General features: G+C 72.7%; 55 protein-coding genes and 2 pseudogenes (2 of these 57 cut by a window edge). 31 read left to right on the top strand and 26 right to left on the bottom strand.

Features of this window, described 5'->3' with window-relative positions; genetic code table 11:
- Window positions 1-669: the beginning of a germacradienol/geosmin synthase Cyc2 gene (gene cyc2, locus ACZ8ZB_RS27305; RefSeq protein WP_470740274.1), read on the bottom strand. The gene continues 1,488 nt to the left of window position 1, outside the view; 669 of the gene's 2,157 nt are visible here — the first part of the coding sequence; the start codon lies at window positions 667-669; the stop codon falls past the left edge of the window.
- Window positions 670-825: 156 nt separating this feature from the next.
- Window positions 826-957 (bottom strand): hypothetical protein, encoded by a 132-nt coding sequence (locus ACZ8ZB_RS27300; RefSeq protein WP_470740273.1) that lies wholly within the window; start codon window positions 955-957, stop codon window positions 826-828.
- 945 nt (window positions 958-1,902) lie between these two features.
- Here ACZ8ZB_RS27300 and ACZ8ZB_RS27295 point away from each other — a divergent pair.
- Window positions 1,903-2,538: a hypothetical protein gene (locus ACZ8ZB_RS27295; protein WP_470740272.1), complete on the top strand. Its 636-nt coding sequence runs from the start codon at window positions 1,903-1,905 to the stop codon at window positions 2,536-2,538.
- Window positions 2,539-2,632: 94 nt separating this feature from the next.
- Window positions 2,633-2,815 (top strand): hypothetical protein, encoded by a 183-nt coding sequence (locus ACZ8ZB_RS27290; protein ID WP_470740271.1) that lies wholly within the window; start codon window positions 2,633-2,635, stop codon window positions 2,813-2,815.
- Window positions 2,816-3,044: 229 nt separating this feature from the next.
- On the opposite strand, the gene ACZ8ZB_RS27285 is transcribed toward ACZ8ZB_RS27290, so the two are convergent.
- Both ACZ8ZB_RS27285 and ACZ8ZB_RS27280 read right to left on the bottom strand, forming a co-directional pair.
- Entirely contained in the window at window positions 3,045-5,888 is a 2,844-nt protein-coding gene (locus ACZ8ZB_RS27285) for a hypothetical protein (protein WP_470740270.1), read from the bottom strand.
- On the bottom strand, window positions 5,885-6,271 hold the full coding sequence (locus ACZ8ZB_RS27280; RefSeq protein WP_470740269.1) for a hypothetical protein: 387 nt from the start codon (window positions 6,269-6,271) through the stop codon (window positions 5,885-5,887). Before ACZ8ZB_RS27280 ends, ACZ8ZB_RS27285 begins: the two co-directional genes overlap by 4 nt.
- A gap of 222 nt (window positions 6,272-6,493) precedes the next feature.
- Between ACZ8ZB_RS27280 and ACZ8ZB_RS27275 the strand changes: the two genes are divergently transcribed.
- Window positions 6,494-7,642, top strand: coding sequence for a glycosyltransferase family 4 protein (locus ACZ8ZB_RS27275; RefSeq protein WP_470740268.1), 1,149 nt, complete (start codon window positions 6,494-6,496; stop codon window positions 7,640-7,642).
- A 79-nt stretch (window positions 7,643-7,721) separates the two neighbouring features.
- A complete protein-coding gene (locus tag ACZ8ZB_RS27270; RefSeq protein WP_470740267.1) occupies window positions 7,722-9,011 on the top strand; it encodes a glycosyltransferase family 4 protein in 1,290 nt (429 codons plus the stop codon).
- 221 nt (window positions 9,012-9,232) lie between these two features.
- On the opposite strand, the gene ACZ8ZB_RS27265 is transcribed toward ACZ8ZB_RS27270, so the two are convergent.
- A complete protein-coding gene (locus ACZ8ZB_RS27265) occupies window positions 9,233-10,411 on the bottom strand; it encodes a damage-control phosphatase ARMT1 family protein (RefSeq protein WP_470740266.1) in 1,179 nt (392 codons plus the stop codon).
- Between the two features lie 26 nt (window positions 10,412-10,437).
- Window positions 10,438-11,085 (bottom strand): ScbR family autoregulator-binding transcription factor, encoded by a 648-nt coding sequence (locus ACZ8ZB_RS27260; RefSeq protein WP_470740265.1) that lies wholly within the window; start codon window positions 11,083-11,085, stop codon window positions 10,438-10,440.
- Between the two features lie 566 nt (window positions 11,086-11,651).
- Between ACZ8ZB_RS27260 and ACZ8ZB_RS27255 the strand changes: the two genes are divergently transcribed.
- The 5 genes from ACZ8ZB_RS27255 to ACZ8ZB_RS27235 are packed head-to-tail and all read left to right on the top strand — an operon-like array spanning window position 11,652 to window position 16,504.
- Window positions 11,652-12,662, top strand: coding sequence for a substrate-binding domain-containing protein (locus ACZ8ZB_RS27255; RefSeq protein WP_470740264.1), 1,011 nt, complete (start codon window positions 11,652-11,654; stop codon window positions 12,660-12,662).
- Window positions 12,663-12,713: 51 nt separating this feature from the next.
- A complete protein-coding gene (locus tag ACZ8ZB_RS27250) occupies window positions 12,714-15,092 on the top strand; it encodes a sensor histidine kinase (RefSeq protein ID WP_470740263.1) in 2,379 nt (792 codons plus the stop codon).
- 36 nt (window positions 15,093-15,128) lie between these two features.
- On the top strand, window positions 15,129-15,560 hold the full coding sequence (locus tag ACZ8ZB_RS27245) for a roadblock/LC7 domain-containing protein (RefSeq protein ID WP_381224952.1): 432 nt from the start codon (window positions 15,129-15,131) through the stop codon (window positions 15,558-15,560).
- A 1-nt stretch (window position 15,561) separates the two neighbouring features.
- Window positions 15,562-15,921, top strand: coding sequence for a DUF742 domain-containing protein (locus ACZ8ZB_RS27240; RefSeq protein WP_470740262.1), 360 nt, complete (start codon window positions 15,562-15,564; stop codon window positions 15,919-15,921).
- A complete protein-coding gene (locus ACZ8ZB_RS27235) occupies window positions 15,908-16,504 on the top strand; it encodes a GTP-binding protein (RefSeq protein ID WP_470740261.1) in 597 nt (198 codons plus the stop codon). Before ACZ8ZB_RS27240 ends, ACZ8ZB_RS27235 begins: the two co-directional genes overlap by 14 nt.
- Window positions 16,505-16,547: 43 nt before the next feature.
- On the opposite strand, the gene ACZ8ZB_RS27230 is transcribed toward ACZ8ZB_RS27235, so the two are convergent.
- From ACZ8ZB_RS27230 to ACZ8ZB_RS27205, 6 genes are all read right to left on the bottom strand, one after another.
- Complete coding sequence (locus ACZ8ZB_RS27230) at window positions 16,548-17,507, bottom strand: ABC transporter substrate-binding protein (RefSeq protein WP_470740260.1); 960 nt, start codon at window positions 17,505-17,507, stop codon at window positions 16,548-16,550.
- A 74-nt stretch (window positions 17,508-17,581) separates the two neighbouring features.
- Complete coding sequence (locus tag ACZ8ZB_RS27225) at window positions 17,582-18,247, bottom strand: ABC transporter permease (RefSeq protein WP_470740259.1); 666 nt, start codon at window positions 18,245-18,247, stop codon at window positions 17,582-17,584.
- Window positions 18,244-18,942 carry an ABC transporter permease gene (locus ACZ8ZB_RS27220; protein ID WP_470740258.1) on the bottom strand — a complete coding sequence of 233 codons (699 nt, stop codon included), beginning with the start codon at window positions 18,940-18,942 and terminating at the stop codon, window positions 18,244-18,246. Before ACZ8ZB_RS27220 ends, ACZ8ZB_RS27225 begins: the two co-directional genes overlap by 4 nt.
- Entirely contained in the window at window positions 18,939-20,063 is a 1,125-nt protein-coding gene (locus ACZ8ZB_RS27215) for an ABC transporter ATP-binding protein (RefSeq protein ID WP_470740257.1), read from the bottom strand. The genes ACZ8ZB_RS27220 and ACZ8ZB_RS27215 overlap by 4 nt, the downstream gene beginning before the upstream one ends.
- 152 nt (window positions 20,064-20,215) lie before the next feature.
- Window positions 20,216-20,515 carry a hypothetical protein gene (locus ACZ8ZB_RS27210; protein ID WP_470740256.1) on the bottom strand — a complete coding sequence of 100 codons (300 nt, stop codon included), beginning with the start codon at window positions 20,513-20,515 and terminating at the stop codon, window positions 20,216-20,218.
- Between the two features lie 220 nt (window positions 20,516-20,735).
- The gene (locus ACZ8ZB_RS27205) at window positions 20,736-20,900 is read right to left on the bottom strand and encodes a hypothetical protein (RefSeq protein ID WP_470740255.1); all 165 of its coding nucleotides are present in this window, start codon (window positions 20,898-20,900) and stop codon (window positions 20,736-20,738) included.
- A gap of 161 nt (window positions 20,901-21,061) precedes the next feature.
- On the opposite strand from ACZ8ZB_RS27205, the gene ACZ8ZB_RS27200 reads away from it, so the two are divergent.
- The 4 genes from ACZ8ZB_RS27200 (at window position 21,062) to ACZ8ZB_RS27185 (ending at window position 24,837) form a co-directional block, all read left to right on the top strand.
- Window positions 21,062-21,904 carry an aminoglycoside phosphotransferase family protein gene (locus ACZ8ZB_RS27200; protein WP_470740254.1) on the top strand — a complete coding sequence of 281 codons (843 nt, stop codon included), beginning with the start codon at window positions 21,062-21,064 and terminating at the stop codon, window positions 21,902-21,904.
- Window positions 21,905-22,043: 139 nt separating this feature from the next.
- Window positions 22,044-22,628: a TetR/AcrR family transcriptional regulator gene (locus ACZ8ZB_RS27195; RefSeq protein WP_470740253.1), complete on the top strand. Its 585-nt coding sequence runs from the start codon at window positions 22,044-22,046 to the stop codon at window positions 22,626-22,628.
- Between the two features lie 78 nt (window positions 22,629-22,706).
- Window positions 22,707-24,053, top strand: a complete 1,347-nt coding sequence (locus tag ACZ8ZB_RS27190) for an MFS transporter (RefSeq protein ID WP_470740252.1) — start codon at window positions 22,707-22,709, stop codon at window positions 24,051-24,053.
- Window positions 24,054-24,078: 25 nt separating this feature from the next.
- Entirely contained in the window at window positions 24,079-24,837 is a 759-nt protein-coding gene (locus tag ACZ8ZB_RS27185; RefSeq protein WP_470740251.1) for an SDR family NAD(P)-dependent oxidoreductase, read from the top strand.
- 128 nt (window positions 24,838-24,965) lie between these two features.
- On the opposite strand, the pseudogene ACZ8ZB_RS27180 reads toward ACZ8ZB_RS27185, so the two are convergent.
- The 3 genes and pseudogenes from ACZ8ZB_RS27180 to ACZ8ZB_RS27170 all read right to left on the bottom strand — a co-directional run.
- Window positions 24,966-25,691 (bottom strand): annotated as a pseudogene (locus tag ACZ8ZB_RS27180) (FAD:protein FMN transferase); the annotation flags it as partial.
- A 1-nt stretch (window position 25,692) separates the two neighbouring features.
- On the bottom strand, window positions 25,693-26,091 hold the full coding sequence (locus tag ACZ8ZB_RS27175) for an FMN-binding protein (RefSeq protein WP_470740250.1): 399 nt from the start codon (window positions 26,089-26,091) through the stop codon (window positions 25,693-25,695).
- 46 nt (window positions 26,092-26,137) lie between these two features.
- Window positions 26,138-27,478, bottom strand: coding sequence for a ferredoxin reductase family protein (locus ACZ8ZB_RS27170; protein WP_470740249.1), 1,341 nt, complete (start codon window positions 27,476-27,478; stop codon window positions 26,138-26,140).
- A gap of 149 nt (window positions 27,479-27,627) precedes the next feature.
- Here ACZ8ZB_RS27170 and ACZ8ZB_RS27165 point away from each other — a divergent pair, with 149 nt between their 5' ends.
- Entirely contained in the window at window positions 27,628-28,317 is a 690-nt protein-coding gene (locus ACZ8ZB_RS27165) for a response regulator transcription factor (RefSeq protein ID WP_470740248.1), read from the top strand.
- Complete coding sequence (locus ACZ8ZB_RS27160; protein WP_470740247.1) at window positions 28,314-29,780, top strand: sensor histidine kinase; 1,467 nt, start codon at window positions 28,314-28,316, stop codon at window positions 29,778-29,780. Before ACZ8ZB_RS27165 ends, ACZ8ZB_RS27160 begins: the two co-directional genes overlap by 4 nt.
- 9 nt (window positions 29,781-29,789) lie before the next feature.
- On the opposite strand, the gene msrB is transcribed toward ACZ8ZB_RS27160, so the two are convergent.
- From msrB to ACZ8ZB_RS27140, 4 genes are all read right to left on the bottom strand, one after another.
- Window positions 29,790-30,197, bottom strand: coding sequence for a peptide-methionine (R)-S-oxide reductase MsrB (msrB, locus tag ACZ8ZB_RS27155; protein ID WP_470740246.1), 408 nt, complete (start codon window positions 30,195-30,197; stop codon window positions 29,790-29,792).
- A 14-nt stretch (window positions 30,198-30,211) separates the two neighbouring features.
- Window positions 30,212-31,600 carry a UDP-N-acetylmuramate--L-alanine ligase gene (murC, locus tag ACZ8ZB_RS27150; RefSeq protein ID WP_470740245.1) on the bottom strand — a complete coding sequence of 463 codons (1,389 nt, stop codon included), beginning with the start codon at window positions 31,598-31,600 and terminating at the stop codon, window positions 30,212-30,214.
- Between the two features lie 80 nt (window positions 31,601-31,680).
- Window positions 31,681-32,154, bottom strand: coding sequence for an indole-3-glycerol phosphate synthase (locus ACZ8ZB_RS27145; protein WP_470740244.1), 474 nt, complete (start codon window positions 32,152-32,154; stop codon window positions 31,681-31,683).
- A gap of 200 nt (window positions 32,155-32,354) precedes the next feature.
- Window positions 32,355-33,149, bottom strand: coding sequence for a pyrimidine reductase family protein (locus ACZ8ZB_RS27140; protein ID WP_470740243.1), 795 nt, complete (start codon window positions 33,147-33,149; stop codon window positions 32,355-32,357).
- Between the two features lie 34 nt (window positions 33,150-33,183).
- Here ACZ8ZB_RS27140 and zapE point away from each other — a divergent pair, with 34 nt between their 5' ends.
- The 10 genes from zapE to ACZ8ZB_RS27090 all read left to right on the top strand — a co-directional run bounded on the left by zapE (window position 33,184) and on the right by ACZ8ZB_RS27090 (window position 43,063).
- Window positions 33,184-34,287, top strand: a complete 1,104-nt coding sequence (gene zapE / locus ACZ8ZB_RS27135; RefSeq protein WP_470741588.1) for a cell division protein ZapE — start codon at window positions 33,184-33,186, stop codon at window positions 34,285-34,287.
- A 395-nt stretch (window positions 34,288-34,682) separates the two neighbouring features.
- Window positions 34,683-35,264: a carbonic anhydrase gene (locus tag ACZ8ZB_RS27130; RefSeq protein ID WP_470740242.1), complete on the top strand. Its 582-nt coding sequence runs from the start codon at window positions 34,683-34,685 to the stop codon at window positions 35,262-35,264.
- On the top strand, window positions 35,261-36,739 hold the full coding sequence (locus ACZ8ZB_RS27125) for a SulP family inorganic anion transporter (protein ID WP_470740241.1): 1,479 nt from the start codon (window positions 35,261-35,263) through the stop codon (window positions 36,737-36,739). Before ACZ8ZB_RS27130 ends, ACZ8ZB_RS27125 begins: the two co-directional genes overlap by 4 nt.
- Window positions 36,740-36,898: 159 nt before the next feature.
- Complete coding sequence (locus ACZ8ZB_RS27120) at window positions 36,899-37,723, top strand: slipin family protein (RefSeq protein WP_470740240.1); 825 nt, start codon at window positions 36,899-36,901, stop codon at window positions 37,721-37,723.
- Between the two features lie 89 nt (window positions 37,724-37,812).
- Entirely contained in the window at window positions 37,813-39,207 is a 1,395-nt protein-coding gene (locus ACZ8ZB_RS27115) for an alkaline phosphatase PhoX (protein WP_470740239.1), read from the top strand.
- A 104-nt stretch (window positions 39,208-39,311) separates the two neighbouring features.
- Window positions 39,312-40,835, top strand: a complete 1,524-nt coding sequence (locus tag ACZ8ZB_RS27110) for an FAD-dependent oxidoreductase (RefSeq protein ID WP_470740238.1) — start codon at window positions 39,312-39,314, stop codon at window positions 40,833-40,835.
- Window positions 40,836-40,928: 93 nt separating this feature from the next.
- On the top strand, window positions 40,929-41,780 hold the full coding sequence (locus tag ACZ8ZB_RS27105) for a polysaccharide deacetylase family protein (protein WP_470740237.1): 852 nt from the start codon (window positions 40,929-40,931) through the stop codon (window positions 41,778-41,780).
- Between the two features lie 19 nt (window positions 41,781-41,799).
- Window positions 41,800-41,985 (top strand): hypothetical protein, encoded by a 186-nt coding sequence (locus ACZ8ZB_RS27100; RefSeq protein WP_053635097.1) that lies wholly within the window; start codon window positions 41,800-41,802, stop codon window positions 41,983-41,985.
- Window positions 41,986-42,018: 33 nt separating this feature from the next.
- Window positions 42,019-42,735 (top strand): aminoacyl-tRNA hydrolase, encoded by a 717-nt coding sequence (locus tag ACZ8ZB_RS27095; protein WP_470740236.1) that lies wholly within the window; start codon window positions 42,019-42,021, stop codon window positions 42,733-42,735.
- Between the two features lie 16 nt (window positions 42,736-42,751).
- Window positions 42,752-43,063: a hypothetical protein gene (locus ACZ8ZB_RS27090; protein WP_470740235.1), complete on the top strand. Its 312-nt coding sequence runs from the start codon at window positions 42,752-42,754 to the stop codon at window positions 43,061-43,063.
- Between the two features lie 41 nt (window positions 43,064-43,104).
- On the opposite strand, the gene ACZ8ZB_RS27085 is transcribed toward ACZ8ZB_RS27090, so the two are convergent.
- Genes ACZ8ZB_RS27085 through ACZ8ZB_RS27065 form a run of 5 tightly spaced genes read right to left on the bottom strand, consistent with a single transcriptional unit; the run spans window position 43,105 to window position 47,537 of the window.
- Window positions 43,105-43,689 carry a hypothetical protein gene (locus tag ACZ8ZB_RS27085; protein WP_470740234.1) on the bottom strand — a complete coding sequence of 195 codons (585 nt, stop codon included), beginning with the start codon at window positions 43,687-43,689 and terminating at the stop codon, window positions 43,105-43,107.
- Window positions 43,686-45,029, bottom strand: coding sequence for a DUF58 domain-containing protein (locus tag ACZ8ZB_RS27080; RefSeq protein WP_470740233.1), 1,344 nt, complete (start codon window positions 45,027-45,029; stop codon window positions 43,686-43,688). The genes ACZ8ZB_RS27085 and ACZ8ZB_RS27080 overlap by 4 nt, the downstream gene beginning before the upstream one ends.
- Window positions 45,026-46,024: an AAA family ATPase gene (locus ACZ8ZB_RS27075; protein ID WP_470740232.1), complete on the bottom strand. Its 999-nt coding sequence runs from the start codon at window positions 46,022-46,024 to the stop codon at window positions 45,026-45,028. The genes ACZ8ZB_RS27080 and ACZ8ZB_RS27075 overlap by 4 nt, the downstream gene beginning before the upstream one ends.
- Window positions 46,021-46,596 (bottom strand): hypothetical protein, encoded by a 576-nt coding sequence (locus tag ACZ8ZB_RS27070; RefSeq protein ID WP_470740231.1) that lies wholly within the window; start codon window positions 46,594-46,596, stop codon window positions 46,021-46,023. The genes ACZ8ZB_RS27075 and ACZ8ZB_RS27070 overlap by 4 nt, the downstream gene beginning before the upstream one ends.
- Window positions 46,593-47,537 carry a DUF4129 domain-containing protein gene (locus ACZ8ZB_RS27065; RefSeq protein ID WP_470740230.1) on the bottom strand — a complete coding sequence of 315 codons (945 nt, stop codon included), beginning with the start codon at window positions 47,535-47,537 and terminating at the stop codon, window positions 46,593-46,595. Before ACZ8ZB_RS27065 ends, ACZ8ZB_RS27070 begins: the two co-directional genes overlap by 4 nt.
- A gap of 119 nt (window positions 47,538-47,656) precedes the next feature.
- Between ACZ8ZB_RS27065 and ACZ8ZB_RS27060 the strand changes: the two are divergent.
- The 4 genes and pseudogenes from ACZ8ZB_RS27060 (at window position 47,657) to ACZ8ZB_RS27045 (ending at window position 52,157) form a co-directional block, all read left to right on the top strand.
- A pseudogene (locus ACZ8ZB_RS27060) lies at window positions 47,657-48,176 on the top strand (hypothetical protein).
- An 88-nt stretch (window positions 48,177-48,264) separates the two neighbouring features.
- Window positions 48,265-49,569, top strand: a complete 1,305-nt coding sequence (locus tag ACZ8ZB_RS27055) for an MbnB/TglH/ChrH family RiPP precursor modification enzyme (RefSeq protein ID WP_470740229.1) — start codon at window positions 48,265-48,267, stop codon at window positions 49,567-49,569.
- A gap of 107 nt (window positions 49,570-49,676) precedes the next feature.
- A complete protein-coding gene (locus ACZ8ZB_RS27050; RefSeq protein WP_470740228.1) occupies window positions 49,677-50,456 on the top strand; it encodes a TIGR04222 domain-containing membrane protein in 780 nt (259 codons plus the stop codon).
- Between the two features lie 93 nt (window positions 50,457-50,549).
- Window positions 50,550-52,157: an alpha/beta hydrolase gene (locus ACZ8ZB_RS27045; protein ID WP_470740227.1), complete on the top strand. Its 1,608-nt coding sequence runs from the start codon at window positions 50,550-50,552 to the stop codon at window positions 52,155-52,157.
- Here the strand turns inward: ACZ8ZB_RS27045 and hemQ are convergent, their stop codons facing one another.
- Complete coding sequence (hemQ, locus tag ACZ8ZB_RS27040) at window positions 52,158-52,886, bottom strand: hydrogen peroxide-dependent heme synthase (RefSeq protein ID WP_470740226.1); 729 nt, start codon at window positions 52,884-52,886, stop codon at window positions 52,158-52,160.
- A gap of 5 nt (window positions 52,887-52,891) precedes the next feature.
- The gene (hemG, locus tag ACZ8ZB_RS27035) at window positions 52,892-54,349 is read right to left on the bottom strand and encodes a protoporphyrinogen oxidase (protein WP_470740225.1); all 1,458 of its coding nucleotides are present in this window, start codon (window positions 54,347-54,349) and stop codon (window positions 52,892-52,894) included.
- 156 nt (window positions 54,350-54,505) lie between these two features.
- Between hemG and ACZ8ZB_RS27030 the strand changes: the two genes are divergently transcribed.
- Together ACZ8ZB_RS27030 and ACZ8ZB_RS27025 are read left to right on the top strand one after the other, a co-directional pair.
- Entirely contained in the window at window positions 54,506-55,507 is a 1,002-nt protein-coding gene (locus ACZ8ZB_RS27030) for a DUF4349 domain-containing protein (protein WP_470740224.1), read from the top strand.
- Window positions 55,508-55,556: 49 nt separating this feature from the next.
- On the top strand, window positions 55,557-55,900 hold the beginning of the coding sequence (locus ACZ8ZB_RS27025) for an FAD-dependent oxidoreductase (RefSeq protein ID WP_470740223.1). Its footprint extends 1,054 nt past the window's final position; the window shows 344 of its 1,398 coding nt (coding positions 1-344); it begins with the start codon at window positions 55,557-55,559; its stop codon lies beyond the right edge, outside the window.

The raw sequence follows: 55,900 nt of genomic DNA, 5'->3' as shown, positions 1-55,900 counted from the left end.
GGCGTCGGAGAAGGTCTCCATCAGCACCCTGAGCGGCCTGGTCCCGGCGACGGCGGGGGGCACTTCGGCGGTGGCGTACTCCACGAGCCCGGCGGACCAGGGCGCGCCGCCCACCTTGCGGCGCATCTCGATGTACTCGACGGGGTTGGCGATCCGCCCCTCGTTGATGTTGGACAGCTCCCACAGGGACTCGTTGAGGAGGTGCTCGGTGGCGAGGGCGAACCGGCGGCGCCAGCCGGCGGACATCGCCGGCACCGTGCGCGCCCACAGGTCGGCGAGGCCGGCCTCGACCGGGTTCTCCGGCTCGGGGACGCCGGCCGTCGGGTCGAGCGGCATGAACAGCGGCAGCCGGTCCAGATGGGCCTTGCCGGCGGCGCGGTCCTGGGTGCGCTTGAACTTCTCCAGGAAGTGGTCGTCGAAGAAGAAGACCCACACGTACCAGTCGGTGATGAGCGAGAGGGCGGGCCCGTCGCAGTCGGGATGGGTGTAGGCGCAGAGCAGGCCGTAGTCGTGCGCGTCGAGGTCGGCCTGCTCCCAGACCCCGCTGCCCTCCAGCATGCCCATCTCGCGCGCCCACCCGGTCGAGTGGGCGCGGGCCTCGTCGACGTGCGGGTTGAGCCGCGCGGGGTGCGGCAGGTAGAAGTGCGGGAGTTCGAACGGCTGCGTCATGGCCGGGAGCTACCCGCGGCCCGGTGGCGGCATCCACCGGCCCGAGCATGATCACACCATCGCGTGAACCGTGCCCCGTACGGGAGTTGCGGTTCCTCCAGGGTGTTGCAGAAGGCTGTGATTACGCCGGTTGAAGCGATATCTGGGCGCGTTCGGTCACCCGCCGAGGGCAAGGTTGCGCAGGTGGGCGGCGGCCTGGACGGTGTGGGGGAGGCTGCCGCCGCGTTCCCGCACCACTCTCAGCAGTCGGCCCAACGGCCCCTCCCGCAGGCTCGTGAACGTCTCCACCCACACCCGTCCCGTCCTCGACACTTCAGCCGTGCCACGGAGATGAGAAACTTACAACCTTCTGCGACACCCTTTGGCCTGACCACTTGCTCACGCGCCGTAAGTCCGCCGCGCGAAAGGAAGGGCGTGCCCGTGCAGACCCTGCACGAGGATGACCCAGTACACGTGACGGACTACCGACCGCCCGGCCGGCCGGCCGGCCCGGTGAGCGTGGGACGGGCGTGGTGCGTCTCGTCCCCTCATCCCGGATCCGCATGGTGGCAGTCAAGTCGGTCCGCCTCGTCCTGGCGGCGTTGCCGGACTTCCACCTCCGGTTCACCGAGGAAGTCTCCGTAACCCAGCGGGCGGGCGCTGGGCCGTGGTCGTGTCGAGGCCGACCCACACGCCGGACGGCCTGGGACACCGCCCGTCACACCCCCGGCCCGAGGCCGGCGGCTTCGCAGTTCGCCAGCGTGGGTTCACCCGGGCTTCCGGTGTCACAGCCGGACCGTCTCATAGAGAGATGATCTCGACCGGGTACCGGTTCCCCCGCACAACGACGCGCTCACCAAGGACGGTCCTCTCTCCGTCATGAGCACGAAGGAGATCGTCTCTCCTTGTCGGTCGACGCGAGAGCACCCGATCACCCACGCCCGGGAGGGCGCGGATGCGGGGCGGGAAGGCGTAGGTGCGGCCTGGAACGCACCGGATGTGCAGAAAAGGAAGCACTTCAGCCTGCTCTGACGCCGTGTCTGCCGGATGCATCCCACGTCCGCGACAGCACCAGCCGAGCGATATCCCTTTCCCGTCGAGAAAAATCAAGCACCACTTCCCTTCATCTCATTCCCTGATGGCGACCTGAAACATCCGCCACACATCTGATTGCACACGCGAGGTAGCGTTGACGCACCCGCCTTGGCTCGCCAGAAAGAGCTTGGTCCGGTTGACCATCACAGGAGGACGTCCATGCTTGCCACTTTCGCGCGGATTCTTCTCGGGGTTGCGCTTGGCGCCAAGGCAGCCGAGAAGGCGATCGAATACTCGCTCGAAAGAAAAGCGTCGGGCGGCGAAGCGGACGGGCCCGGGTGGACAGTGACCGCCCTCTCACAGGGCCCTGTGGAGTTCGTACTCGATGCCGCCGAGCATCACGGCGTCTTCACCAACAGCTCCAAGGCCGCAGTCAAGATCGAACGGATCGTGACCCACGAATGGAGCCACTCGATCACGTGGAACATAGGCGGGGAGATCGAAGCGACCACCGGCCTCGAATTGAAAAAACTGATCGAGGCGAAAATCAAATCCTCGTTCGACGCTCACCGCACCTCCGAGACATCGGACCACTATGTTTCGTCCCAGAAGATCGAATTTTCGGTAGCTCCGGGCGCACAGGTTCAAGCTGCGGTGTATTGGTACCGCGAAGAGCATACCGGGGAACTCACCGTGAGCGGGCCGGGCTCGTCCGGAGCCCTTGAGTGCCTGACAGTGCCCTACCGCGTCGTTCTCGGGATGACCTCACAAGTGCACACGACCGATGTTCCTCCCGCAAAAAAGACTTCCCGGGGGCCCTCGTACTCCAAGTGGCTGTCGTTTCGACGCGAGTAACCGCCCTCCGGAAAAAGCCGTCACTGCGTTCGGGTCGCCTCGAACGGGATCTCCCACCCTGGCCAAGGCCATCCGCGAGGACCAGCCCGCAGTCATGCAGGGCATCGCCGCCCCGTTCGGTTCCGGCATCGACGAAGGCCGCATCACCGATCCGAAACTCCACAAGCGGGTCATGGCCGAACGCGTGGGTCCCCTGCTCCGCTACCGCGTCGTCCTCAGACTGTGCGACACCGTTCCCCATGACGGAGCGTCACAGGCGCACGGTGGGACACCGTAGCTTTACGGAAATCCTGCCGGGGGTCGTGAACATGCCCAGTCGCATGCGGATGAAGGTGCCCGCCTTCTGACCGCACCGAAGATGAGTGGTGGGCGGCCTGTTGCCGGTCCGATCGAGTTGCTGGAGGATCTCAGCCGTGGGGGTGGGCCGCGTCGCAGAGCAATACCAAGGGAAGGACGGCCCCGCACCAGACGGCACGCGCCTCCTCCGCCCACGGCGTTTCACCCACCTATAAAGTGTCTGGTTCCCCCGGTTGCCGCCGATCGCGTTGTTCGGGCGGGACGGGAGGGACAGCCAAGTCGGACAAGTACGCGTCCACCGCGCGCTCGCCTTCTGTGTTACCGGTCAGCCGGAACGCCTCACGTGCCTGTCGAAGCCGTAGAACCGCACGTTCGATGTCGTCGGCGGCCAAGTACAGGCGAGCCGCCAGCAAAGCGCTGTCTCCCTGCCCCCGGTTGCCGCCCAACCTGCCATAGATGTCGGCAGCGACCTCTGCACTGGCCAGCGCGTCGGTCGGTCTGCTGAGCCGGTCCAGACAGACGGCACGCCAGTGAAGGGCGTCGGCCTCACCCAGGGGGTTACCGACCTGCCGGTACTGGTCGAGAGCTCGTGCGAACAGGGGTTCTGCGTCGGACACCCGGCCTTCGTCAAGTGCGACTCGGGCCAGGAGCTGCACCGCGTGCGTCGCACCGAGAGGGTTGCCGACCTCCTCATACAGTTCGAGCGCGCTGTGAGCCGTATCCGCCGCATCACCGGTCCGTCCGGCGGCTAGGTGGACGGTGCCCAGCAGATGCAGAGCATTGGCCTGGCCGAGCCGGTTGCCCGTGCGTTGGTGTACGGCCATCTCGACGCGCGCGTCGCTCTCCGCCCCCGGCAGGTCACCCGCCGCCAGCCGAACCTTGCCGAAGATGTGCACTGCGCCGGCCTCGCGGAACGCGTCACCGGTCTGCCGATAAATGCTCCGGGCCCGGTCGGCGGCCTCCGCGGCTTCCGTCACGTACCCCTGGAGCAGCGAGATGTCCGCGACCAGCCCCAGGGTGGAGGCGAGTCCACGCAGGTCGTCCTCACAGTCGTACAGTGCGAGCGAGTTCTTGACGTGTTCCTTGGCACCCGCGAGGTCGGCCTGCCCCAGCCGGATGTGTCCCAACAGTTCCAGGGCTCGGGCCTGGCCCAGTGGGTCGCCCTGGGCACGGAACAGCGACAGGCTCTCGGCGGCTGCTCGGCCGGCGCCGGTCACGTCCATGTGCGCCAGCCGGAGATGTCCCAATCGGTGCAGGCTCTCGGCACGTCCTCGCACGTGGTGCTCCCGCTCGAAGAGGACCAACGCATCGCTGACCGCCGTGGCCGCCGCCGACACGTCGAGTCTGCGGTGGCACAGTTCGGCCAGGTGCAGTAGAGCCGTTGCCGCCCCCACACGGTCAGCCCGCTCGCTGGCGATCTCCCGGGCGCGGCGGTAGCTGGTCTCGGCATCGTCGAGGCGCATCTGGAAGAAGGCGATCCGTCCCGCCGCAATGTGTGCCTCGACCAGGAGTTGTGCCCGGTCAGCCGTTGCCGGGCCCGCTTCCTCGGAGATGACGAGTTCCACCAAGCGCAGCGAGTTACTGAAGTCGTAGCGGGACAGAGCCAGGTCGAGCTCTTCCTTCCAGGTAGCCATCGCCGCTTCCGCTCCGATCGACAGGGCATGGAACAGCGCGTCCAGACGATTGCCTCTGGCCTGGTGGTGGCGGGCCGCCGCTGTGTGCAACGTCCTGAGAAGACCGGGCTGTTCGCGCTCGAGGTAGGAAAGGATCGCCCCACGCACCAAGGGGTGCATGCGGTGTTCGAACCCGGCGGTGGGAGTACGTCGGCTGTGGACGAAACTGTAAGAGCACAGGTCCTCGAACCACTTGCCGGGAAGGACTCCGTCGGCCTGCGGCTCGCTCCCTCGGCTCTCGACGGGTTCCTCACCGGGGACGGCGCACCAGGACAGCGCTGCGTGAGTCGGCCCGGCGGCCTTGAGCAGCACCGCGAGCGCGTCCCGTTCGATGCGGCGCAGGACGGACGCGGTGGCCACCACCCGGCGGCGCTGCTCCGGCAGCCGGGACAGCAGAACCCGGGAGGTCCACAGCGGATCTGGCTCGTAGGCGGACACCGGCGGCATGAGGTGGCCGGCCGGCTGCCCGGCTGTTGCGTGGATCTCTGCGAGCACGTTGGCCCAGAGGGGCAGACCGCTGGAAAACCGGTGCACGGAGCGGACCGTCTCGGGAGCTGTGATGCCGTGAGCCGTCAGATAGGTGCGGGTGTGGTGCTCCCGCCATGCCTCCAGCCGGACCTGCTCGACGGGGCGTCCCGGCGGTGGGTCCAGAGGCTCACGACCAGCCAGTACGACGGCCAGTCCGGGCCACGCGTCGAGAAGATTGCCGAGCACGTCGGAGACCAACCAGTGACGTACACCGCTGACGCCGTCGGCCCGATCGGCGGCGTTTCCGTCGAGGAAGTGCAGCCGCTCGGACGTGTCGAAGCACAGCACATGGCGATCACCGCACGGCAGCCTGGTTCGGTGGGCGGCCACGTCGCGTAGCAGCGCCTCGGTCATGCGGCCGAGTTCGTTGTCCCGCAGCAGGGCCAGACGCCGGCCGTCGCTATGCCCGTCCCAGGAGACGGACACATGGGAGATCGAGCTGTTGCGGGACGCCTTTTGCCGTAGTCGCAGTCGGGGAACGGAGGTCAGGAAGCTGCGCACCGTGTCCGCTGCGACGCCGCGGCTGCGATGGTAGTCCTTGAGGACGGTGCCGCAGCGTACCTCGAAGCAACGGGCCACGGCATCCAGCGTGCGCCCGGCAAAGGCGATGCCGTCGGCCGCAGTCGCCTCGAAGTCGGTGAGCTGTTCCAGGTCGAGGAGGTCTCCCGTGTGGCCATAAGCGGGCACAATGGTGTTCACCAGGTGCAAGAGCAGAGTGGTCTTGCCCTGCCCGGCCATGCCGCACACGAACAGCAGCCGCTCGCGCGGGTCCCGGCAGAGACGGTGCATCGCGGCCAGTGCCTCCTCCCTGTCGACGAGAACGTCCCCGTCGGACCGACCGGGCGCGGTCACCCGCGGGCGTCCGTCTGCTGGCCGTCGATGGTGCCGTCCTTGGCATCGCGGACTACCCGCGCGTCGCGGACATGTGCGGTGGAGCGAGTGATGCGCCCGTTGCGTCGGGCCCGTTCGGTGACGACGGCCGCTCCATGCGCGGTGACACGGCCGTCGACGATCGAGCCGCCACTGCGCACAGTCTGCCGGACCTCGGTCCGGCCGGCCGCCGATGTGCCGTGCGTCTGAGTCCAGGCGAGTACGGCGGAAGCGAGGACGAGCACCGCGAGGCCGACGCCGAGCCCCCAGGACACCTCGTCGGTCAATAGGTTGGTCAGAAGACCAATTGCGGCGGAGAGGACGACTGACAGCGACGCAGAAACTTTGACGGACAGGTGAGGCACGGGGCACACGCTCCTCCCGAGGCCGGGCACGGCCTCTGTACCTTCAGGGTAGAGCTGCGGCACCGACCCTCGCGGGATTCTGGCCGGACACGTCCGTCACGTGCTCGCCAAGCGGTGGCGCCGGCATGGCGCGCCCGACAACGGGAAGTGTGAAAGGGCCGCCGCCCAGGCCTCGCGGCCGGACCGTCGGCGACGTCACGGAGTGCGACGCGAGGGTGGGGAATGGTCCGATTACTGGTGGACGGCCAGATCACCGGAGCCGACGGGATCGGGCGTTATACGAGATGTCTGACTGCAGCCTTGCGCCGGGTCGGTGGCGGAGACCTGGACATACACGTGGCGCCTGCCTCCGCACCACGATACACACCGGCGGAGGGCGCACACCTTCTGGACCTGGTGCGTCGCCACCACGCCGATCTGCTCCATCTGCCGGATTACCGGGTGCCGTTCGAGCATGCACCGGTGCCCATGCTGGTGACCGTGCATGATGTGCTGCGGCTGCGCGCCCCGCAGTACTGCTACTCGGATGCCCTCTTCGCCCACCGCTACGGCAGGGACACTCTCGCGGGGCTCACCGCGTTCGTCGAGAAGCTGCGGACGGTGGCGAAGTGGCCGTCGGGTGCGACGCGTGAACCTCTCTCCCTGCATGAGGAGTTCTACGGCCGAATGCTGTGGCTTGCGGGAGCGCGGGCAGCCCGGACGATCGTCCCTACCCAGACCGTTGCTCGTCACCTGGACGAGGCGCTGGGACGTGCCACGCACGCTCTCGTCGCTCCTTTCGGCGCCGACCACTTGCGCTCGCCCGGATCGCCGCCACCGCTGCCTGGCCCGCTGCGCCCCGGGCGCTACCTTCTCTACGTCGGACAGAGCCGCGCGCACAAGGGGTTACCGACCGCGGTGCGCGGCTATCTGCGTTCCTCGGCTCCGCTGAGCGACGTTCCGCTCGTGCTTGTGGGGCGCGGTTTCGAGCCCGGTTGTCAGGCGGCGGCCGAGGTGACGGAGGTCGCGGGACCGCACGCGGTGTCCCTGGGCCGAGTGAGTGACGCCCTACTCGTGTCGTTGTACGCGGGAGCCGCTGGGCTGCTGCATCTGTCCCATCACGAAGGTTTCGGCTTCACCCCGCTGGAGGCGCTCGCCACTGGCTGTCCGGTGATCGTCTCCGATCTGCCGGTGCTGCGCGAAACGCTGGGCTCGCACGGCACGTTCGTCCCTCCTGGAGACGCCGAACGGCTCGCCCGGGCCATTGACGAGCTGCTCGCCGGACCGTCGAGTTCCACCGAACGGGACCGGCGAATCGCGTGGGTGGCCCGGTACCGGTGGGACGAACACGCACGGCGACTCCTGCACTGCTACGCCGAAGTGTGCCTTTGAAACGTGGCTGCAGGCACCACGAAAGAGATGAACCTGGGGCATGCGTCGGCTGGTGCCGCATGAGGAGGAAGGACCGAGAATGCCGATCGTCGCCATGGATCTCAGGAGCACCCACGACACCGGAGTCGCCCGCTATGGCAGGTCGCTGCTGGCCGCCTCGGCCGCACCCGCCCGGGCCCGCGGTATCCGCCTTCTCGTCATCGTCCGGGACGGCGCCCAAGAAGCGGCCCGTGACATGCTCGCCGTACAGGGCTGCACCGACACGCACGAGGTGATCGGCATCCCGGGCGACACCGGCTTCATGCGTGATTCTGCAGAACTGCGAGCTCTGCTGACGCAGCGTCGCGTCGACCTCTACCACAGCACCCACTACGTCGTGGACCGAGCCTGCCCCATTCCTTATGTTTTCACCATTCACGACCTGCTGCGGTGGCGTTTTCCCCACCTCACCGCCACGGACCAGGACTTCGTGGAGAAGTTCGGCAAGAAGCACCTCGATGACATGCGGGCCAGCCTGCTCGACCCGGTAGGCCACTCGTCCTCCGGTGCTGCGCGGACCGCCCCAGCCGAACAGAACAGCTCTTGCGGTGTGTTCGCACGCGGCTTCGCGGCTCTCACCCGGATGCTGGTCGATTCCGCACGTCATGTCGTCACCGTCTCCCATGCCACCGCGCGTGACGTAGCCGAATCACTGCCGCCGCCGGGTGGAATCACCATCGTTCCCGGTGCGGTGGCCACAGACGTGTTCCGGCCACGTGGCCAAGCCGAGATCGACGCGGCACGGACCATGCACGGACTGGCCGGACCCTATCTGTTGTATGTCGGGCAGGCCCATCCCGGCAAGCGGCTGCCCTGGCTGATCCGGGAACTGGTCCGCGCACGCCCGGCGGTGCCGTCGGGCACGCGGTTCGTCGTGGTGGGCGGACACGCCGAACTCGACGAGGAGACGCGCCGCACGGTCGAGACGCTCGACGCCGTCGACTTCATACGGTTCACAGGCCGCGTCGATGACGACGAGCTGGCCGCCCTCTACACGGGCGCAGCCGCCTGCGTGTCGGCCTCTGTGGGCGAAGGCAGTCATCTGCCGTCGCAGGAGGCCCTGGCCTGCGGTTGCGAGGTCGTCGCACCAGATCTGCCCGCGCTGCGGGAAACCACGGCAGGCCACGCCCACCTCTATCCGCCCGGCCGCACCGGAATGCCTGGCGCACTGGTGACCGGCCTGCTCGACGGTACTGTCCTGCCGCGAGCCCAGGACTACACCCCGCGCTCCTGGTACGACTCCGCCATGCGCCTGCTCACTTGTTGGGAGGCCGTCCTGGGTGACGGACAGAAGACATCCTCGCTGTCCGAGCGGCCGACGCGGCCCTGACCTACGGACGCTTGTCGAACGCGCCGGCTGTAAGGCTCCGGAAGCACAGCCCTGCGAGGACCTCTGCCTGAACCGGCCGTCCTGCTCCGACGGCCACGGCCGCACACCACCTGCGCCGCCGCGTCTGCTGGCGTTGTCCGCCTACGCGACCTCACCCGCACCGGACAGCCAAGAAACAATGCCGGTCACGGGCACACCGTGGATCACTCACGGGATAACGCTCAGGTCCGGACCTGGATCAGCGCGTGGGTGCCGCCGGTGCGCCAGCGCCGCCCCTCCGCCGCGACCAGTGCCGCCTCGGTGTCGGCGGTCAGTCCGGTGATCACGTCGGACTTCAGGGTGCGCAGGGCGGCGACCGGACCCGGGAAGCAGGCGGTGACCTCCGCGAAGGGCGTGGTCGGGGGCCAGTGCCGGTCGCCCACGAGGCGACGGTAGTTGAGGTCGCCCTTGACGACGGTGAGCGCGGCGGCGGCGAAGTCCGCGCGGAGGTCGTCCGGCATGTCCGCGTACGGCAGCGGCGCGCAGGAGAACGGGTGGGCGCGGAGGGTGAGCCGGCCGTCGGTGAGCGCGGCCCACAGGCCGCGGCCGTACTCGGCCGCGGCGCCCTCGGCGCCGGTGAGCCGGCGTACCGCGTCGACGACGTCGGCGGTGGTGGCGTCGGAGACGTAGTACGGGTACGGCTTGACGTGCAGTACCGCCCGGGCGACACGGCCGTGCGCCAGCAGGTGGGCGATGAGCAGCAGGTCCGGGACGAGTTCGCGGCCCGCGTTGTCGGCGACCAGGCACAAGGTGCCGGTGCCGGGGGCGTCGAGCAGCGGCCACAGCCGTTCGCTGTCGTCGGCCACCAGGGCGGGGACGGCGGGCGTCTCCTCGGCGCCCTCGGCGGACAGCCGGAAGCCGAGGTCGGCGCGGTTGCCCCACAGGGAGCCGTGCAGCAGGGCGCGGGCCCGCTCGTCCTCCGGCCGCCGGGCGAGGTCGTCGAGCGCGGCCAGTTCCTCGTCCGCGGCGGGCGAGGCGAGTTCGGCGAGCTTGGAGGGGCGGAACGGATCGATGCCCTGCCAGGGACCGGGGGCGAAGTAGCCCACCGCGTGCAGCAGCCGGCGGTAGAACCAGCTCTCGGACCACAGCCACGGCACGTCGTACCAGGAGCGGCCGGCGTAGGCGTCCATGCCCCAGGACTCCCAGTGCCGCCGGTCGTGCGCGTCGGCGGGGAGGGGTTCGATCGTGCCCCCGGTGCAGTCGGCGAGCAGGGTGTCGAGCGCGCGGTGCTGTTCGGGCCCGTACGGGAAGGCCTCGCGCACCTGCCGGATGATCGCCGGGTGCCGCTCGGCCAGCACGCCGTGGGGGAAGGTGCCGGGCTGGTCGCCGAGGATCACGGGCGCGGTGGGGTGGTCGGACATGCGCTCACCGTAACGCGCGCCGCGGGTCACACCGGCGCGATCTCCCGCTCCAGCCGCGCGGCCAGGCTGAGGTAGCGGGCGCGTCGGGTGACGGGGACCAGGCCCCGGATGAGGATCTGCCACATCTCGGCCGTACGGCGGGGCTGCCGGGTGACGGGTTCGCGGGAGCGGCCGACGACGCGGGTGCCGACGAAGAAGCAGACCAGGGAGTGCGCCACGACGTCGATGTCGACGTCCGGGTGGACGTCGGACTCCTTGACGGCGCCCAGGAGCCGGGCCGTGACGATGTCCAGCCACTCGGTGAAGGGATGGCTCAGCGGGGGGCGCGGCCGGGCGCCGCCGGTGGTGAGCCGCAGTCCGGCCCGCAGGACGGGGTCCTCGGCCGACATCCTGGCTATGCAGAAGGTGAGGCGCATCAGCGCCTCCAGGGAGGTGTGCCCCCGGAGTTCGGTGTCCCTGGCCAGTCGGCGGCTGGTGGCGGACTGGAGTTCCAGGATGGCGTGGGCGAGGTCCTCCTTCGCGGCGAAGTGGAAGTAGAGGGCCCCTTTGGTGACTCGGGCGTGCTCGACGATGTCGCTGAGACTGGTCGATTCGTAGCCCTGCCGGTCGAACAGCTCTGCGGCGGCCGTGATGATCGTCGCGCGGGTCTGCTCGGCGCGTACCTGCCTCGCCATCGCCTGAACTCCTGAGCCGGAAAGGAACGGGTCATGCTGTTTGTTTTCACGCCGGGTACACGATATATCACGCTGCGGCAGCGTTCATCACGCGGGCGCCGCACCGTACTTGAGAATACCGGGCAAAGCGGACGTGCCTCCTGAAAGAAAACAGCACGCCCGGTATCTGAGTGTGTCAGGTGCGGGGGCAAAAGAGAACGGCGGGGCGCAGGCGGCGGACCGTCCCGATCACCGGAGCACCGGTGGGCCGACCGCGGCCGGACGACGGCCGGCGCCGACGCCGGCCCGGCGTTCGCGGTGAACGCGCCGGGCGTTCGCCCCGTACGGCACGGAAGAGTTCCCCGTGTCCGCCCGGTTCGGTGGCGGGAGACGGCCGTGTCCCGCTCACGGTTCATCACGATGCGGCAGCATCGCCTCACTTCGCGTGGCTGTTCACTTGACGACCAGTGGTCCCACAGGGTTGGCTCCGGCCCAGCGAGAGTCACCCGTTCGGCGCACGCCCCCGTGGTTCCGTCGGTGCTCTCCCCCTGCTCTTGCTCGGCCGCACAGCGAGGTCCGCACCCCTCATGAACACTCGTCCCCCGTCCCGCCGTCTTTCGAGACACCGTCTGGCGGCGCTGGCAGCCGCCGTCGGTCTGCTGGCGACCGGCTGCTCCGCCTTCGGTCCGGCCGACGACTCCTCGGGCTCCGACGACGCGAGCGGCTCCGGCACCGGACGGATCAAGGTCACGATGGTGACCCACGGCGACGAGGGCGACGCCTTCTGGGACCGGGTGAAGAGGGGCGCCGAGGCGGCGGCCGCCAAGGACGGCATCGAGCTGACGTACGTGAGCGACCCGGACCCGGCGGAGCAGGCCGAACTGGTCCGCGAGGCGGTCCGCGAGGGTGTCGACGGCATCGCGCTGACGCTGGCCAAGCCGGCGGCCATGAGGGGCCCGGTCAACGAGGCGCGGGCCGCGGACATCCCCGTGGTGGGGCTCAACTCCGGTATCGACGCCTGGAAGTCGGCGGGGCTGCTGGGGTTCTTCGGCCAGGACGAGAGCGTGGCGGGCCGGGCCGTCGGCGACAAGCTGGACGAGCTGAAGGCCGAGCACGCCCTGTGCGTCGTCCACGAGCGTGGCAACGTTGCCCTGGAGGCCCGCTGCGCCGGCGTGAAGAAGGCGTTCGGCGGGACGACCGAGAACCTCTACGTGGACGGCACCGACACGCGCGCCGTCTCCGGCATCATCACCGCCCGGCTGCGGCAGGACCTGACCGTCGACCAAGTGATCACCAACGGGGCGGACTTCGCGCTCACCGCGGTCGAGGCCGTCGCGGAGGCGGACAGCGAGGCCGACGTCGCCACCTTCGACCTCAACGAGGACCTGGTGGACGCCGTACGCGGGGGCAACGTCCAGTTCGCCGTCGACCAGCAGCCCTACCTGCAGGGCTACCTCGCCGTCGACGCGCTGTGGCTGTACCGGACCAACGGCAACGTCAGCGGCGGCGGGGTCGCGCCCGTGCTCACCGGACCGGCGTTCGTCACGAAGGCCGACGCGGACTCGGTCGCCGGGTTCGCCGCCGACGGAACCCGCTGACGGGACCGCCCGTGCGTACCCCTCCCACCATCCGACCGCTCTAGGACCACGATGTCTCCACGGACAGGTGCCCGGCGCCGCCTCGGCTCCATACGTCTCTCGCTGTTCCTCCTCGCCCTGGTGCCCAGCGTCACCCTCGCCGGCATGTGGGGCCTGACGACGATCCAGATGTTCTCCGAGGGGCTGCAGTTGCGTTCCCAGACGGAACTGAGCCGGTCGACCGGCGCGATGGGCACGCACGCCACGCTGGCGTTGCAGCAGGAGCGCCGGCTGACCGCCGCGTGGCTGGCCGAGCCGGACACCCCCCGGACCGCCCTGGAGGCCCAGCGCAAGAAGACCGACGACGCGGTGGCGAAGCTGGTCGGGCAGGCGGACGCGATCGCCGAGGCGCCGGCGCGCATCTCGGACCGCATGTACGGGGTGCTCGGCTCGGTGGGCAGCCTGGAGTACTACCGGGACCAGGTGGACGCGCCCAGCGACATCACCGCCGAGCAGGCACTCGACCAGTACACCTCGATCATCGACGACCAGATCCACGCCTTCCAGGAACTCTCCCAGGTCGACGACGGGGACCTGACCTCGCAGGCCGGCCCCCTGGTCTCGCTGGAGCACGCGGCGGAGCTGGTCTCCGAGGAGGACGCGCGGCTCACCCTCGCCTGGCCCTCCGGGCGTCTGGACACGGAGGGCTGGAGGGAGTTCGCGGAGCTGGTGCACACCCGCCGCTGGCTGGTCGACGACCAGATCATGCCCTCCCTGCGCGGCGAGACCAGGACCCAGACCGAGCGGATTCTGCAGAGCCCCGAGTGGCGTGCCCTGGAGGCGGTCGAGGACCAGGTGCTGGCGACCGCGCCCACCGGCGAGAAGCGCACCGTCGAACTGCCGGACCTGCGGGAACGGTGGGACGAGGCCATGGACCGGGTCTCCCCGCAGTACGCCGCCATGATCCGGCAGCAGACCGACGCGCTGCTCGTCCGCAGCGCCGACGAGGCCCGCAGCCTGCTGCTGACGGCCGCCTCCCTGAGCGCCGCCGGACTGCTCGCGCTGCTGCTGTGCGTCGGCCTGTCCTGGCGCATCACCCGCTCGCTGTCCCGCCGGCTGCGCGGTCTGCGGATGGCCACCCTCGGCCTGGCCGAGGAGCGGCTGCCCGATGTGGTGGCCCGGCTGGAGCGGGGCGAGAAGGTCGACGCGGAGTCGGCGACGACCCCGCTGGACTACGGCCACGACGAACTGGGGCAGGTCGCGCAGGCGTTCAACACCGCACAGCGCACGGCCGTGCACACCGCGATCGAACTCGCCGACACCCGGCGCGGTTTCCAGAAGGTCATCCTCGGCATCGCGCGGCAGAGCCAGAACCTGGTCAACCTCCAGCTCAGCAAGCTCGACGCGCTGGAGCGCCGGCACACCGACCCCGAGGTCCTCAAGGGTCTGTACGAACTGGACTCCACGGCCAGCCAGTTGCGCCGCTACGAAGAGAACCTGGTGATCGTCAGCGGCGAGCGCCCGGGCCGCACCTGGAGCGAGCCGGTCGCTCTGATCGACATCGTGCGCAGCGCCGTCGGGGAGGTCGCCGAGTACCAGCGGGTGGAGGTGCTCACCGAGGAGGAGGTGTCGCTCGCCCCGCCCGCGGTGGCCGACGTCATCCACCTGCTGGCCGAGCTGATCGACAACGCGACGGCGTACTCGCCGGCGCCGAGCCCCGTCACGGTGCGGGCGGCGCTGGTGGCCAAGGGCCTCGCCGTCGAGATCGAGGACCGGGGCCTCGGCATGTCGGACGACGACTACGCCTCCCTGAACGCCCAGTTGGCCAAGGCGCCGCAGTTCGACGTGGTGGCGCTCGCCGACGACCTCCGGCTCGGCGTGTTCGTGATCTCCCAGCTCGCGCACCGGCACGGCATCTCCGTGACCCTGCGCTCCTCGCCGTACGGCGGGACGACGGCGATCGTGCTGATCCCGCACGAGATCGTGGTGCGGGACGCGCCGTCCGGCTCCGGCCCGCGGGAGACGCGCGCCGGCGCCGCGAGGGACCGGGCGGACGAGGAGCGGGGGGAGACCGCGGCCGCCGGTGCGAAGCGGGCCGCGGCGTCCCGGTCGGCGACCGTCGTCCGGACCGCCCCCGCACCGGCCGCACCGGAGCCCGCGCCCCGCCGGGACGGGCTCACCCCGCTCCCCCGCCGGGTGCCGCAGACCAGCCTGGCCGCCGAACTCCGCGAGGAGTCCGTCCCGGACGCCGAGGACGACTCCGGTGACTTCACCGCGGAGCACGCCGCATCCTCCCTCGCCGGCTTCCAGCGCGGCACGTCCCTGGCGCGGGACGACGACACCGACGAGGCCGGACCACAGGACGACGCGGACGAGGCGGACGAGGCGGACGAGGCGGCGCACGTGCCCGCCGCTCCCGCCGAGTCCCCGGCTCCGCCCGCCGACCGCTGACCGCCGACCGCCGACCGTTTACGAAGGAACACCGTCATGACACGCCCCATCCCCGCCACCCACACCCAGCTGGACCAGCTCCTGACCGGACTCGTCGAGCGGGTCGCCGACGTGAACCAGGCCGTGGTGCTCTCCGAGGACGGGCTGGTGGTGAGCAAGTCCACCGGCTTCCTGCGGGACGACGCGGAACGCCTGGCGGCGACCGCGTCCGGTCTGATGAGCCTCAGCAAGGGCGTCAGCATGGACTTCCGCGGCGGCCCGGTGCGCCAGGCGCTCATCGAGATGGCGCACAGCTACCTGATCCTCACCTCGGCCGGTCCCGGCGCCCATCTGGTGGTGCTGACCGGTCCGGGCGCGGACGTCGGCGTGGTGGCGTACCAGATGAACATGCTGGTGAAGAAGATAGGCGAGCACCTCAGCGCGGCCCCGCGGGACACCGCGGGGCCGGCCGTCGACCCCGGCGCGTGAGGTGGGCGGAAGCGACTCGGCGGGCCGGCTCGTACGACCGTTCACCCTGACCGGTGGCCGGACCCGGCCCAGCCGTGCCGACTTCACGCTCATCACGACGGTGACGGCGGTGGATCCGCAGCCCGAGGGGGCGCCCCGGCCGCAGCCCGAGCACTCCCGGATCCTGCGGCTGTGCGCCGAGCCGATGGCGGTCGCCGAGCTCGCCGCGCGTCTCGACCTGCCCATGAGCGTGGTCGTCATCATGCTGTGCGACCTGCTGGAGGCGGGCCGGATCACCGCCCGTCCGCCGCGTCCCGTCGACCGCACCGCCGTGGACCTGGATCTGCTGCAGAAAGTGAGGGAGGGCCTTGGCCGGCTCTGACACCACCGCGCGGGCGTCCGCCGGGCGCCCGGCACCCGACACGGTCAAGATCCTGATCGCCGGTGGCTTCGGCGTGGGCAAGACGACCATGGTCGGTTCGGTCAGCGAGATCGTCCCGCTGCGCACCGAGGAACCGCTGACCATGGCGGGTCTGGGCGTCGACGACCTGAACGGCGTCGAGGAGAAGCGCGCCACCACGGTCGCCCTGGACTTCGGCCGGATCAGCGTCTCGGACGACCTCGTGCTGTACCTCTTCGGCACGCCGGGGCAGCAGCGGTTCTGGTTCATGTGGAACGACCTGGCCGTCGGCGCCCTGGGCGCGGTGGTCCTGGTGGACGTGCGCAGGCCCAAGACCAGTTTCGCCGCGATCGACTTCTTCGAGCGCCGGGGCATCCCGTTCGTGATCGCCGTCAACGGCTTCCACGGGGAGCACCCGTACCCGGTCGAGGACATCCGGGACGCGCTGACGCTGCCGGACGGCGTGCCCGTGCTGCTGTGCGACGCGCGGGAGCGGGAGTCGTGCCGGGACGTGCTGATCGCGCTGATCGACCGGCTGATCGCGCAGGCGGCCCCGGCGCGGTGAACGGCCTCCGGGGTGCGGCCGGCCGGCCGCACCCCGGGCGGGCTCAGTCCAGGCCGGCCGACTTCAGCCAGGCCTTCGCCACGTCCAGCGGGTCCTTCTTCTCCAGCTGCACCTGGGCGTCCAGGCCGAGGAGGGTCTCGGTGTCCAGCTTCGCGGAGACCGCGTTCAGCGCCTCCACTCCTTCCTGGGGCAGCCCCTCCTTGGAGACCAGCGGGGTGACGTTGGCGAAGCCGAAGAGGTTCTCCGGGTCCTTCAGGACGACGAACTCCTCCTTGACGATGGTCGGGTCGGTGGTGAAGACGTCCGCGGCCTGGACCTCGTTCTGGCTGAGGGCCGCCTGGGTGAGCGGGCCGCCCGCGTCGAGCGCCTTGAACGACTTGAACTTCAGGCCGTAGACGGTCTCCAGGCCCTTCAGCCCCTGCTGCCGGGTCTGGAACTCGGGCGAGCCGCCGATCACCAGCTCCGGCGCGATGTCCTTGAGGTCGGCGAGGGTCGACCCGTCGGTCAGGCCGTGCTTCTTCGCCGTCTCGGCGTTGACGCTGACGGAGTCCTTGTTCTCGGCGGGCGAGGACTCCAGCAGGGTCAGGGACTTGTCCAGCTTCGCTTTGACGGCCTCGTTCACGGCCTGGGCGGACTCCTGCCCGGCCTCGGGGTCGAGGTAGGCGAGGAGGGAGCCGTTGTACTCCGGCAGGACGGTGACGGAGCCGTTCTTCATCAGGCCGTACGTCGTCTCACGGCTGCCGATGTTGTGCTTGTAGTCGACCTCGAGGCCGGCGGCGCGGAGGGCCTCGCCGTAGATGTCGGCGAGCAGGGTGGACTCGGCGAAGTTGTTGGAGCCGACGACGACGGTGCCGGCTTCGGCCTTCTCCCCGTCGAGGGGGTTGTCCGAGGTGTCGCCGGAGGAGGAACAGCCCGCGAGCAGCGCCGCCGCGGCGGCGAGCGCGGTGGCCGCCGCGCCGGTGTGCCTCGTCCTGTACCTGCTGCTTTTCGCGGTGGAAGTCATTCGCCGATCCAATCCAGCCGCTCACGGTGAGTCAAGGACGTCCGGATCACGTTTGCCGCACGACCGGCCGTACGTCAGCGTCTGCGCACTCCGGGCGACACGGCCAGCCGTCCGGCCGCCCAGAACACCGCGAGGGTGAGCAGCGCCAGGACGGCCACCAGGGTGGCGCCGCCGACCACCTTCTCGTAGTCGCGCTGGTAGAGCCCGTCGATGATGTACCGGCCGAGCCCGCCGAGACTGACGTACGCGGCGATGGTGGCCGTCGACACGATCTGGATGGCCGCGGAGCGCAGGCCGCTGAGGATCAGCGGGAGCGCCACGGGCACCTCGACCCGGAAGAGGATCCGCGACTCGTGCATGCCCATGCCCCGCGCGGCGTCCACGGGGGCGGGGTCGACGGAGCGGACCGCCTCGTAGGTGGTCACCAGGATCGGGGGGACGGCCAGCACGACCAGCGGGATCATGACGGGCAGCAGGCCGAAGCCGATCAGCAGGACGGCGAGCACCAGCAGGCCGAAACTGGGCAGCGCGCGGGCGGCGTTGGCGAGGAAGGCGAGCGCGTTGCCGCCGCGTCCGGTGTGGCCGGTGAGCAGGCCGACGGGCAGCCCGACGGCGGCGGCGACGGCGAGGGCCAGCAGGGAGTACTGGAGGTGTTCCCAGAAGCGCTGCGGGATGCCGTCGTAGCCGTGCCAGTGGGCGCTGTCGCTGAAGAAGGCGTTGACGAAGTTCAGGACGTTCACCGGGCCGCCCCCTCCGGGGTGATCTCCACCCGCCGCGCGGCGGGTTCCGGACGGGTGCCGCGCGGCATCCACGGCGTCAGCAGCAGCCGCAGCGCGACCAGCAGGACGTCGCACAGGATCGCCAGGGCGGCCATCGTGACCACGGCGTTCACCGCGAGTTCGGGGCGGTCGTACTTCTGCGCGGCGGCGAGCAGGTTGCCGAGGGCGCCCTGGTTGCCGATCAGGGCGCCGACGCTGACCAGGGAGATGCTGGACGCGGTGGCGACCCGGAGTCCGGCGATGACGGCGGGCGCGGCGATCGGCAACTGCACCTGGAGGTAACGGCGTACGGAGCCGAAGCCCATGGCGGTGGCCGCGGCGAGGGTCTCGTCCGGCACCGAGCGCACGCCGTCGACGATGGCCGGGACCAGGACGACCAGGCTGTACAGGGCCAGCGGGATCATCACGGTGAGTTCGGTCTGGCCGGTGTAGTCGATGAGGACGACGAAGAACGCCAGGGAGGGGACGGCGTACAGCACGGTCGTCAGGCCGAGCACGGGCGGGTACAGCCAGCGGAAGCGCCCGCACAGCTGCGCGATCGGCAGGGCGAGGAGCAGCCCGGCGGCCACCGGCAGCAGGGCCTCCCTCACGTGCAGGCCGATCAGCCCGGCCCAGCTGTGCTGGAGGTCGCTGGGGATGTCGAAGAAGCCGGTCATCCCGCGACCTTCTCCTCGTCGGCGCGGCCGGCCGTGTGGGCGGCGCGGATGGCCTCGCCGATGGTCTGCTGGGAGACGACGCCGGTCACCCGGCCGTGGCCGTCCACGGCGACCGCCCGGCCGACGGGTGAGAGCACGGCGCAGTCGAGGGCGACCCGCAGGGAGTCGGCGCCGGGCACGAACGGCCGTCCGTACGGCAGCAGTCGGTCCGTGCGGATGTCGCCTGCGGCCAGTTCGTCGCGCTCCGCCCAGCCGAGCGGGCGGCCGTCGGCGTCGGTGACCAGGAGGTGGGAGGCCTCGGCGGCGGCGATCCGTACGGCGGTGGCGTCGGCCGGGATCACGGCGTCGGTGGTCAACTCCAGGGCGGCGGAGGGGAAGAAGGACAGCCGCCGGATGCCGCGGTCGGCGCCGAGGAAGTCCTCGACGAAGCCGTCCGCGGGGTTCGACAGCAGTTCGGCGGGCGGCGCGTACTGGGCGAGCCGGCCGCCCTCGCGCAGCACGGCGACCATGGTGCCGAGTTTGATCGCCTCGTCGATGTCGTGGGTGACGAAGACGATGGTCTTGCCCAGCTCGTCCTGGATGCGCAGGAGTTCGTCCTGCAGTCCCTTGCGCACCACGGGGTCGACGGCGGAGAACGGCTCGTCCATCAGCAGCACCGGCGGGTCCGCGGCGAGCGCCCGCGCCACGCCGACGCGCTGCTGCTGCCCGCCGGAGAGCTGGTACGGGTACCGCTTGGCCAGCGAGGGGTCCAGGCCCACCCGCTCCATCAGCTCCGCCGCCCGCTCCCGGGCCCGCTGCTTGCCCCAGCCGAGCAGGCGGGGCACGGTGGCGATGTTGTCGACGATCGTGCGGTGCTGGAAGAGCCCGGCGTTCTGGATGACGTAGCCCATGGACCGGCGCAGGGTGGTGACCGGCTGCCGCTGGATGTCCTCGCCGTCGAGCAGGATCGTTCCCTCGGTGGGTTCGACCATCCGGTTGATCATGCGGAGGGTGGTCGTCTTGCCGCACCCCGAGGGCCCGACGAGGACGGTGATCGAGCGGTCGGGGATCTCCAGCGACAGCCGGTCGACCGCCACCGTGCCGTCCGGGTACCGCTTCGTGACTGAATCGATCCGTATCAAGACGCGGAACACCCTTCCGGTGGGCGGACGGTTCTGGCCTGGGCCTGACGCCGGTCGAGTCTAGACGGTGCCCCTGATAAGCGCCTCGAAGCACCGGACGCCCGTGTCGCCACCGGGACGGGCGCCGGGGCGCGTTCGGGAAGCGCCGCGGGTCAGCGCTCGACCTCCTTGATCTTCGGTATGTACACGGCAATCTTGTCGAGCTCACCCGCCTCGGCGTCCGCCCGTACGAGCGGGTCATCCCGATGCCCACCGAGCTGTCCCCCTTCCAGCGACAGCCGGGCACCGTCCGGGGCGTCATCGCCCCGGCCACGGTCCTCGACATGGTCGGACGCCGCTGCGAAGAGATCACCGAGACGAACCCGGCCTTCGCGGGCACCAGGTTCGCTCCCCACGACTTCCGCCGGCTCTTCGCCACTGACAATCGCCGACGGCGGCCTGCCGGTCCCCATCGGCGCGGCCCTGCCCGGACACCCGAATCCATAGACCGCTCAGGGCTGCGTCGCGGTCTTCGCCGCGGATGTCGTCAAGCACCACCGGGAGTTCCTCGACCACCGCCGAGCCCTGCGTCCCGAGGACGAGCACACCGACGTCACACCCGGGACGGGCGGAGTCCGAGAGCACGTCGACAAGCGCAAGGCCGAACTCGGCAACTGCGCTCGCCCCTGCGGATCACCCTGCCGGCACGAGCACGCCCGCATCCGGTGCCCCGTGTTCCACGCTCCAGGTCGGCACAAAGATGTTGCCCAGGCTCGCCGGGTCGGAGAAGAATCGCTTGCCGAGACGCAGGAGGGCCCACGAGGAGCAGTGGCTCGGTGAGACCGAAGGAATCGACATGCCGCCCACCTTCCTCCGGACCAAGCAGGCAGATGCCGCACGACTCACACGCCGGGTCCCCGTGGGCCCGGGCGTCCCACGGCTGCGCAACCAGGAAAAACGCACCAGAACGCCTGTCGTCCCCGGGCGAGTACGCGTACACAACGATGAGGGAGGACCGCATGGAGCCGTCAGAACTCCGCCGAGCAGTCGAGGCAGCACGGGCGACCGCTTCGGAGCTGGGCCTTCAGGCCGACGATGTGGCCGTCATCCACAACTCGGACCGCGTCGCGCTGCGCCTGGCCCCTTGCGATGTTCTGGCTCGGGTCGCACCTTCGGGGCATCTGGCTGATTCCGCGTTCGAAGTAGAGGTGGCTCGCCGTCTCGCCGACGTCGACGCTCCGGTGGCCGAGCTCGACCCTCGTGTCGCCCCCCGGGTCCATTCGCGTGATGCCTTCGCCATCTCGCTCTGGACCTACTACGAACCCGTGGCGTCAGGGATCGCGCCGGCCGACTACGCGGACGCGTTCACGCGGCATCACGCCGCCCTGCGGCAGATCGATCTGGACGCACCGCATTTCACCGATCGAGTCGCCACGGCACTGAGAGAGGTGAACGACCGGGACCGGTCCCCCGAACTGTCCGGTTCCGACCGGGAACTCCTCAGCAACGCTCTCACCGGTCTGAGCGCCGCGATCAGCGTCGGCAAAGCCGACGACCAGCTGTTGCACGGCGAGCCGCATCCGGGCAACCTCCTGAACACAAGGAGGGGGCCGCTCTTCGTGGACCTCGCCACGTGCTGCCGTGGACCGATCGAGTTCGACCTCGCCCACGCACCCGAAGAAGTGGCAAAGCACTACGCGGGGGTCGACCACGACCTGATCCACCGATGCCGCGCCCTGAACTGGGCGATGTTCTCCGCCTGGCGCTGGCGCCGAGACGACCAGATGCCCGACCGGGACCACTGGAGAGCCGAAGGACTCAACCAAGTTCGTGCCGCACTCGATCGTTGCGGACTGGGCTGAACCGGAGACGGAGGGGCCGTCGGGCCGGCCCCGATCCGCCGCGCCGGGTGCGGCGTCCCGAAGCCAGGAGTCGTCACGGGCCCGGCCACGGCGCACAGTTGCTTGACCGTCCGTTCCAGATACGCCTATGGTCTTCGACGTGGCCAGGACCAAGGAATTCGATCCGGACGCCGCGCTGCAGTCGGCCCTTGAGCTGTTCTGGCGGCGCGGCTACGAAGCGACGTCGATAACGGACCTCGTCGAGCACCTCGGCATCGGCCGCGCCAGCATCTACGCGACCTTCGGCAGCAAGCACGAGTTGTATTTGAAGGCCTTGGACCGGTACTCCGAGACGCGCGACCCGGCTCTCCTCGCCGAGTTGTCCCAGCCGGGCCCCGCACTGCCCGCGGTGCGGGCGGTGGTGCGTCGCTTCGCCGCAGAGGCCGCCTCCCCGGAAGGCCGTCTGAACGGCTGCTTCGTCACCAACACGGCAGCCGAGCTGGCCCCGCACGACCCCGCGGCGGCCCGACGGGTCGAGATCAGCTGGGAGCACGTCGAGACCCTGCTGCACTCCGCGCTCGTACGGGCCCGGGCTCAGGGCGAGCTGCCCGAGGGCCGTGATCCGCACGCGCTGGCCCGCATGCTGCTCGTCCTGCTGCAGGGGGTACGGATCGTCGGCAAGGCGTCGAACGATCCCGCCCGGGTGCGGGACGCGGCCGAACAGGCCCTGGCCCTGCTGGACTGACTCGCACCCGTCAAAACCACCGGGCCCCTTTCGCATGCCCAAATAATGAACCGATCGGTCAAATATCAGGAGGCCGGCATGACCGCCACGGGCACTGCCCGCGTCGCCACCGTGCAGCAGCGGTACGCCTTCGTCCTCCTCGGCAGCGTCCAGACCACGCTGATCTTCACGCTCGCTGCGCTCGCCATACCGCTTCCCCTCATCGGGCGCGAATTAGACCTGCACCGCGCCGACTTGATCCTGCTCAGCGCCGCCTACGGACTGACCTTCGCCGGGCTGCTGCTCTTCGGCGGACGCCTCGCGGACCGCTATGGCGGGCGGCGTGCCCTCACCTCAGGCCTGGTCCTCTTCGCCGCCGCCTCGGCCGCCGCCCCGCTCGCCTCCGGCATGGGGACACTGCTCGCAGCGCGCTTCACGCAGGGCACGGGGGCAGCTCTGATCGCGCCCGCCGCCATGGCCTTGCTGCGGACCGTCTTCCCCTCCCCACCCGCGTACGGCAGGGCGATGGCCACCTGGGGCGGGCTCTCGGTACTCGGCGCGACCACGGGCAATCTGCTCTCCGGCGTCATCTCAGCTCTGCTGTCCTGGCGTTGGACCTTCGCCGTACCACTCGTGGTGGCCCTCGCAGCCCTCACCCTCACGTTCCGGCTGCTGCCGGACATCACTCCGAGCCGGGGCAGGGCTCTCGACCTGCCGGGCGCCCTGCTCGCCACCGCCGGGATCACCCTCGCCAGTTACGGACTCGTCGTCACCGACGCCCTCCCCTGGTCGTCGGCCGGCGTGCTCGTGCCGCTGCTCTGCGGGGCCGCGCTGCTGGCCGCCTTCTGGTATGCCGAGCGCCGCGCCCGCGACCCGCTGCTGCCGCCCCGCTTCCTGCGCGGCCGGCGGCGGGTCCTCGCTCTCGCGGCCATCGCACTGAGCGCTTGCGGGACCGCGCTGACCTTCGTGGTCCTCTCGCTCCACCTCCAGCAGGCGCGCGACTGGTCACAGCTGCAGACCTCGGCGGCGTTCGTACCGTTCGCTGTCGCGCTGATCGCCTCGGGCCGGGCGGCAGGGCCGCTCATCGGCCGGTACGGGGCCCGAACCGTCACAGCGGCCGGGCTCTGCACAGGCGCGGGCGGGCTCGCCCTCCTCGCGCTCACCGGGATCGACGCGCACATCTCATACGGGTATGGACTGCTGCCGGGCCTCGTGCTGCTGCCGGCCGGCACGGCGGCCTCCTTCGCGGGAGCCGCCGTGCTCGCCACCGAAGGCGTGCCGCAGCAGCAGACCGGGCTCGCGGGCGGCGTGCTGAACACCGCGATGGAATTCGGCCCGACCGTCCTGCTCGCGATCCTGCTCACGCTCGGCAGCGACGCATGGTCGCTCGCCGCGACGGGGGCCGGCCTGGCCCTCCTGACCCTCCTGACCCACCGCACCAAGTAATCCACCACTCGAGGGAGCCACCGAAATGAACCGCTTCACCGGCAAGACCGTCCTCGTCACCGGCGCAGGCTCCGGCCTCGGCCGCGCGATCGCGCTCGCCTTCGCCGCCGAGGGCGCGTCCGTGGTCGCCGCGGGACGCACCGCGGCCTCCCTGGACGAGACGGTCGGTCTCATCGAGGCCACCGGCGGCACGGCCGCCGCCGTCACCGCCGATGTCACCGACTCCGACCAACTCCGGAACCTCGTACGTGAGAGCGTCACCCGCTTCGGCGGACTGGACATCGCGGTCAACAACGCCGGAATACTCCGCGGCACCGTACCCGTCGGCGAGGTGAGCGAGGAGGACTGGGACGCGGTGCTGCGAACCAATGTCACCGGCGTCTGGCTGGCCATGAAGCACGAGATCGCGCACATGAGGGAGAACGGTGGCGGCGCCATCGTCAACATCTCCTCCAACCTGGGCGCACACCTGCGGATCCCGAACGCCGCCGCCTACATCACGTCCAAGGCGGCGGTCTCCGCGCTGACCCGCGCCGCCGCTCTCGACCACATCCACCAGGGCATCCGCATCAACGCCGTCAGCCCCGGCGCCTCCGCCGCCCCCATGTCGTTGCGGCCCGGCGAGACCGAGGCCGACCGCGCCGAGCGAGTGAAGACGGAGAACCCGCTCGGCCGGGTCGCGGAAGCCGAAGAAGTGGCGGCCGCGGTGCTCTACCTCGCCTCGCCCGCGGCCGGCGCGGCGGTCGGCGCCGACCTGGTCCTCGACAGTGGGTCCTCGGCCTGACGGTTCGCAGGCTTCGGCGGCACCCTTCCCCGGCAAGGAACTCCGCCACGACGGGCCGGAACGCGAGCCGCGTCCCCACCGGAGCGGCCGCACCACGGCGCCGCGGCGGGCGGCTGCGCCGCCTCCCCCGTCGCGCCCGTCGCCGGGAAGCCCGGGGACCGCACGACCCGGCGGTCCGCCCTCACGGCGAAGACCTCGCAGCCGGGGCGGGCCGCGGCCCACGGGATGCCCTCCGGGCCCAGGGCGAAGGCCGCCGTGGCGACCGCGTCCGCCTCCGTCAGGGTGGGGGCGGTGACGGTCAGGGCGAGCAGGCCGGTCGCCGGGCGGCCGGTGCGGCCGTCGACGATGTGGTCGCCGCGTTCATAGCGCGCGGAGGTCGCGACCGCGCCGTCGGTGAGCTCCACGACGGTGCACAGCCGGTCGGCGTGTTCCGGGTGCCGTACGCCCACGCGCCACGGCCCGCCGGCGGCGACCACGTCCCCGCCGGCGTTGAGGCAGAACCGGCGGGCTCCCGCCGCCCGCAGCAGCTCGGCGCCCCTCTGCACCGACCAGCCCTTCACCACCGCGCACGGATCGAGGCGCCGGCCCGGCAGCCGTGCGTCGAACGCGCCCCCGGTGGCGGTCCGGTACCGCTCGCAGAGGGCGAGGACCTCGGTGAGGTCGGTGCTGAGCCGGTCCGGGTCCAGTTCGCCCCGGTCCAGGCGGGAGACCTCGCTGTCCTCGCGGAACGGGCTGAAGCGGGCGTCGGTCTCGCGCAGCCAGGCGAAGAGGTCGTCCGCCGCGGATTCCTCGAACCCCTCGTCGTCGACGCGCAGCGACACCGGGAAGCCCATGACGTGTTCGACGCGCCGCACGTCAGGAGCCCTGTGCGTCGAGGGCGGCCTGCAGGGACTCCCGGTAGCCGTCGCTGGTGACGGTGGCGCCGGAGACCGTGTCGACGTCGGCGCTCTGGGCTTCCAGGGTCTCCTCGATCAGCACCGGCACGGCGGCCGTGGTCTGCGGGTGGTCCGGCTGCCGGAGCATCCGCACGGCGCTGATGCGGTCGCCGTCGAAGGTGACCTCGACCTGCACGGGGCCCTTCTCGGTGTCGACGGTGGGACCGGCCACGACCCGGGTGGTGCCGCCCGGGGAGGTGGACACCGAAGGGGCGGGCGCGGGTTCGGCGACCGCCGGCTCCGGGGCCGACGGGGTGTGGCGCCAGACCGGGATCAGTCCGGCGACGCTCAGGACCAGGACGGGCAGTGCTCGTTTCACGGTGTCCTCCTCGTTCCCTTCGTTTCCCTCGTTCGTCCCGCGTCCGTCATCCGGCCAGGCTGAAGCGCTCGTGGTGGATCTGCCGCTTCGGTACGCCCAGTTCGCGCAGGGTGCGCAGGACCGCGGCGGTCATGCCGGGCGGGCCGCAGACGTAGACGTCCCGGCCGGCGAGGTCGGGGACCAGGCGGGACAGTTCGCCGGGGGCGAGCCGGTCGGGTACGGGCGGGCCGGTGACCAGGTGCAGCTCGGCGCCCTTGGCGAGGGCCAGTTCGCGCAGCTCGTCGTGGAGGACGGCGTCGGCCTCCGTGTTCACCCGGTAGAGGACGACGGCGTGGCCGTGGAGTTCCTCCAGCAGGGCGCGAATCGGGGTGACGCCGACGCCGCCGGCGATGAGCAGGGCGTCCGGGTGGGTGCGGTGCAGGGTGGTGAAGGCGCCGTAGGGGCCCTCGGCGAAGACGCGGGTGCCGGGCTTCAGATGGCGCAGGGCCGCGCTGCCGTCGCCGGCCGCCTTGACGGTGAGCCGCAGGGTGCGGCCGTCGGGTGCGGCGGACAGGGAGAACGGGTTCGCCTGCCACCAGCGGTCCTTCGTCAGGAACCGCCACAGGAAGAACTGGCCGGCGCGGGCGGGCAGCCGGTCCAGGTCGCGGCCGGTGATGTGGACGGAGACCACGTGGTCGTTCTCGGGGACGACGGCCGTGACCCGCAGCCGGTGGCGCCGGTTCCGCCACAGCGGCAGGGCCAGCCGGCCGGCGAACACGGCGGCGAGGGCGGCGCCCCACAGCCCGTACCAGTAGGCGGTGGCGGCGGACGAGGCGGTGAAGGTGGAGCCGACGGCGACCTGGTGGGTGAAGGCGAGGACCACGGCGACGTAGGTGTAGAGGTGGATGAAGTGCCAGGTCTCGTAGGCGAGCCGGCGCCGCGCGCGGCGGGCGGAGACCGCGCCGACGACCAGGATCAGCGCCAGCGCGACGACCGCGCGCAGCACGCCCTCGACGGTCTCCGCGAGGTCGACGAGCTGGTCCACCGGATCCATGGAGGACATCTCGGCGTAGCCGAAGGTGATGAAGACCGCGTGGCCGAGGAGCGTCCACAGCAGTCCGAAGCCGGTCCAGCGGTGCCACAGGGTCAGCCGGTCCATGCCGATCCGGCGGTCCAGCCAGGGCAGCCGGGCCACCAGCAGCAGCTGGAACGCCATCAGCAGGGCGGCGTACAGGCCGGTGAGGCGGCCCAGCAGGAGGAGGGCGTTGGCGCCGAAGCCCGCCTGGACGAAGAAGACGGCCACCACCGCCGCGTTCGCGGCGAGCAGGCCGTACAGGCCGATGCGCGCCACCGTCTTGGGGCTTCGCCTCGCGGCGGGGGGTGCGGGAGGCGCTTGGACAGCTGTCACGCCGGAAACTCCTTGATCGGGTCCTGGGTCTCCGAGCTTGGTCACGGGCGCTGTCGATTCCCTGTCGGTCAACTTTCAAGTTTTTATCGATCAGGACGCGGTGGGGTTCCGCCTCTGGCGCCGGGAGCGGTGTGCCGCAGTATGGGCGGGTGGAAAAAGTACGACTCCTCGTCGTGGACGACGACCCGCCGATAGCCGACCTGGTGGCGACGGTCGCCCGTTACGAGGGCTGGGAGGCGGTCACCGCCAACTCGGGTGAGGAGGCGCTGCGCCGCGCCGCCGAGTTCCGCCCGGACATCGTGGTGCTCGACCTGATGCTGCCGGACGTCGACGGTTTCGGCGTCCTGGACCGGCTGCGGCGCTCCGGGACGATGGTGCCGGTGGTGTTCCTCACCGCGCGGGACGGGGTCGCCGACCGGGTGGCGGGGCTGACCCGGGGCGGGGACGACTACCTGGTCAAGCCGTTCGCGGTGGAGGAGCTGATGGCCCGGCTGCGGACCGTGCTGCGGCGCAGCGCGGGGCCGGGGTACCGGCGGTCGGTGCTGCGGGTGGCGGACCTGACGATGGACGAGGACACCCGCGAGGTGCGGCGCGGCGGGCGGCTGCTGTCGCTGACGCCGACCGAGTACGAGGTGCTGCGCTACCTGATGCGCCGCTCGCCGGCCGTGCTGACCAAGGCGCAGATCCTGGACCACGTGTGGGAGTACGGCTTCGGGGGCCGCTCCAACGTGGTGGAGCTGGTGGTGAGCCGGCTGCGGCGCAAGCTGGACGACACCGGTGCGCCGCTGATCCAGACGGTGCGGGGCTTCGGGTACGTGATCCGGCAGGCCGCCGAGTGAGGGCGCGGGTCCGGCGGCTGCGGGACACCTACCGGAGGGTGCGCCTCGGCACCCGGCTGGCGCTGGGCCTCGGAGTGCTGTCGCTCGCGGTGTTCGCGGTCGTCGGCACCGCGCTCACCACGTACATGCACGACTACCTGGAGCGGCAGCTGGGCGACCAGCTGAAGCTGATCCAGACCGTGCAGGCCAAGGACGCGGCGGCGCACGGCACGGTCAGGCGCAAGCCGTACTACGGCTGGTACACGGCGGTGTACGACGTCTCCGGCGACGCGGTCAGCCTGCGCAGGCCCTCCGACGTGCCCGAGGACACCCGTGCCCTGGCCGACCTCGCGCGGGCGATGGCGCACTCCGACGCCGATCTGACCCGCACCGCGCGCATCCGCGGGGAGGGCACCTACCGGCTGCGCGGCTGCGAGGTCGAGCCGGGGGTGGTGCTGGTGAGCGCCGCGCCCGTGGAGGACATCGAGAAGACCGTCGGGCAGCTGGTCACCGTGCAGGTCGTGGTGTTCGCGCTCGCGCTGCTGGCCCTGGTGGTGTTCGGACGGCGGATGCTGCGGCGCGGACTGCAGCCGCTGAGCGACATGGCGCACACCGCGCACGGCATCGCCTCGCACGACCTGACCGAGTCGGCGGCCCGGCTGCCGCTGCGCGCGGACGGGCGGGACGGCGGCCGGGAGGTGGCGGAGCTGCGCACCGCGTTCAACACGATGCTGGAGCACATCGACGACTCCCTGGCGGTGCGCGCGGAGGCGGAGCTGCGGCTGCGCCGCTTCGTCGCGGACGCCTCGCACGAACTGCGCACCCCGCTGATGTCTGTGCGCGGCTACGCGGACCTGTTCCAGTACGCCGCCGCCAACGAGCCCGCCGAACGCGACCGGCACCTGGCCCGGCTGCGGGCGGAGGCCGCCCGGATGGGGGTGCTGCTGGACGATCTGCTGCTTCTCGCCCGGCTGGACGCGGCGGAGGTGGAGGCGCCGCTGCGGACGGCGGACACGGACCTGGTGGAGCTGGTCCAGCAGGCCGCCGACGCGTTCCGGGCGAGCCACCCGGACCACCCGCTGGCGGTGACGGCCGGTGCCGGTCCGCTGGTGCTGCGGCTCGATCCGCAGCGCGTGCGGCAGGTGCTCGACAACCTGCTCACCAACGCCGCCGTGCACACCCCGGCCGGCACCCGGGTGTCCGTGGCGGTCTCCGTCGCCGCCGGGGCGGCGCTGGTGCGGGTCGCCGACGCGGGCCCCGGTGTCCCGGCGGAGGACCGGGAGCGGGTCTTCGACCGGTTCTACCGGGTCGACAAGGCCCGCAGCCGGGACCGGGGCGGCAGCGGGCTGGGCCTCGCGGTCGCCCGGTCGCTGGTGCGGGCGCACGGCGGCGACATCGGGCTGAGCGGCGAGCCGGGGGCGACGGTGTTCACCGTACGGCTGCCGCTGGGCGGTGCGGACGGGGCGCACCGCGAGGAGCCCTGACGGATCAGGTCAGCCCTCGGTGGGCTGCAGCGTCAGCGAGATGCTGTTGATGCAGTACCGCTGGTCCGTGGGCGTCGGATACCCCTCGCCCTCGAACACGTGCCCGAGGTGGGAGCCGCAGCGGGCGCAGCGGACCTCGGTGCGCACCATGCCGTGCGAGCGGTCCTCGACCAGCTCCACGGCGTCGGTGTCCTTCGGGTCGTAGAAGGACGGCCAGCCGCAGTGCGACTCGAACTTGGTGGTCGAGGTGAACAGCTCGGCGCCGCAGGCGCGACAGGAGTAGACGCCCGCGGTCCTGGTGTCGGTGTACTCGCCGGTGAAGGCGGGTTCCGTGGCCGCCTGGCGCAGGACGGCGTACTCGGACGGGGACAGCTCCGCGCGCCACTGCTCGTCCGGCTTCTCCACGTCGTACGGCATGAGCTTCCAGCCCCTTACTTCGGCAGACGGTCCAGGATGAGCGGGCCGAGGTCGGTGACGTCGCCCGCTCCCATGGTGAGAACGAGATCACCGGGCTTCGCCATTCCCGCGATCACCTCGGGGATCTCCGCCTTGTCGTGGACGGCGGCGACGTCCGCGCCGGCCGCCCGGGCCGCCTCGATGATCAGCTCGCTGGTGACGCCGGGGATCGGGTCCTCGCGGGCCGGGTAGATGTCCAGCACCACCGAGGCGTCGGCCAGGGACAGGGCCCGGCCCATCTCCCCGCCCAGCTCGCGGGTGCGGGAGAACAGGTGCGGCTGGAAGACGACGAGGATGCGGGCGTCACCGGCGGCGGCGCGCATGGCCTCCAGGTCGGCGGTCATCTCGGTCGGGTGGTGCGCGTAGGAGTCGATCACCTGTACGCCGGCCGCTTCGCCCTTGAGCTGGAGGCGCCGCTTCACCCCGGTGTACGCGGCCAGCGCCGGGGCCAGCTCGGCGGCCGGGACGCCGAGCGCCACGCCGGCGGCGAGCGCGGCGACCGCGTTGTGCGCGTAGTGCCGGCCGGGGACCGACACGGTGAAGGTGAGGGGGGCTCCGTCGAGTTCGACGGTCACCTCGCTCCTCAGCCCCTGCGGGACGACCGACAGCACCCGCACGTCGGCGTCGTCCGACTCCCCGTACGTCACGGTCCGCACCGAGCCGTCCAGCCGCCGGGTCAGCTCGCGGGCGCCCTCGTGGTCCGCGGAGATCACCAGCGTGCCGCCGGGCACGATCCGGCCGACGAACGTCTCGAAGGACTCGTGGATCTCCTCCATGGACGCGTAGTTGGCGTGGTGGTCCAGCTCCACGTTGAGGATGATCGCGACCTCGGGCGCGTACGTGTGGAAGCTGCGGTCGGACTCGTCGGCCTCGGCGACGAAGATCTCACCCGTGCCGTGCAGCGCGTTGGAGCCGGGGACGTCCAGGTCGCCGCCGATCGCGTACGACGGCTCGCGGCCCAGCGCGGTGAGGGAGACGGCCAGCATGGAGGTGGTGGTGGTCTTGCCGTGGGTGCCGGCCACCGCGATCGGGCGCAGGCCGTCCATCAGGGCGGCGAGGGCGTGGGAGCGGTGCACCACCGGGACGCCCAGCTCGGCCGCCCGGACCAGCTCGGGGTTGTCCTCGCGGATCGCGGAGGAGACGACGACGCAGCTGGCGTCGTCGGCGAGGTGCGCGGCGGCGTGGCCGATGTGCACGGTGGCGCCGAGGGCGCGCAGGGCGTCGGCGGTGGCGGAGTCCTTGGCGTCGCTGCCGGCCACCTTCGCGCCTCGCTGGGCGAGGATCTTGGCGATGCCCGACATCCCGGCGCCGCCGATGCCGATGAAGTGCGGTCGGTCCATGGCGGTGGGAAGGCCGGGTGCCATGCGTGTTCTCCCAGTGGTGCGACGAGCGGGACGGCGGTCTTCGCGCCCTCTCGGGAGAACCGGGAGAGCGCCGCCCCAGCCTATGCCTTGCTGTGGGAGAAGAGTTTCAGCACCGGCACCCCGACCTTGTGCCGGGCCCGGGAGGCCCAGTCGCGGTGGAAGAACTCCTCCACGTAGTGCGGGTCGGTCAGGACGATCACCTCGTCCGCCCCGACCTCCTCCACCATGGCCCTCAGCACGTCCAGGGGGTGGTCCTCGACGAGGCGGCCGTCCGCCGTGTCGCCGGTGGCGCGCAGGGCCTGCAGGGACACCTCCAGGGCCCGCTCCCCCATGCTCCGGGCCTCCTCGCCCTCGGGCGTCTCGTCCTCGCGGACGGCCTCGTCGAACTCGCCGAGCGCGACGTCGTCGATGGCTCTCAGCAGCCGGTCGGCCTGTTCGCCGCGCGGCTGGAGCAGCACGTGGAAGGAGACCGGCTCGTCGCCGTGCAAGGTGGTGACGAACTCCACGTCTTCGGACGTCAGGGCCTTCTCGATCATCAGTACGCTGGTGAACACCAGGCTCCCCTTCTCCTCGGAGGACCCCAGGGCCCCCTCTCCGCTCCGTGGGCCGGGCCCGGCCCCGCGGAAACCATCCCGTCCCGTGTGCGCACGGGTACCGCCGGATTCAGTGTCGCCCCTTTCCGCACCGGTCGGACCGATGCGTTCCGCCGATCGCCGGACCCGCGGTCACCGTCCGGCGCCCCGGCCGCGACCGGTCAGGTCCGCTGGTACCGGGTGAACAGGAATCCGTCCTCCTCCAGCATCGACTTCAGCGCGAAACGCCGCGGAAGTGTCACGGGCGGTCCACCGGCGATGCGCTGCGCGTCACCGGCGGTGAGCATCGGCGAGACGGTCAGGCAGAGCTCGTCCAGCACTCCGGCCGCCACCAGCAGGCCCAGCAGTCGCGGCCCGCCCTCGGTCAGCAGCCGGGTGTGTCCGAGGTCCGCGAGGACCCGCACCGCCCGCGCGGGGTCCACCGCTTCCCCCTCCCCGGCGGTGACCACCCGGGCGCCCGCCCGCTCGGCGGCGGCCACGCGGTCCGGGGCGGCCCCGGCGCCGGTCAGCAGCAGCGTGGGCACCAGGGGGGAGGTGAACAGCGGCAGCGAGAAGTCCAGGTCCAGGCTCGCCGTCACCACCGCGATCACGGGCGCGGGCCCCTGTCCGGCCGCCTCCCGCGCGGCCGCGAACTCCGCGCGTGCGCGCGCCGGACGGTAGCCCTCCTGCCGTACCGTCTGGGCGCCGACGACCACGACGTCGGCGAGCGCCCGCAGCGTGCCGAAGACGCGCATGTCGGCCGGGCAGGAGATGGGCTGCGAGCGGCCGTCGTGCTGGGCGGCCCCGTCGAGGGTGGACACCATGTTGGCGCGCAGCCACGGCTCCCTGCCCCGTGGTCCCGGCTCCGGGTAGGCGTACGCTGCGGCGAGCTCGGCGAGGCTCCACTCGCGAGCCGCGGTCTCGTCGGTCACGTCGGTCTCGTCGGTCACGTCGGTCACGGGGAACAGGCGTCGCATGCCGAGCAGTGTTCCACGGCCCGTAGCATGGTGAATCGTGTCGTCCTCCTCCGCTCCCCGTCCCGGTCCGATAGCCGACGTGGCCCCGCTGTCGCTGTGCGCCCGTGAGCCGCACGTGCCCGCGGACCGGCTCGTCGCCGAGATGGTGCCGCCGCCGCGGTTCGACTCGGTCCGCTTCTCCACCTACCTCCCGGACCCGGACCAGCCGAGCCAGACCGAGGCCGTCCGCGTCCTCGAGGGCTTCGCGGCCGGTCTCGACGGGGCGGCGGCCGGCGACTCGGGCCGGCGCGGGCTGTTCGGCTTCGGCAGGGCGCGGAAGAAGGCCCCGGCGGGCCCGCGCGGCGTCTACCTCGACGGCGGCTACGGCGTCGGCAAGACCCACCTGCTGGCCTCCCTGTGGCACGCCACCCCGGCCGAGCCCTCCCGCAAGGCGTTCGGCACCTTCGTGGAGCTGACCAACCTGGTCGGCGCCCTCGGCTTCCAGCAGACCGTGAAGACCCTCTCCGGCCACCGCCTGCTGTGCATCGACGAGTTCGAGCTGGACGACCCCGGCGACACCGTGCTCGTCTCCACCCTGCTCGGAAAGCTGGTCGAGGCCGGCGTGGCGCTCGCCGCCACCTCGAACACGCTGCCGGGCAAGCTCGGCGAGGGCCGGTTCGCGGCGGCGGACTTCCTGCGCGAGATCCAGGGCCTGTCGGCCCACTTCCGCGCCCTGCGCATCGACGGCGAGGACTACCGCCACCGGGGTCTGCCCGAGGCGCCGGCGCCGCACTCCGACGAACTGGTGACGCGTACGGCGCACGCCACCGAGGGCGCCTCGCTCGACGCCTTCCCCGACCTGCTGGACCATCTCGCGCGGGTCCACCCCAGCCGCTACGGCGCCCTGACCGACGGACTCCGCGCGGTGTGCCTCACCGGTGTGCGTCCGGTGCCGGACCAGTCGACCGCGCTCCGGCTCGTCGTCCTCGCGGACCGGCTCTACGACCGTGAGGTGCCCGTGCTCGCCTCGGGGCTGCCGTTCGACCGGCTGTTCGGCGAGGAGATGCTGAAGGGCGGCTACCGCAAGAAGTACTTCCGGGCGATCTCGCGGCTCACCGCGCTGGCCCGCGACGCGGGACGGCTCGCCGCGGCCCGCTGAGCCGCATGTCGGACACCTGATCGGACCGTCGCCGATCAGGGGCGCATTCGCGTCAACCCACCCTTTCTTTTCGGGCTCTCTCCGCCACGAAACATTGAGTTAACCCTGCAAACGACTTTGCAGGGTTATTGTGCTTCTTGACCGACCGTTGACCATGCCTTGGCGCGCGGAAGAGGTGCGAACCGCCTTGCGAAGCACGCATGTACCGAGGTCCGACGACCGTGACCCCACCCCGGCCCCTTGTCGTGACTTTACCTGCACTTCACTTCTCCGCATTTCCTTCACACTTCACACCCGCGCATACGCCTCGTAAGGCAAAGGCCATGGGTCAGCGGAGTCCGACCTTTGTCATGCCCGTCCGACGCGTCCCCACGCGCGCCAGGAGGAATCACCAGATGCAGCCCCTCATCGACAACGCCCGCACGTTCGGACAGCGCCCTGAGGAGTTCGCCCGCCTCGCCGAGGGTCAATCCCCCGACGTCCTGTTCATCACCTGTTCCGACTCCAGGGTCGTACCGGCCCTGATCACGGGCGCCCGGCCCGGCGAGCTCTTCGAGCTGCGCACCGCGGGCAACATCGTCCCGCCCTACACCCCGGGACGCCCCACCTCCGAGGCGGCCACCGTCGAGTACGCGGTGGAGGTCCTCGGCGTGACGGACATCGTGGTCTGCGGCCACTCCCACTGCGGGGCCATCGGCGCGCTGGTGCGCGGCGACGACCTGGACGCCGTGCCCGCCGTGCGCGACTGGCTGGCGCACGCCGCCGACGAGCCGGCGTCGGCCGACGCGACGGACCCGGCCTGCGCGGAGGCGGTCCAGCACCACGTCCTGGCCCAGCTGCTGCGGCTGCGCTCGTACCCGTGCGTCGAGCAGCGGCTGGCCTCGGGCCGGCTCCGGCTGCGCGGCTGGTACTACGAGGTGCACACCGGAGCCGTACGCGAACACCGCGCGGACACCGACGCCTTCGAGGCGCTGTGAGCACGGCCGTGTCCAAGTTCCCCCATCTGCGGCAGGACTTCGCCGCCTCACTCGTCGTGTTCCTCGTCGCGCTCCCGCTCTGCGTGGGCGTCGCCGTCGCCTCCGGTGTCCCGGCCGAACTCGGCCTGGTCACCGGCATCGTGGGCGGGCTGGTCACCGGTCTGCTGCCGGGCAGCAGCCTGCAGGTGTCCGGTCCGGCCGCCGGGCTGACCGTGCTGGTCTTCGAGGCCGTCGACACCTACGGGCTGCCCGCGCTCGGCGTGATCGTGCTGGCCACCGGGCTGCTCCAGCTGGCCATGGGCGCGCTGCGGCTCGGCCGCTGGTTCCGCGCGATATCCCTCTCGGTGGTCGAGGGCATGCTGGCCGGCATCGGTCTCGTGCTCATCGCGGGCCAGCTCTACGCGGCTGCCGGCCTGTCGGCGCCCGCCTCCGGCGTCGACAAGATCCTCGGACTGCCGGGGGCCGCCGCGGACGCGCTCGGCAGCGCCGAGGCGCTCGCCTCGCTCGCGGTCGGCGCGGGCACCGTCGCCGTGATGGTGCTGTGGCGCCGGATGCCGGGCCCCGCCGGCGCCGTACCGGGCGCGCTGGCGGCGGTCCTGCTGGCGACGGCGGTCACCCTCGCGTTCGGCGTGCCCGTCGCGACGGTCGAGGTGCAGGGCCTGTTCGACGCCGTCCAGCCGCCCGGCGCGGACGTCTTCGGCGGGCTGGAGGTCGGCATCCTCGGCACGATCGTCGCCTTCACCCTGATCGCCTCCGCCGAGAGCCTGTTCAGCGCCGCCGCGGTGGACCGGCTGCACGACGGTCCGCGCACCCAGTACAACAAGGAGCTGATGGCGCAGGGCGCGGGCAACGCGGTCTGCGGAGTCCTCGGCGCGCTGCCGATGACCGCGGTCATCGTGCGCAGCTCGGCCAACGTCCGGGCGGGCGCCAGGACCAAGGCGTCCCGGGTGCTGCACGGCGTGTGGCTGCTGCTGTTCGCCGCGCTGCTGCCGTCCGCGCTGGCGCTGATCCCGCTGCCCGCGCTGGCCGGCATCCTGGTCCACGCCGGCTGGAAGCTGATCCCGTTCCGGGCCGTGGCCGCGCTCTGGCGGGGCCACCGGGGCGAGGCGCTGATCCTGGTGGTCACCGCCGTGTCGATCGTCGTGGTCAACATGTTCGAGGGCGTGCTGATCGGCCTGGCCCTGTCGGTCGTCAAGACGGCCTGGGAGGCCTCGCAGGCGAAACTGGAGGTCATAGACAAGGGCGCGGGCCCCATACAGGTGTACCTGTCGGGCAACGCGACCTTCCTGCGCCTCCCGAAGATCCTGGACACCCTGGAGTCCCTCCCCCAGGACCGTCCCGTCGAGCTGGACCTCACCGGCCTCCACCACCTGGACCACGCCTGTCACACGGCCCTGAGGAACTGGTCCGAACGCCACAGCACACCGGGCACGGTCCCGGTGAAGCTCACGGAGACACCGGTCGCGACACCTTAGGGGCGCTTCCCAGGGGCGCGGGGCCGTACCGGCATGCGGCCCCGCGCCCCTTCCCGTCCCGCCCCCACCGCCCACCCGGCATGGCCCCGCACCGGACACCGGGCATATCGTTGCAGCAGCGGACGAAGGCACAGCGGACCTCTGAACCGGGAGGTCACCATGGTCGAGGAACTGCTCACCGCGGCCGCCGGCACCACCGCGGCCGCGGCCGCCTACCTCCTCGCGGCGGCCCGGGTCGTCAAGCAGTACGAGCGCGGCGTCGTCTTCCGCCTCGGCCGCCTGCACGGCACCGCGCGCCCGCCCGGCTTCACCCTCGTCGTCCCCGGCGTGGACCGGCTGCGCAAGGTCAACCTCCAGATCGTCACGATGCCGGTGCCCGCCCAGGAGGGCATCACCCGGGACAACGTCACCGTCCGGGTCGACGCGGTCGTCTACTTCAAGGTCGTCGACGCGCCGGCGGCCGTCGTCAACGTCGAGGACTACCGCTTCGCGGTCTCCCAGATGGCCCAGACCTCACTGCGGTCGATCATCGGCAAGAGCGACCTCGACGACCTGCTGTCCAACCGCGAGAAACTGAACCAGGGCCTGGAGCTGATGATCGACAGCCCCGCCGTCGGCTGGGGCGTGCAGATCGACCGCGTCGAGATCAAGGACGTCTCCCTGCCCGACACCATGAAGCGGTCCATGGCCCGCCAGGCCGAGGCCGACCGCGAACGCCGGGCCCGCGTCATCAACGCCGACGCCGAACTCCAGGCCTCCAGGAAACTCGCCGAGGCCGCCCAGGAGATGTCGGACACCCCCTCCGCCCTCCAACTCCGTCTGCTGCAGACCATCGTGGCCGTCGCCGCCGAGAAGAACTCCACCCTCGTCCTGCCCTTCCCCGTCGAGCTCCTCCGCTTCCTCGAACGCGCCCAGCAGCCCGCACCGCCGGACCGGGCGGCGGAGCCCCGCCCGGAGCCCGACGGCCACCGCCCCGGCCCGTGACACGAGCGACACGCGTGGTTCCCGTGACCCGCACCAGGTGATAGACACGGCGGGTCACAGTTCCTGTCCGCCAGCAGGAAGGTTTCCTCATGTCAGAAACCGGGTCCACCACCGGCTCCCCCGCGACACGGCGTCAGGTGCTCGTCCGTTCCGGCGCGCTCGGCGTCGGCATCGCCTTCACCGGCGCCCTCTCCGAGCTCTTCACCGGCACCGCCGCCGCCCACGGCCTCGGCCACAGCGGTTACGGTCCGCTGGTCCCCGACCCCGACGGACTGCTCGACCTGCCGAAGGGCTTCCGCTACGAGGTCCTCTCCCGCGAGGGCGAGCCGCTGCGCTCCGGCGAGGGCCCGGTCCCCTCCCACCACGACGGCATGGCCGCCTTCGCCGGCCGCCACGGCCGTGTCCACCTGGTCCGCAACCACGAGAACCGCGCCACCGGCAGGATCCCCGTCCCGGTGGTCGACGGCCTGACCTACGACCCGGAGGGCAAGGGCGGCTGTACGGCGCTCACCCTGGACCACCGCAACCGGGTGCTGTCCGAACGGGTCGCGATCGCCGGTACGGCGGTGAACTGCGCGGGCGGGCCGACCCCCTGGGGCACCTGGCTGACCTGCGAGGAGACCGAGGACAAGGCCGGCACGGGCGGCTACGCCAAGGACCACGGCTACGTCTTCGAGGTCGACGGCGCCGACCCGCGCCGCACGGGCGCCGTACCGCTGACCGCGATGGGCCGCTTCCAGCACGAGGCGGTCGCCGTGGACCCGAAGCGGGGCGTGGTCTACGAGACCGAGGACGCCTTCGAACGGCCCTTCGGCCTCTTCTACCGCTTCCTGCCCCGAAAGCCCCTGGGAGGCACCGGTTCGCTGCGCGCGGGCGGCCGGCTCCAGGCCATGCGGGTGCCCGAAGTGCCCGACCTGTCCTCGATCCAGGACATCGGCGCCCGCTTCGACGGTATCGAGTGGGTGGACGTACCGGACCCGCTGGCCGTCGGAACCCCCATCCGGCACCAGGACTTCGGTCCGCGGGGCATCACCCACGCGCAGAAGCTGGAGGGCTGCTACTGGGGCGGGCGCTCGGTCTACTTCGTGTCGTCCTTCGCCCGCAGCACCGAGGGGTCGGCGGCCGACCACTACGGCCAGATCTGGCGCTACGACCCGGACCGGCGCCGCCTCACCCTGGTGATCGTCTTCGGTCCGGACACCGGCGTCCGGCTGCCCGGCGAGTCGCCGGACAACATCTGCCTCGCGCCGGGCGGCGGCCTGATGGTGTGCGAGGACGGCGGAGGCGCCCAGCACGTCTACGGCGTCACACGCCGGGGCGAGGTCTACGCGATGGCCCGCAACCGCCAGAACGTGGGCACCCCGGAGGAACCGGAGTGGGGCGAGTTCGCCGGGGTCGCCTTCTCCCCGGACGGCCGCACCATGTACGTCAACTGCTACGCGCCCGGCACGACGTTCGCCGTGACGGGCCCCTGGCGCGGGTAGCCGTGCCGCGAGCGGGACGGAGGGGGCGCGGGTCCGCCGCCTCCGTCCCGCCGCGGGGGGCGGCCCGGACGGTGAACCGGCCGCACCGGGGTACCCGACGCCGTATGACGGAGAAGCAGCAGGCAGGCGGCTCGTACTGGCTCCAGACCGCACCGGGCGGCCGGCACACCCCACTGACCGAGGACCTGGACGTCGACGTGGCCGTGATCGGGGCGGGCATCGCCGGCCTGTGCACGGCCCGGGAGCTGGCGCGGGCGGGCAAAAGCGTCGCGGTGCTGGAGGCCGGGCGGGTCGCGGCCGGCGTCACCGGGCACACCACGGCCAAGATCTCCGCCCTGCACACGCTGGTCTACGACAAGCTGCGCCGCACCCGGGGCGCCGAGGGCGCGCGCCTGTACGCCCGTTCGCAGTCCGAGGCGATCGAACACACCGCCCGGGTCGTGGAGGAGCTCGGGGTCGACTGCGAGTGGGAGCGCCGCAGCTCGTACACCTACGTCCGGGACGCGGACCGGGTGGAGGAACTGCGCGCGGAGGCCCGGGCGGCGCGGGAGGCGGGGCTGCCGGCCTCCTTCGTGACGGAGACCGGGCTGCCGTTCCCGGTGGCGGGCGCCGTCGAGGTGAGGGACCAGGCGCAGTTCCATCCGCGCAAGTACCTGCTGGCCCTCGCGGACGACATCGTCGCGCACGGCGGGCGCGTCCACGAGGACACCACCGTCCTCGGCCTGGAGGAGGGCGCGCCGAACCGGCTGTCCACGGCGACCGGGGCGACGGTGACGGCCCGGGACGTCGTGGTCGCCACCCACTACCCGGTCTTCGACCGGGCGCTGCTGTTCACCCGTCTCTCCCCGCGCCGCGAACTGGTCGTCGCCGGGCCGGTCCCGGCCGATCAGGATCCGGGCGGGATGTACATCACCCCGGAGGAGAACACCCGCTCGGTGCGCACGGCTCCCTACGGCGAGGACGGCGCCCGTCGCTTCCTCGTGATCACCGGGGAGCACTTCACGCCGGGCACGGGCGACACGCGGGCCCGCTTCGACCGCCTCTCCGACTGGGCCCGCGCGCACTTCCCCGGCGTGGAGCTCACCCACTCCTGGGCCACCCAGGACAACGACCCCACCGACACCGTGCCGCTGGTCGGCCCGCTGCACCCGGGCGCCCGGCACACCTACGTCGCCACCGGCTTCGGCGGCTGGGGCATGAGCGGCGGCATGATGGCGGGCCTGCTGCTCACCGCGCAGATCACCGGCGGAGAGTGCGCGTGGAGCGAGCTGTACGACCCGCGCCGGCTGGCCTCCGCCGTGCGCGAGGCGCCGTCCTTCCTCAAGCACCAGGCGCAGGTGGCCAAGCACTTCGTCGGCGACCGGCTGCGCCCGGCGCCGCCGGCCGAGGCGCTGCCGCCGGGCGAGGGCGCCGTGGTCCGCACGGAGGGCGGCCGGCTCGCGGTCTACCGCGACGAGGAGGGCGTCCTGCACGCCGTCTCCGCGCGGTGCACCCACATGGGCTGCCTGGTGGACTTCAACGCCGCCGAACGCGCCTGGGAGTGCCCCTGCCACGGCTCCCGCTTCGACACGGACGGCAAGGTCGTCCAGGGCCCGGCGACACGGCCGCTGGAACGGCGCGACATCTGAGGCGGCAGGGGCGGGCACCCACCCGGGTGACGCGGGAACCGGCTCTCCGGCACAACGGCGGGAATGCCATAAAGCTGATCATATCGTCATACGGTGATCACTCTCGTACGCCGAGCAGCCGCCGTATGCGTGCTGGCCACCGCGCTCGCCGCCTGCGCCGCTCCCCGCCCCGCCCCGCAGGCGCCCCGCCCCGCGCCCTCCGCGCCCCCCGCGCCCCCCGCGCCCTCGTCTCCTCCCACCCTCGCCCCCGGCCCCTCCGGCCTGACCCCGGTCTTCCACCACGGGCCGCGCGCCGGCGAGCGGGCGGTCGCCCTCACCTTCGACGCCGACATGACCGCCGACCAGGGTCCGAGGGCGGCGGCGGGCGAGCGCTTCGACCACCCGCGGCTCATCGCCGCCCTGCGCGCGCTGAAGGTGCCGGCCACGGTGTTCATGACGGGCCGCTGGGCCGAGGAGTACCCGGACCAGGCCCGCTCCCTCGGCCGGGACCCGCTCTTCGAGGTCGCCAACCACTCCTACAGCCACTACGCGTTCACCGGTGACTGCTACGGCCTGCCGACCGTCTCCGCCGACCGGATGCGGGCGGACGTGGAGCGGGCGTACGCGGTGTTCCGGAAGACCGGCGTGCCCGATCCGAAGCCGTACTTCCGCTTCCCCGGCGGCTGCTACGACCGCGCGGCGCTCAAGGCGCTCACCCCGGCCGGGGTGACGGCCGTGCAGTGGGACGTGGTGGGCGGCGACGCGTTCGCCACGGACGCGGAGGCGGTGGCCCGGCAGGTGCTGGACGGTGTGCGTCCCGGATCGGTGGTCGTCCTGCACTGCACCCGCAGCGCGGCCCCGGCCACGGAACGGGCCGTACGGGAGATCGTCCCGGAACTGCGCCGCCGGGGCTACCGCTTCGTCAAGGTCTCCGAACTGATCGCGGCGGCGAACGGCCGGGGCTGAACCGCCCTACGCTGGAGTCATGAGCGACACCGACGACGACTACTGCCTGATCGACGCCGCCCGGCCGCCCAGGGCCGACGGCCCCCCGTACGCGGCATGCGTGCTGTGCCGGGAGCCGACGGAGTACCCGGAGTCGTACAAGGGCGTCACGCTGTGTCCGGTCTGCGAGTGGCGGGAGGCCGAGCGCACCTCCTGCTCCGGCTGACGGCACCCCCGCGCGGGTTGGCAGACTGTCCCCGTGAGCGACGACCGCACCCCTTCCGCCGACAGCCCCTTCCGACCCGACCCGGGCGCCCGCGACGCGGCACCCCAGTTCGTCCTGCCCCTGGTGGTCCGCATCGAGCGGGCGGCGCCCCCGGCCCGTACCGACGCCCTGGAGACTGCGGCCCGCGCGGTGCTCGTGATGCTGACCGACGAGCGCTCGGCCGGCGAGGGGGAGTGGGCGCGGGCGATCCGTGACTGGCAGGACGCCCGCATCCGCAAGGTGGTGCGCCGGGCACGCGGCGCGGAGTGGCGCCGCGCGGAGGCCCTCCCCGGGATCACGGTCGCCGGCGAGTCGGCGGAGGTCCGCGTCTTCCCGCCCGTCCCCCTGGACGGCTGGCCCAAGGACCTGGCCCGCCTCCAGGTCTCCGGCACCGACCTCGACGACCCCGATCCCGCGCCCCCGGCGGACCCGGCGGCCCCCGTCCTGTGGCTGAACCCCGGCCTCGGCATGTCGGCCGGCAAGGCCATGGCCCAGGCGGGCCACGCCGCCCAACTGGCCTGGTGGGAACTGACCGACGAGGCCCGCGCGGCCTGGCACGCCACCGGTTTCCCCCTCGCCGTCCGCACCGCCGACCCCGCCCGCTGGCCCGCCCTGACGGCCGGCGGCCTCCCCACGGTCCGCGACGCGGGCTTCACGGAGATCGCCCCGGGCTCCTGCACGGTGGTGGCGGACCACCCGGCGCTGCGGTGACGGGGGCGGAGGAGGTGTGACCGAGCCGATCACCGGTTGGATCGTGGACCGCAACCTGCGGGGCTTCCTCGAGCTGCTGTCCCGCTACACCGGATACTCCTTCGACGAAACCGACTGGGAGACCGTCGAAGCCGGCGTTCGGGACACCGACGACGAGGCTCCCGACGGCTGGTACTCGTATCCCCTCGCCGGCACGGACGCCACCCTGCGGGTCTCCCTCGCCCGGGCCGTCGGCGGCGAGGAAGTGTCCGTGCGCGTCACGGGCGCCGGGACACCGGAGCTCCGGGTCCGCACCGACACGCTCCTGTCCGCCTTCGCCGCCGCCTGACCACCGTCCCGTCCGGCCGGATCCGCCTCCGTCCTCCCCGCCTACCTCCTCCCGCCCCACCGCCGGGCCCCCAGCACCCCGCCGACGACCACCACCGTTCCCACCACCACGCCGGCCGCGATCACCCGTCCCGCCCCGGACCCCGGACCGGACACCGGAACCGCCGCGGCGGCCGTCACGACCCCGGCCCCCGCGCACGCGGCGGCGGCTTCTCCCCACACCCGCGCGGCCCCGCGCCCCCACCTCCACGGCCATGCCTCGCTCGTCACCAGGTACGCGACCGACAGCACCACCACACCGGCCGCCTCCCACCACGCCGGATCCCCGGACGCCGCGATCACCACCACACCGCCCGCCAGCACGGTCGTCCGGTGCCGCAGCAGAACGTGGGACCAGCGCACCGAATCCAGCGACGGCCGCCGGTCCACCGCCGGCGCCGCCCACACCGCGAAGACGACCGCGCATCCGAACAGCACCGCCCCGCGCGCCCCGCTCACCGTCGCCCACGGACGCCACGCCACCACGACGGCCGCCGCGCCGAGCGCCCGCACCGGCACGGTCCGGGCCCGGTACCGCGCGTACTCCCAAAAGGCCGCCCGCGCGCCGGGCGCCGTCGTCGCGCTCATCCCCGCCCCCCGATCCGCCCCGACAGCAACGGCGCCAACGCCAGGTCCAGCGGCTCGCCCACGACGTGCCGCAGCACCGGAACCCCGCTGTCCCGCAGGGCGAACCGCATCGCTTCCCGGTCCGCACGCCACAGCCGCAGCCCCAACTCGCCCGCCGCGTCCCCGGGTTCGACGTACGGGTCCCCGCTCGGGATCTCCACGACGACCGGCCGGCGCCCCCGCCCCTGAAGATCCCGCAGCACCTTCAACACCCGTGCGTCGCTCAGCGGGGTGAACACGTACACCAGAGCCCCCTGCGGCAGCGCGGGCGGCGGTACCCGCTCGAGTCCCGGCCCGTCGAACCGCCGGTCCTTGCGGACGTCGAGGACGCTCTCGACGATGCGGTAGAACGCCGCGTCCCCGGTCCCCGGCGCCAGCCACCGCGTGGTGCCCCCGGTCGAGACGACCCCCACCCGGTCGTGGGTGCGCAGATACGCCCGGGCGAGCCCGGCGGCGGCCCGCACCGTCTCGTCCAGGGACGAGACCCCGGTCGCCGGGTCGACGACGTCCCCGAACGCGTCGAGCAGCATCACCGTGTCGGCAGCCCGTTCGGCCGCGAACCGGTGCAGTTGCACGGCCCCGCGCCGGGTCGTCGACGGCCAGTGGATGCGCCGCTGCCGCTCCCCGGGCGCCCACGGCCCCACCCCGATGACCTCGACGCCCTCTCCGGCCTGCGGGGATGCGTGCTCGCCGAGCCGCTGCGGCAACCGCGCCGGGATCGGCGTGAACCGGGCCTGCGCGGCGTGCGGGAACACGGACACCTCGGCCGCCTCGACCCGCACGGTGCGGCGCACGGTGCCCCCGGCGTCGTACACGTCGAGGTCCACCGGGCCGAGCGACCAGCGCCCCCAGCGCAACGCGGTGTGGCGCAGCGTCACCGTGGACGGGCCGACGACGACCTCGTCGAGCCGCAGGCCCGGGCCGAGGGTGACGCCGGGGTCGAGGCGGACGGCGTCGCCGTCGTGCGCCACCGAGACGCGGAGGGTGACGGTGTCGCCCTCGAAGCAGCGCTTCGGTCCGACGCTCACCGCCGTCTCGATCCGGCGGGCGCGGGCGCGCGGCAGCGCGAGCGCCAGCAGCACCAACGGCGCCGCCGCGAGTGCGAGCAGCCACGCCCGGCCGGTGAGCAGGGCGGCGGACAGGGCGACGACGGCGACGGTCAGCAGGCGCAGGGTCCGCTCGCCCGGGCGCGGTCCGCCGGGCGGCGGGGGCGGCGGCTGCGCCGGAGAGGCGCGCCCCTCCAGGGCGCGGACCACCGCGGCGCTCGGCCGCGGCGCGGGCGCGGGTGCGGGCGGGGTCACGACGGCAGGGCGGCCGTACGCCGCGTGGACGGCGTGCCGACGCTGTCGACGATCTCCCGCAGCACGTCGTCCGTGGACATCTCGCGCACCCACAGCTCCGGCCGCAACGACACCCGGTGGGCCAGGGCGGGCACCGCGAGGTGCTTGACGTCCTCCGGGACGACATAGTCCCGGCCGTCCAGCACGGCGCGTGCGCGGGCGAGTTGCACCAGGGCGAGACCACCGCGCGGCGAGGCGCCGATGCTGATGTGGGGGTGGTCGCGGGTCGCGCCGACGAGTGCGACGGCGTACTCCAGCAGGTCGTCGTCGATCTCCACGCGCTCCACCACGGCCCGCCACGCCACGACGTCGGCCGGTCCCGCGAGCGTGTCGAGCACGGCCTCGGGCGCGGCCCGGTCGATCCGGGCCCGCAGCATCGCCAGCTCCTCCCCCGCGGTCAGGTACCCCATCCGCACCCGCAGCTGGAACCGGTCGAGCTGGGCCTCGGGCAGGGAGTAGGTGCCCTCGTACTCCACCGGGTTGGCGGTCGCGATCACCAGGAACGGGTCGGCGAGCGGCCGGGTCTCGCCGTCCACGGTCACCTGCGACTCGGCCATCGCCTCGAGCAGTGCGGCCTGTGTCTTGGGCGGCGTCCGGTTGATCTCGTCGGCGAGCAGGAGGTGCGTGAAGACCGGGCCGGGGTGGAACACCATCTCGCCGGTGCGCCGGTCGTACAGCGGCGTTCCGGTGACGTCCGACGGCAGCAGGTCGGGGGTGAACTGGATCCGGCGGAAGTCCAGGCCGAGCGTGGTGGCGAAGGACCGTGCGAGGAGCGTCTTGCCGAGCCCCGGCAGGTCCTCGACGAGGACGTGCCCGCCGGCCAGCACGGCCAGCATCACGAGTTCGAGGGCGTCCGACTTGCCGACGACGGCACGGCCGATCTCGCGCAGTACGGCACCGGCCTGCTCGCCGACCTGCTCCGCGGTGCGGGGCCGGGGCGTGGAGGGACTCGTCACGTGGTTTCTTCCTTACGGGTGCGGAGGGTGCGTGTGCGGGGTGCGCCGAGCGCCTCGAGCCGGTCGACGAGACGGCGCAGCACGTCCAGGGGGACGTCGCCGTCGGGTCCGGTCCGGGGCGGCTCGTGCCCCAGCCACGGCCACAGCTCGGGCCCGATCAGCTCGGCGGCGCGCTGAGGCTGGTGCTCGAGGGAGACATGGTGGTGCTCGGCGAGCGCGGCGGCGAACAGGCGGCGCAGTTCGGGCCGGAGCACCGCGCGGTAGTAGAGGGCGCCGTCGGAGCCCGTGGCGGTCCGTACGTTCCGTCGCCACTCGCCCATGCCCGGCGCCCGCGTCCGCAACAGCCGCACCTCGCCCCGTCGTCCGGAGTCGAAGGCGTCCGCCCCTGCGACGTACCGGGCGAGGGCCAGCGCCGCGACGACGAGCACGGTCACCACGGCGCCGGCCGCCCCGGGCCCGTCGAGGAGCAGGACGAGCAGGACGCCGGACCCGGCGACCGCGCCGCCGAGCAGCCCGAGCCGGCGCAGCGTGAGCGCGTCCCGCCCCGAAGTCGGGTCCGTGGGCCGGTTCACCGCGCGGCCTCCCGGTCCTGGAGCAGCGCGGCGATCTCCTCCAGGGCGTCGGCCGCGGCCTCGCGGTGCGGGGCGCCCATCGGGTGGGAGGAGTAACGGGCCTCGTGGAACAGCCCGGTGAGACGCGGCGCGGCCGGAGTCGGGGCGAGGCCGGCGCCGGCGGCGCGGGTGAGCAGGTCGGAGGGGCTGTCGGAGGCGCGCCGCGGCACGCCGGACGCGACGAGGGCCTCCTCCATCGCGGCGTAACAGGCGATGACGGCCGCCCGGGCGTCACCGGTGTCGGCCAGGGCGCGCCGGCCCGAGCGTACGGCGGACAGGAGCAGACGCGCGTCGTCCTCCTCCGCCGGGGCGTCCGCGGGGCCGGGGCGCGACGGCACCGCAAGCCCGGGCCGTCGCAGTCGCCGTACGACGGCCACCGTGACGACCACGAGGACGACCGCGGCCAGCAGGCCGAGCAGGAGGTGCAGCGGCACGGACGGTCCGCTCCCCGCCCCCTCGCCGGGCGTCGGTCCGCCGAGGACCGGCGGTGTGGGGGGCGGCTGCGACCGCAGGCCCTCCGGCGGGTCCGCCGACGGGTCCGCCGGTGTGCTGTCCTGGTCGAACCGGTGCAGGACCAGGGCCAGGACGCCGATGACGCCCGGCCCGGCGAGCAGCAGCGGCACGGCGGCCCGCCGCAGCCGCTCCTCGCCCGGCGGCAGCCCGGTGAGGTCGGCGCCGACCCGGCGGCGAAGGTGCCCGACGGCGTACATGACCCCCACCGTCCAGGTGAGGGACGCCCCGATCGTGACGAAGCCCCAGTGGCCGAGCGGCCCCTTGCCGGAGTGCAGCAGCCCTTCGGCGGGCCGCAGCACGAGGGCGGCCAGGGCCAGCGCCCCGACGACCCCGGCGGCGACCGCCGCCCCGGGCACCGCCCGGCGCCCCTCCCGCTCCCCTTGCTCCATGCCGTCCCCCGCCGAACGCTTCTCCCCCGAACGTCAGTTCACCGCATCCTGACACACGTCGGGCCGCCCGGCGGGTCCGGTCGGGGGCGGAGCCGAACGGGCGGAGAGGCGGTGGCGGCATCGGCGATACGGAGCAGGGAACTGCTCGTGAAATCAGGCCGGAGAGGCACCCCGCCGGGCACGTCACGCTCAGGGTGCCGGTGGAGCGGGGGCCGGCTGTCGTCGCGCCGGCGGCCGTTGCGCGTGTGGCTCGAGCCGGAGCACGGGCCGGCTCTCCTCCGGCTCGGGTACGAGCTGTGCTGGGCGACGACCTGGATGGGGGACGCCAACCGGTGGATCGGACCCCGGCCCGGGCTGCCCGCGCTGTCCTTCGTCGCCTTCGGCGACGCCCTGCTCCGGGAGCGGCCCGACGGAGTGCGCTGGAAGACCGGTCCGCTCGTGGAGTACGCCGACGGGCGCCCGTTCGCCTGGGTGGACGACGAGCGGAGCGAGCTCGACCGGGCGTGCGTGGCCGCCCACCACCCCGGGGCCGGTCTGCTGCACCATGTCGATCCGCGGACCGGACTCCGGGAGGACGGCTTCCGGGTGCTCGCCGGCTTCGCCCGGCCGGCGCGCGCCCAACCTCAAATGTTCCTCTGAAGGTGGCCGGGGCGCGGTTCGGGGGTGTGCCGGGGGGCCATATCCCCCTCACCTACGGGGGCCGGACACACCGGTGGAGGAGGGGACGATGGTGCGGTTGGGGACGGGGATCGGGTGGCGGCCGGAGATCGCGGAGGCCGTCGAGGGCATGCCGGGGATCGACTGGGTCGAGGTCGTGGCCGAGAACGTCTGCCCGGGGCATCTGCCCGAGTCGCTGGTGCGGTTGCGGGAGCGCGGGGTGACCGTCGTGCCGCACGGGGTCTCGCTGGGTCTGGGCGGGGCCGAGCGGCCCGACGAGGGGCGGCTGGCCGCCCTCGCCGAGCGGGTGGGGGCGCTCGGGTCGCCGCTCGTCACCGAGCACATCGCGTTCGTCCGGGCGGGCGGGGCGCTGACCGCCTCGTCGCCGGTCGAGGCCGGGCACCTGCTGCCCGTGCCGCGCACCCGTGACGCCCTCGACGTGCTGTGCGAGAACGTCCGCATCGCACAGGAGGCGCTGCCCGTGCCGCTCGCCGTGGAGAACATCGCCGCGCTGTTCTCGTGGCCGGGCGAGGAGATGACCGAGGGGCAGTTCCTGTACGAGCTGGCCGACCGGACCGGCGTACGGCTCCTCGTCGACGTCGCCAACCTGCACACCAACCACGTCAACCGGGGCGAGGACCCGGCCGAGGCGCTCGCCGGACTGCCCCTGGAGGCCATCGCGTACGTCCATGTCGCGGGCGGGTTCGAGCGGGACGGCGTGTGGCACGACAGCCACGCCCACCCCGTTCCGCGGCCCGTGCTCGACGTCCTCACCGACCTCGCCTCCCGGGTCTCCCCTCCCGGCGTGCTGCTGGAGCGGGACGAGAACTTCCCGGAAGCGGAGGAGATGGAGCGGGAGTTGGGCGCGATCCGGCACGCGGTCGAGGAGGGGGCGCGGCGCCGGGGCGCGGGCGCGGCGCCGGTCACGGGCGTCCGCCCCGAGCCGCGGCGGGGCTCCCTCGGCGCCGCCCGGGAGCGGCTCGCGCTCGCGCAGACGGCGGTGCTGTCCGCGCTGGTGGCCCAGGCGCCCGTACCGGAGGGGTTCGACCGGGTGCGGATGGGCGTGCAGGCGCGGGCGCTCGCCGCCAAGCGGGCCGACGTCGTCGCCAAGGTCGCGCCCGAACTGCCGGTGATCCTCGGGGACGGGTACCGGGCCGCCTTCCTCGCGTACGCGCGGACGCGGCCGATGACCGGCGGCTACCGGCGGGACGCGCTGGACTTCGCCGAGCACGTGCTGGCCGGGCGGCCGCGGGACGCGTCGGCGCGGCGCGCGCTGCGGGAGTGGTGGCTGGAGCGGTCCGGACCGGAGCCGCGGTCGCACCGGCCTGCGGTGCGGCTGGCGCGGGCCACCCGGCGGGTGCTGCTGCGGCGTTGACCGCCGGTGCCCGACAATCCGAGCGGAACGTCACATACGCACAACACTCCGTCCCGGATCGTGAACAAGGCATGGTGTTGTCGCGAGCACGCGTTTACAAACGACTCATGTTCTGGGTCCCCCTTCTGCTCCTGGCCTGGGCCGTCGCCGGTGTGACGTGTCTGCGGCTGTGTCTGGCCGCCGTGCGCGGCGCCGCCGCGGCCGGCCCCGACGCGGGGGCGGGGCGCGGTCTGACGCTGTACGAGGCCGCGTTCCTCTCCGGTGGTCCCGGGCGGGTCGCCGACCTCACGCTCGTCTCGATGGCCCGTCAGCGGCGGTTGCTGCTGGCGCACACCGGCTGGGCCACGGTCGTCGATCCGTGCGGGCGGGACGAGATGGAGCGGTCGGTGATAGGGGCGATAGGGCCTCAGGGGCAGTCGCCGATCGCGCCGGTGCGGGCCGCCGCGGCGACCGCGGACGCCGTGCGCGGGATCGCCGAACGGCTGGTCGGCGCCGGGCTGGCGGTACCCGACGGCGGTGGGACGACCGTCGCCGGGGCGGTGCGGCAGGTACGGCTCGCCGTGCCGGCCGTGGCGGGACTGGCGACGGCCGCCCTGCTCATGCCCGTCCCGTCGGAGATGCCGCGCCTGCTGGTCGCGCTGTGGTTCGCGCTGCCGCTGCTCCTCACGCTGGGCTGTCTGGCCATCGCGCGGTTCGAGGTCCACCCGTACTCGCCGTGGGCCTCCCCGGCCGGTCAGCGTCTGCTGGGCGCGCTGCCCCGCGACGCCGGAGACGCCGGTGACGACCGTGCGTACCTCACCTCCGTCGCGGTGCACGGCATCCGCGCGGTGGGCGAGCCGGAACTGCGCGCGGCCTTCGCCCACCGGGTGCCTCCTGGGGGGCATTGACGCCGACACCCCGGCGTGCGGTGCTTGCCTCAGGCCAACGCCGGGCGAAACATCCCTTTTGTCGCCACCGTGCACCGAAGGGATCGTCCGTCGATGAGAACTGCCGCCGCCGTCCACGTGGCCGCCGGGTCCTTGCTGCTCACCACCCTGGCCGCCGCGCCGGCCGGCGCGGGACCCGCCGACGCCGAGCTGCGCGGCACCGCGACGGCCGCCGCGCGGGCCGCGGCCCGGGGCATCGACTTCGGCGCCTGCCCCGCCGGGCAGGAACTGCCGGACACCGTCCGGTGCGGCACGCTGCGCGTCCCGCTCGACTACGCCCGCCCCGACGGCGAGCAGATCGAACTCACCGTCAGCCGCGCCCGGGCCACCGGGAAGGACCCCGGGGACAGCGAGCGCGAGGTGCCCCGGCAGGGGGCCCTGGTCCACAACCCGGGCGGACCGGGCGCCACCGGCATGTACTTCCCCATGATGGGCGCACTGCCCGGGTGGAAGCGCCTCGCCGCGGCGTACGACCTCGTCGGCTACGCCCCGCGCGGAGTGGGCCGTTCGGCGCCGCTGTCCTGCACGGACCCGGCGACGTTCTTCAAGGGCCCCTCGAAGGCTCCGGTCCACCCCTCGCCGGCGGACAAGCGGGAGCGCGTCGCGCGGGCCGAGGCGTACGCGCGGGGCTGCGCCGAGCGCAACGGCGACGCGCTGCGGCACTACAACTCGCTCAACAACGCCCGCGACCTGGACGTCCTGCGCGCCGCGCTCGGCGAGGACCGGCTGACGTTCCTGGGCTCGTCGTACGGCACGTACTTCGGGGCGCTGTACGCCACGCTGTTCCCCTCGCACGTACGGCGGATGGTGTTCGACTCGGCGGTGAACCCGGACCCGGAGCGGATCTGGTACCGCAACAACCTCGACCAGTCGGCGGCGTTCGAGGACCGCTGGGCGGACTTCCGGGCCTGGGTCGCCCGGCACGACGGCGTGTACGGGCTGGGGGACACGGCACGCGAGGTGCAGGCCGGTTACGACAGGGCCCGTGCGCGGCTGGCGGAGGAACCGGCCGGCGGGAAGGTCGGTCCTGAGCAGTTGCAGGCGGCGTTCCTGAAGGCCGGGTACTACGACGACCACTGGCCGCACCGGGCGCACGCGCTGTCGGCGTACCTGAAGGGCGATCCCGCGCCGCTGGTCGAACAGGCCCAGGAGTACCCGGAGGCGGCGGCGGAGGCGGAGAACGCGCGGGCGGTGTACCTCGCCGTGGAGTGCAACGACGCGCCCTGGCCGACGGACTGGGCGGTGTGGGACCGGGACAACACCCGGCTCGCGCGCCGCGCGCCCTTCGAGACCTGGGGCAATGTGTGGACCAACCTGCCGTGCGCCTACTGGCGGGCGCCCCGGCAGCGGCCGCTGGACGTGCGCGCGGGCGGCGGTGAGCTGCCGCCGACGCTGATCCTGGCGGCGGAGCGGGACGCGGCCACCCCGTACGACGGCGCCCTGGAGCTGCACCGGCGGCTGGCGGGATCGGCGCTGGTGACCGAGCGGGACGCCGGCAGCCACGGCCTCGTGGGCGGGGCCAACGCCTGTGTGCACGGCCATCTGGAGGCGTACCTGCTGGACGGCCGCGTCCCGGGGCGGCGCGCCTCGTGCGCACCGCACCCGGAACCGGAGCCGGCGCCGGAGGAGCGGCGGGCCGGGGAGGACCGGCCCGCCGTCTGATCAGGCCAGGCCCGCGACCAGTTCCGCGACGTCCTTGCGGCGGCCCGTGAAGAACGGGACCTCCTCGCGGACGTGCATCCGGGCCTCCGAGCCGCGCAGGTGGCGCATGAGGTCGACGATCCGGTCCAGCTCGTCGGCCTCGAAGGCGAGGATCCACTCGTAGTCGCCCAGCGAGAACGAGGCGACCGTGTTGGCGCGCACGTCCGGGTAGCCGCGGGCCATCTTGCCGTGGTCGGCGAGCATGCGCCGGCGGTCCTCGTCGGGCAGCAGGTACCAGTCGTAGGAGCGCACGAAGGGGTAGACGCTCACGTAGGCGCGGGGCGTCTCGTCGGCGAGGAACGCCGGGATGTGCGAGCGGTTGAACTCGGCGGGCCGGTGCAGCGCCATGTTCGACCAGACCGGCTCCAGGGCGCGGCCCAGCCTGGTGCGGCGGAAGAGGTTGTAGGCCGCCTGGAGCTGGTCGGCGGTCTCGGCGTGCCACCAGATCATGAGGTCGGCGTCCGCGCGCAGGCCCGACAGGTCGTAGGTGCCGCGGACGGTGACGTCCTTGGCGGCGAGCTGGTCGAACAGCTCCTGGACCTCGTCGGCGTACCCGGTGCGGTCCTCCGGCAGGACGTCCTTCAGCCTGAAGACGGACCAGAGGGTGTAGCGGATGACCTCGTTGAGGTCCTTGGCCAGCTTGCCCTTGTTCGGGATCCGGTCGGGTGCGGGGGTGGTGTCGTCGCTCATGTCCCTCATTCTCCTGCTCCTCCGTGGAGGCTTTGCACCGGGTGGGCGGTGAGCCGCTGTACCGCGCGCAGGTCACCGTGGATCTGGTCGGCGGCGGCGTGCGCGCTCGCGATGCACGCGGGGACGCCGACGCCGTCGTAGGCCGCGCCGCACACGGCGAGCCCGGCGAGGCCCGCGAGGTGCTCGCGGACGCGGGCCACGCGCGCATGGTGGCCGACGGGGTACTGGGGCAGTCCGTCCTGCCAGCGGGTGACGCGGGTGGCGACCGGAGTGGCGTCCAGGCCGACGGCGGCCTTCAGGTCGTGCCGGGAGACCTCCACGAGGCCGTCGTCGTCGCGGCGGAGGATCTCCGTCTCGCCGTGGCGGCCCACGGAGGTGCGCAGGACGACCAGGTCCGGGTTCTCCTCGGCGATCCAGCCCCATTTGGCGGAGGCGAAGGTGGACGCCTTGATGGTGTGCCCGTCGACGGGCGGCACCAGGAACCCGCTGCCCTCGGGCAGAGCGGTCTCCGCGCGGCGGTAGGCGAGGGTGATCAGCGCCATGGAGGCGTACTCGACGCCGGAGAGCTCGGCGGCGGCGCCGGGCGCCTCGGCGCGCAGCAGGCCGGCGGCGGCCGGGGCGGGGACGGCGACGACGACCGCGTCGGCGTGCAGGACGCGGTCCCCGGCGACGACCCGCCAGCCGTCCCGCGTCTCCCGGCGCAGCTCCGTGGCCGGCGTGCCGGTGAGGATCTCCGCGCCGCCCGCCCGCAGCGCGTCGGCGACCGCGAGCGGGAGGGTGCCCACTCCGCCGGCGATGCCCGTGAAGACGGGGCCGGTCCGCGCCGAGGCGGCGGACCTGGCCTGGATGTCGCGGACCGCCTCGGTGAGGGAGGTGTGGGTGCGGGCGGCCTCGAAGAGCTGCGGGACCGCCGAGCGCATCGAGATGCGGTACGCGTCGCCCGCGTACACCCCGCCGAGCAGGGGCTCCACCAGGCGGTCGACGACCTCGCGGCCGACGCGCGCGGACACGTACTCACCGACGGCCACGTCGTCGCCGACCTCGGTGCGGGGCAGGTCGGCGTCGCGCCCGATGCGGGCCAGCCCCTCCTCGGACAGGACGCCGGCGAGGGCTTCGGCGGTACCGGGCACGCCCATGACGTGGCCCTTGGGCATGGGACGCAGGGCGCCGCGGGTCCACAGCGAGGCGGTGGCGGTGGCCGGCGGCCGGAGCCGGTCGGCGAGGCCCACCGCGCGGGCGAGCTCCACCGCCTCGGGGCGGCGGGCCAGCAGCGACTCGGCGCCGAGGTCGACGCGCGCGCCCGCGATCTCTCCCGGCAGCAGCTTGCCGCCGACCCGGTCCGAGGCCTCCAGCACGGTGACCCGCGCCCCGTGCTCCCGCAGCCGGTGGGCGGCGGCCAGCCCGGCGATTCCGGCCCCGACGACGACGACGTGCCGCCCGGGGCCCGTGTGTGATCCGCTCATGCCTCCCACCTTCTCAAACGCCGCCGGCACGTCCGCCAGGGCCATGTGGCCCTGTCGAGTCCCTACCGTGACCGCATCGGGACCGTCCGGCGCCAACGTCCCGCTCCCCTCCCGCGTCGAAGGAACGTCGGTCATCACCACCCGGGGGAGCCCCACATGCGCACACGACGATCCGTACGACCCGTCCACGCCCTGTCCGGAGTGCTGCTGGCGGCGGCCCTCGCCGTCGGCGGGTGCAGCGGCGCGAGCGACGACTCCGCCGGGTCCGGGGCCGCCGACAAGGCCGCCGCGCCGGCGTACGGGCAGGAGGCGGCCCGGGGGGACGCGGAGCAGGGCGCCCCGGGCGGTTCGGCGGACGGCGCGAGGGCGACCGCGCCGCCGAAGGCCACCGCGCACCACATCATCCGCACCGCCTCCCTGACCGTGCGGGTGAAGGACGTCCCGAAGGCGCTGGAGGAGGCCCGGGCGACGGCCGGGGACGCGGGCGGCTACGTCGGCGACGAGACCACCGACCGGGACGAGGAGGGCCACGAGCACACGCGTGTGGTGCTGCGCGTGCCCGTCGGGAAGTACGACGAGGTCCTCGCCGACCTGGCGGGCACGGGCGAGCTCCTCGAGCGCAGCGCCAAGGCGCGGGACGTCACCGACCAGGTGGTCGACGTGGAGAGCCGGATCACGACCCAGCGGGCCAGCGTGGCCCGCATCCGCGAGCTGATGGACCGGGCCGGCAAGCTCAGTGACGTGGTCACCCTGGAGGGCGAGCTGAGCAGCCGCCAGGCCGACCTGGAGGCCCTGCTCGCCCAGCAGGCGTCCCTGAAGGACCGCACGGGTCTGGCCACCATCACCCTGTCCCTGTCCGGGACGCCGGTGGAGGCCGCGCGGGACGACGACGGTCCCGGCTTCACGGACGCCCTCGCGGGCGGCTGGGACGCGTTCGTGACGATGCTGCGCTGGCTGGCGGTGGCGTTCGGCGCGGTGCTGCCGTTCGCGGTGGTGGCGGCGCTCCTCGCCCTGCTGTGGCAGAAGGCCGTACGCCCCCGGCTGCCGCGGCGGCCGGAGCCGGCGCCCGTGACGGGCGCCCCGGGCCCGCTGCCGGCGGCCCCGCCGGCGCCGTCGTCGACGTCCCGCCGGGCGTCCGACGGGGGCGGGGAGGGCTGAAGGACCCTCGGGCGGGCCCTGCGTCCCCCCGCCGCCGTAGCGTGTGCGCATGAACACGAGCGATGCGCGCGGTGCGCGGGAACGCCTGGTGGTGATCGGCGGTGACGCCGCGGGGATGTCCGCGGCGTCACAGGCCCGTCGGCTGAAGGGCCCGGACGAACTGGGGATCGTGGCGTTCGAACGCGGTCACTTCACCTCCTTCTCGGCGTGCGGCATCCCCTACTGGGTGGGCGGCGACGTCCCCGACCGGGACCGGCTGATCGCGCGCACCGCCGAGGAGCACCGCGCGCGGGACATCGACCTGCGGCTGCGCACCGAGGTCACGGAGATCGACCTCGACCGCGGACGGGTACGCGCGCGGGACGTCGGCTCCGGCGCCGAGTCCTGGACGTC

It is taken from the genome of Streptomyces sp. 12E (assembly GCF_055633275.1).
The sequence above is the reverse complement of the archived record's forward strand: the minus strand, read 5'-3'. Positions and strand labels throughout refer to the sequence as shown.

Bases quoted from the DNA above. Each gene is read 5' to 3' on its own strand.
- ACZ8ZB_RS27185 (WP_470740251.1), top strand. From the start codon at position 24,079: ATGAACCGCTTCACCGGCAAGACCGTCCTCGTCACCGGCGCAGGCTCC.
- msrB (WP_470740246.1), bottom strand. From the start codon at position 30,197: ATGCCGTACGACGTGGAGAAGCCGGACGAGCAGTGGCGCGCGGAGCTG.
- ACZ8ZB_RS27245 (WP_381224952.1), top strand. From the start codon at position 15,129: ATGACACGCCCCATCCCCGCCACCCACACCCAGCTGGACCAGCTCCTG.
- ACZ8ZB_RS27230 (WP_470740260.1), bottom strand. From the start codon at position 17,507: ATGACTTCCACCGCGAAAAGCAGCAGGTACAGGACGAGGCACACCGGC.
- ACZ8ZB_RS27210 (WP_470740256.1), bottom strand. From the start codon at position 20,515: ATGGGGACCGGCAGGCCGCCGTCGGCGATTGTCAGTGGCGAAGAGCCG.
- ACZ8ZB_RS27120 (WP_470740240.1), top strand. From the start codon at position 36,899: ATGGTCGAGGAACTGCTCACCGCGGCCGCCGGCACCACCGCGGCCGCG.
- ACZ8ZB_RS27290 (WP_470740271.1), top strand. From the start codon at position 2,633: ATGCAGGGCATCGCCGCCCCGTTCGGTTCCGGCATCGACGAAGGCCGC.
- ACZ8ZB_RS27055 (WP_470740229.1), top strand. From the start codon at position 48,265: ATGGTGCGGTTGGGGACGGGGATCGGGTGGCGGCCGGAGATCGCGGAG.
- murC (WP_470740245.1), bottom strand. From the start codon at position 31,600: ATGGCACCCGGCCTTCCCACCGCCATGGACCGACCGCACTTCATCGGC.
- ACZ8ZB_RS27260 (WP_470740265.1), bottom strand. From the start codon at position 11,085: ATGGCGAGGCAGGTACGCGCCGAGCAGACCCGCGCGACGATCATCACG.
- ACZ8ZB_RS27115 (WP_470740239.1), top strand. From the start codon at position 37,813: ATGTCAGAAACCGGGTCCACCACCGGCTCCCCCGCGACACGGCGTCAG.
- hemG (WP_470740225.1), bottom strand. From the start codon at position 54,349: ATGAGCGGATCACACACGGGCCCCGGGCGGCACGTCGTCGTCGTCGGG.
- ACZ8ZB_RS27190 (WP_470740252.1), top strand. From the start codon at position 22,707: ATGACCGCCACGGGCACTGCCCGCGTCGCCACCGTGCAGCAGCGGTAC.
- ACZ8ZB_RS27250 (WP_470740263.1), top strand. From the start codon at position 12,714: ATGTCTCCACGGACAGGTGCCCGGCGCCGCCTCGGCTCCATACGTCTC.
- ACZ8ZB_RS27050 (WP_470740228.1), top strand. From the start codon at position 49,677: ATGTTCTGGGTCCCCCTTCTGCTCCTGGCCTGGGCCGTCGCCGGTGTG.
- ACZ8ZB_RS27065 (WP_470740230.1), bottom strand. From the start codon at position 47,537: ATGGAGCAAGGGGAGCGGGAGGGGCGCCGGGCGGTGCCCGGGGCGGCG.
- ACZ8ZB_RS27130 (WP_470740242.1), top strand. From the start codon at position 34,683: ATGCAGCCCCTCATCGACAACGCCCGCACGTTCGGACAGCGCCCTGAG.
- ACZ8ZB_RS27140 (WP_470740243.1), bottom strand. From the start codon at position 33,149: ATGCGACGCCTGTTCCCCGTGACCGACGTGACCGACGAGACCGACGTG.
- ACZ8ZB_RS27275 (WP_470740268.1), top strand. From the start codon at position 6,494: ATGGTCCGATTACTGGTGGACGGCCAGATCACCGGAGCCGACGGGATC.
- ACZ8ZB_RS27295 (WP_470740272.1), top strand. From the start codon at position 1,903: ATGCTTGCCACTTTCGCGCGGATTCTTCTCGGGGTTGCGCTTGGCGCC.
- ACZ8ZB_RS27085 (WP_470740234.1), bottom strand. From the start codon at position 43,689: ATGAGCGCGACGACGGCGCCCGGCGCGCGGGCGGCCTTTTGGGAGTAC.
- ACZ8ZB_RS27220 (WP_470740258.1), bottom strand. From the start codon at position 18,942: ATGACCGGCTTCTTCGACATCCCCAGCGACCTCCAGCACAGCTGGGCC.
- ACZ8ZB_RS27255 (WP_470740264.1), top strand. From the start codon at position 11,652: ATGAACACTCGTCCCCCGTCCCGCCGTCTTTCGAGACACCGTCTGGCG.
- ACZ8ZB_RS27100 (WP_053635097.1), top strand. From the start codon at position 41,800: ATGAGCGACACCGACGACGACTACTGCCTGATCGACGCCGCCCGGCCG.
- ACZ8ZB_RS27270 (WP_470740267.1), top strand. From the start codon at position 7,722: ATGCCGATCGTCGCCATGGATCTCAGGAGCACCCACGACACCGGAGTC.
- ACZ8ZB_RS27110 (WP_470740238.1), top strand. From the start codon at position 39,312: ATGACGGAGAAGCAGCAGGCAGGCGGCTCGTACTGGCTCCAGACCGCA.
- ACZ8ZB_RS27030 (WP_470740224.1), top strand. From the start codon at position 54,506: ATGCGCACACGACGATCCGTACGACCCGTCCACGCCCTGTCCGGAGTG.
- hemQ (WP_470740226.1), bottom strand. From the start codon at position 52,886: ATGAGCGACGACACCACCCCCGCACCCGACCGGATCCCGAACAAGGGC.
- ACZ8ZB_RS27200 (WP_470740254.1), top strand. From the start codon at position 21,062: ATGGAGCCGTCAGAACTCCGCCGAGCAGTCGAGGCAGCACGGGCGACC.
- ACZ8ZB_RS27265 (WP_470740266.1), bottom strand. From the start codon at position 10,411: ATGTCCGACCACCCCACCGCGCCCGTGATCCTCGGCGACCAGCCCGGC.
- ACZ8ZB_RS27205 (WP_470740255.1), bottom strand. From the start codon at position 20,900: ATGTCGATTCCTTCGGTCTCACCGAGCCACTGCTCCTCGTGGGCCCTC.
- ACZ8ZB_RS27045 (WP_470740227.1), top strand. From the start codon at position 50,550: ATGAGAACTGCCGCCGCCGTCCACGTGGCCGCCGGGTCCTTGCTGCTC.